Below are 57671 nucleotides of genomic sequence, written 5' to 3'. Positions count from 1 at the left end.
AGAGCTGGTCCGCCGCAATCTGGCCCGCTCGCGCGAGCACGCCAGCGAGCTGATCGCGGCCGGGCGGGTGAGCATCGGCGGGGCCACCGCGACCAAGCCGGCCACCCAGGTGGAGACCTCGGCGGCCGTGGTGGTCGCCAAGGACGAGAACGACCCGGACTACGTCTCGCGCGGCGGCCACAAGCTGGCCGGCGCGTTCGCCGCCTTCGTCCCGCAGGGCCTGGTGGTCCAGGGCCGCCGGGCGCTCGACGCGGGCGCGTCCACCGGCGGGTTCACCGACGTGCTGCTGCGGTCCGGGGCGGCCGGTGTCCTGGCCGTGGACGTCGGCTACGGGCAGCTGGCCTGGTCGCTGCAGAGCGACGACCGGGTGACCGTGATGGACCGCACCAACGTGCGCGAGCTGACCGTGGAGCTGATCGGCGGTGAGCCGGTCGACCTGGTGGTCGGCGACCTCTCCTTCATCTCGCTCGGCCTGGTGCTGCCCGCCCTGGCCTCCTGCGCCGCGCCGGACGCCGACCTGGTGCTGATGGTCAAGCCGCAGTTCGAGATCGGCAAGGAGCGCCTCGGCAGCGGCGGCGTGGTCCGCAGCCCGCAGCTGCGGGCCGAGATGGTCCGTCAGGTGGCCGGACAGGCATGGGAGTTGGGCCTTGGTGTACGCGCGGTGACGGCCAGCCCGCTGCCCGGCCCTTCCGGTAACGTTGAGTACTTCTTGTGGCTGCGGCGTGACGCACCGCAGCTCGATCCGGCCGAGGCGGACCGGGCCGTCGCCGAGGGGCCCCGCTAGGCTGCCGGGACAGGTGCGTCGAGGCCGGCGCCGCGGCAGCGGGGGGACCGGTCCAGGGCAGCACGTCGTGGGCCCTGGTGCGAAGGGCGACAACACGCGACCCGGTGGACGTAGGGAGAGGGCATGAGCGAGGGACGTACGGTCTTCCTGATCGCGCACACCGGCCGGGAGGCCGCGCTGCGCAGTGTCGAGCAGTTGGTCGAGGGCCTGTTGAAGGCGGGCATCAGGATCAGGCTGCTGGCCGCCGAAGCGGTCGACCTCGATCTGCCCGACGGGGTGGAGACGGTGCGGGCGGGGCACGGTGCGGCCGACGGCTGCGAACTGATCCTGGTGGCCGGCGGCGACGGCACGCTGCTGCGCGGTGCCGAGCTCTCCCGGGACACCGGGTTGCCGATGCTGGGCATCAACCTGGGCCGGGTCGGCTTCCTGGCCGAGGCGGAGCGGGACGACCTGGCCGTGGTGGTCGAGCGAGTGGTGGACGGCGCCTACGAGGTCGAGGAGCGGATGACCCTCGACGTGCTGGTCCGCACCAACGGCGACGTGGTGCACGAGGACTGGGCGCTCAACGAGGCCTCGGTGGAGAAGGCTTCCCGGGAGCGGATGCTGGAGGTGGTCACCGAGGTGGACGGCCGTCCGGTGTCCAACTTCGGCTGCGACGGGGTGGTCCTCTCCACCCCGACCGGTTCCACCGCCTACGCCTTCTCCGGCGGCGGCCCGGTGGTCTGGCCGGAGGTGGAGGCGCTGCTGATGGTGCCGATCAGCGCGCACGCGCTCTTCGCCCGGCCGCTGGTGACCTCGCCGGACTCGGTGCTGGCTGTCGAGGTGATGCCCAAGACGCCGCACGGGGTGCTCTGGTGCGACGGGCGGCGCTCCTTCGAGCTGCCGGCCGGGGCCCGGGTGGAGGTGCGGCGCGGCAAGGTGCCGGTCCGGCTGGCCCGGCTGCACCAGGCGCCGTTCACCGATCGCCTGGTGGCCAAGTTCGCGCTGCCGGTGACCGGCTGGCGCGGCCGCTCGCTCTGCTGACTGTCCGTCACCAACGCGGTGGCGGTGGCGGTCAGACGGCCAGCGCCTCCGCCGCCGGGGCGCCGTGCCGGCCCTGCTCCGCCGCCGCGACCGCCGCCGCGGCCGCCAGCCGTTCGGCGGTGGTGGTCGCGGCCGCGGCGGGCACCGTCAGCGGCAGCCGGACGAAGGCCTCGAAGGCGCCGTCCGTCCCGAATCGCGAGCCCATCGCGATCCGCAGGCCGAGCTGCTCGCCGGCCCGGGCGAGGGCCGCGCCCGAGAGGCCGGCGGTGTCCAGCCAGAGCGTCATGCCGCCGGCCGGTTCGGCGAACCGCCAGCTCGGCAGGTGCTCGCGCAGGGCCGGCAGCAGCGCCGCCACGCTCTCGCGCAGCCGGGCCAGCCGGTGCTCGCGAAGCTCGGTGAACCGCTCGCCGATCAGGGCCGCGCAGATCAGCTGGTCCAGCACCGGCGTGCCGACGTCGATGTGGATCCGGTCGGCGGCCAGTCGCCGGACCAGCGCGGGTGAGGCCCTGATCCAGCCGACCCGCAGGCCGCCCCAGATCAGCTTGCCGGCCGAGCCCACGGTGACCACCTCGGCGGTCCGGTCCAGCGCGGCCATCGGCCGGGGCATCCGGTCGGTGCCCCAGCCCAGCTCCGCCATCGTCTCGTCCGCCAGCACCGTCGTCCCGGCGGCCCGGGCGGCGGCGAGCAGCTCGCGGCGCTGCTCCTCGCCGATCAGCGCACCGGTCGGGTTGTGGAAGTCGGGGATCAGGTAGGCCAGGCGCGGGCTCGCGCCGCGCAGCACCTGGCGCCAGTCGTCCAGGTCCCAGCGCGGCAGCTGCTCGGCGCCTTGGGGCCGGTGCTGCGGGACGGGCACCAGCCGGGCTCCGGACTGGCGCAGCGCGCGCAGCTGGTGCGCGTAGCTGGGCGACTCGACGGCCACCCGGTCGCCGCGCCGCAGCAGCCCGCGCCGCACCAGGTCGAGCGCGCTCATCGCGCCCGTGGTGATCAGGATCTGGTCGGGGGTGGTGGGCAGCCCGCGCTCGGTGAACCGCTGGGCCACCGCCTCGCGCAGCACCGGGACGCCGGTGGGGTAGTGGCCGTGGCCCAGCGCGTAGGCGGGCAGTTGCTCCATGGCGCGGGCGGCGGCCTCGGCGAGCAGCGGCTGCGGCGCGGCCGGGGAGGCGGCGCCCAGGTCGATCAGCTGCCCGCAGGAGTCGGGCGGCAGCGGGAAGAGCGCGTCGGTGGGCGGCGAGCTGCCGGCGGGCAGTGCCGTCCAGCTGCCCGAGCCGCGCCGGCTGTGCAGGTAGCCCTCGGCGCGCAGCGTCTCGTAGGCGGTGGCGATGGTGGTCCGGCTCAGCTCCAGGGCGGCGGCCAGCTCGCGTTCGGCGGGCATCCGGGTGCCCACCGGCAGCCGTCCCTCGCTGACCAGGCGCTGGACCTGGGCGGCCAGCGCCCGGTAGGCGGGGCGGCGCTGCCGCCCCGCGGTGGCCGACGCGGGGGTGGCGCGCAGCAGCCGGGCGAGGGCGGGCGGCGTGATGGTGCTCTGCCAGTCGCTCATCGGGAGCAGTCCACTTCACTCGGATTGGCCCTGTAAGCGAGGCCAGTGGACTTCCCATCATGGCAGGGCGGCCCGCTCGACGGCAGTGGGCCCGTGCACCGTCCGTAAGGAGCCCTCGATGGCGATCCTCGCCCTGCCCCGCGACACCTCGACCCTCGGCCGCCGCCTGCCCCAGCTGCTGGGCGGCCTGGTGCTGTACGGCGTCAGCAACGGCCTGACCTACCGCGCCGCGCTCGGGCTCGACCCCTGGGACGTCTTCCACCAGGGGCTGGCCGAACGGCTGGGCCTGAGCATCGGGACGGTGGTCAACCTGACCGGCGTCTGCGTGCTGCTGCTCTGGCTCCCGCTGCGCCAGCGCCCGGGCATCGGGACGCTCGGCAACGTGCTGATCCTCGGCGTGGCGATGGACCGCACCATCGCGCTGCTGCCGGTCCAGCACGGCCTCGCCGCGCGGATCGCGCTGCTGACCGCCGGGATCCTGCTCAACGGGCTGGCCACCGGCCTCTACATCGGCGCGGGCCTGGGCCCCGGCCCGCGCGACGGCCTGATGACCGGCCTGCACCGGCGCACCGGCCGCTCGCTGCGCCTGATGCGCACCGGCCTTGAGCTGACCGTGCTGCTGGTCGGCATGTTGCTGGGCGGCCAGGCGGGGGTGGGGACGATCGCGTACGCACTGGCGATCGGCCCGCTGGCGCAGTTCTTCCTGCGCTGGTGCGCGGTCCCGACCGTGGAGAGCCGGACCGTTCCGGTGGAGGGCCGGGCCGTTCCGGACGCGGAGGCCCGGAAGGAATGAACTTCGGCCCCCTGGGCCCCGGCTCGTCGCGCGCCGGGGCCGGGGTCTCGTAAGGTCGTCTCCGTGTTGGACGAGATGCGGATACGGGATCTTGGTGTCATCGACGACGCGGTGGTGGAGCTGGCACCCGGCTTCACCGTCGTGACCGGTGAGACCGGTGCGGGCAAGACCATGGTGGTGACCAGTCTGGGCCTGCTGCTCGGTGGTCGGGCCGACCCCGGGCTGGTCCGCGGCGGCGCGGAGCGGGCCGTGGTCGAGGGCCGGCTCACCCTGCCCGCCGACTCCCCGGCGGCACTGCGCGCACTGGAGGCCGGCGCGGAGCTGGACGACGGCGCGCTGCTGATCAGCCGCACCGTCTCCGCCGAGGGCCGCTCACGCGCGCACGTCGGCGGCCGCTCGGTGCCGGTGGGCCTGCTCACCGAGCTGGGCGAAGACCTGATCGCGGTGCACGGCCAGAGCGACCAGCAGCGGCTGCTGCGCCCGGCCCGCCAGCGCGGCGCGCTGGACCGCTACGCGGGCGCGGCGGTGGCCGACGCGCTGGCCCGCTACCGGGCCGGCTACCGGCGGCTGCGCGAGGTCTCCACGGCCCTGGCCGAGCTGACCACCCAGGCCCGGGAGCGGGCCCAGGAGGCCGATCTGCTCCGCTTCGGCCTGGAGGAGGTCGCCGCCGCCGAACCGGTGGCCGGCGAGGAGGTGGAGCTGGCCGCCGAGGCCGAGCGGCTGGGGCACGCCGACGCGCTCTCCTCCTCCGCCGTGCTCGCGCACGCCGCGCTGGCCGGCGATCCTAGCGACCCCGACACGCTGGACGCCGGCACCCTGCTCGGCCAGGCCCGCCGCGCGCTGGAGGGCGTGCGGAGCCACGACGAGCGGCTGGCCACGCTGGCCGAGCGGCTGGCCGAGGTCGGCTACCTGCTCGCCGACGTGGCCGGCGACCTCGCGCTCTACGCCGACGACCTGGACGCCGACCCGGCCCGGCTGGCCGCGGTCGAGGAGCGCCGCGCGGTGCTGGCCCAGCTGCTGCGCAAGTACGGCAGCGTCGAGGGCGGCACCGCCGAGGTGGTCGCCTGGGCCGAGCAGGGCGCCCAGCGGCTGGTGGAGCTGGACGGCGACGACGAGCGGATCGAGGAGCTGGCCGCCGAGGAGGCCGAGCTGCGCGCCGCCCTGGCCGTGCTGGCCACCGAGCTCTCCGCCGCCCGGCAGGCGGCGGCCGGCCGGTTCGCCCAGGCGGTCTCGGCCGAGCTGACCGAGCTGGCCATGCCGCACGCCAAGGTCACCTTCGCGCTGAGCCGGATCGAGGACCCGGACGGCCTGGAGCTTCAGGGCCGCACCGTCGCCTACGGCTCGCACGGCGTGGACGAGGTCGAGGTGCTGCTCGCGCCGCACCCGGGCGCGGCGCCGCGCCCGATCGCCAAGGGTGCCTCCGGCGGTGAGCTCTCCCGGGTGATGCTCGCCGTCGAGGTGGTCTTCGCCGCCTCCGACCCGGTGCCCACCTACCTCTTCGACGAGGTGGACGCGGGCGTCGGCGGCAAGGCGGCCGTCGAGATCGGGCGGCGGCTGGCCAAGCTGGCCCGCAGCGCCCAGGTCGTGGTGGTCACCCACCTGCCGCAGGTCGCGGCCTTCGCCGACCGCCACCTGGTGGTGGAGAAGACCAACGACGGCACGGTCACCCGCAGTGGCGTGAAGACCCTCGGCGACGAGGAGCGGGTGCGCGAACTGTCCCGGATGCTGGCCGGCCTGGAGGACTCCGAGCTGGGCCGGGCGCACGCCGAGGAGCTGCTGGCCGCCGCCCGCGGGCCCAAGGAGGCCTGAGCCCCGCCCGAGCAGGCCTGAGCCCCGCCCGTGGTGCCGACCGGCCCCGCCCGTGGTGCCGACTGTCCAAGAGCCCTCGCGACCTGGCATGGTGGCGACGGAGCTTGGTTTTCTAAGTGAGAGCGATACGACGTGGACCATTCCCCGGACCCGGGCCAGTTGCACGTAGTGCTGGTGCTGTCCGCCGGCAGCGGCGGGATCGGCGCCCATGTGCGCTCGCTGGCCCAGGGCCTGACCGCACACGGGGTCAAGGTGACCCTCTGCGCACCCGCCGAGTCCGACGCGCTCTTCGGGCTCTCCCGCACCGGCGCGGTCTTCCATCCGGTGGAGATCACCCCGACCTCGGGTGCCCGCAGCGACGCCGTCGCGATCGGCGAGCTGCGCCGGGCCTTCACCGGCGCCGACCTGGTGCACGCGCACGGCCTGCGGGCCGGCCTGCTCGCCGATCTGGCGCTGCGCACCGCGGGCCGGCTGCCGGGGCTGCGGCCCGAGACCCCGCTGGTGGTGACGTTCCATCACGCCCTGCTGGCCACCGGCCTGGAGCGGCGGCTGCAGCGGCTGATGGAGCGTCGGGTGGCGCGCGCCGCCGACCTGGTGCTCGGTGCCTCCTCCGACCTGGTGGCCAGGGCCCGGGAGCTGGGCGCCACCGATGCCCGGCTCGGCCCGGTGGCCGCACCGCCGCGCGAGGTGGCGGGCCTGGACCGGGCGGCGGCCCGCGCCGCGCTGCTCGCCCCCGGCGAGCCGGACCGGCCGCTGGTGCTGGCGGTGGGCCGACTGGTGCCGCACAAGGGCTACGCCCAGCTGCTGGACGCCGCCCACGGTCTCGGCGACGTGCTGGTGCTGATCGCCGGGGACGGCCCCCAGCAGGCGGAGCTGGCCGAGCGGGTGGCCGCCGAGCAGCTGCCGGTGCGGCTGCTGGGCCACCGCGCCGACGTGCCCGAACTGCTGGCCGCCGCCGACCTGGTGGTGATCCCCAGCCGGTGGGAGGCCCGCTCGCTGGTCGCCCAGGAGGCGCTGCGGGCCGGGGTGCCGCTGGTGGCGACCGCGGTCGGCGGGATCCCCGAGCTGGTCGGCGACGCCGCCGAGCTGGTCCCCGGCGGTGACCCGGCGGCGCTCGCGGCGGCGGTCCGCTCGCTGCTGGCCGACCCCGGGCGCCGGGCCGCGCTCGCCGAGGCGGGCCCCCTCCAGGCCGAGACCTGGCCGGACGAGGCCGCCACCGTGGCGCAGGTGCTCAGCACCTACGACGAGCTGGTCCAGCGCCGCTGAGCCGGCGCCGCCGCACGGGCACCCGGCCCTGGACCCCGCCCCGGGCCCGGCCTCAGGACCGGACGGGCTGGCGCCCGGGCTGCCGGGCCGCGTTCTCGGCGGCCGGCGGCTGCGGGGCGAGGTAGGCGGCGCCGCAGGCGGTCAGCCGCAGCGCGGTGTCGATCAGCGGCACGTGGCTGAAGGCCTGCGGGAAGTTGCCGACCTGCCGCTTGAGCCGCGGGTCCCACTCCTCGGCCAGTAGTCCCAGGTCGTTGCGGAGCGCGAGCAGCTTCTCGAACAGCTCGCGCGCCTCGGCCACCCGCCCGATCATCGCCAGGTCGTCGGCCAGCCAGAACGAGCAGGCCAGGAACGCACCCTCGTGGCCGGAGAGCCCGTCGACATTCGCGCCGGACTCGTCGTGGGTGGGGTAGCGCAGCACGAAGCCGTCCTCGGTGGAGAGCTCGCGCTGGATCGCCTCGATGGTGCCGATCACCCGCTTGTCGTCCGGCGGCAGGAAGCCCACCTGCGGGATCAGCAGCAGCGAGGCGTCCAGCTCGGTGCCGCCGTAGTACTGGGTGAAGGTGTTGCGCCCGGCGTCGTAGCCCTTCTCGCAGACGTCCGCGTGGATCTCGTCGCGCAGCGCCCGCCAGCGGTCCAGCGGGCCCTCGGCCGGGGTCTGCTCGATCAGCTTGATGGTGCGGTCCACCGCGACCCAGGCCATCACCTTGGAGTGGACGAAGTGCCGGCGCGGCCCGCGCACCTCCCAGATGCCCTCGTCGGGGGCCTTCCAGTGCTCCTCCAGGTAGCTGATCAGGCGCAGCTGGAGCAGGTGGGCGTGGTCGTTGCGGGACAGCCCGGTCATCTGGGCCAGGTAGAGCGCCTCGACCACCTCGCCGTAGACGTCGAGCTGGAGCTGGTCGGCGGCGCCGTTGCCGACCCGCACCGGGGCCGAGCCCTCGTAGCCGGGCAGCCAGTCGAGCACCGACTCGTTCAGCTCGCGCCGGCCGGTGATGGTGTACATGATCTGCAGGTTCTCCGGGTCGCCGGCCACCGCGCGCAGCAGCCACTCGCGCCAGGCCCGCGCCTCCTCCCGGTAGCCGGTGCGCAGCAGCGAGGAGAGGGTGATCGCGGCGTCCCGCAGCCAGGTGTAGCGGTAGTCCCAGTTGCGCTCGCCGCCGATGTCCTCGGGCAGCGAGGTGGTGGGCGCCGCCACGATGCCGCCGGTGGGGGCGTAGGTGAGGGCCTTGAGGGTGATCAGCGAGCGGACCACGGCCTCCTGGTAGGGGCCCTGGTAGGTGCACTGGCTGACCCAGTCGAGCCAGAACTCCTCGGTCAGCGCGAGTGAGCCCTCCGGGTCGGGGAGTTCCGGCGGAGCCATGTGCGAGCGCTGCCAGGTGAGGGCGAAGGCCACCCGCTCGCCCGCCTCGACGGTGAAGTCCGCGTAGGTGGTCAGGTCCCGGCCGTAGGTCTCGGACTCGCCGTCCAGCCAGACCGAATCGGGCCCCGCCACCGCGACCGTGCGGTGCGCGTCGCCCTGCTCGACCCGGTGCACCCAGGGGACGATCTTGCCGTAGCTGAACCGCATCCGGACCGCCGAGCGCATCCGCACCTGGCCGGTCAGGCCCTCCACGATCCGGATCATCTGCGGCACCGGCTCCTGCCCGCTCAGGTGCCGCGGCGGCATGAAGTCGATCACCCGAACGCTGCCGCGCGGGGTGTCCCACTCCTGCTCCAGGATCAGCGAGTCACCCCGGTAGCGGCGCCGGTCGGCGGGCACGGCGGGCGCGGACGCGCTGCTCGGCACCACCTTCAGGTCACTCGTATCGGTGAACGGGGCCCGCGGGGCCGGCGCGGTCGGCGCGGCGGCCGGGCGGTCCTGGCCGCCGACCGGATCGGCCTCGGCGGGGCCGATCCGCCAGAAGCCGTGTTCATCGGTGCCCAGCAGGCCGGCGAAGACGGCGGGGGAGTCGAATCGGGGCAGGCAGAGCCAGTCCACGGCGCCATCTCTGCTGACCAGGGCGGCGGTCTGCATGTCCCCGATAAGTGCGTAGTCCTCGATACGGCCGGCCACGTGCATCTCCAGTTCGCGGTAGTGCTCGGCGGTCGCCGACGGGGCGAGAGCGGATGCTGCGGGGCCGGGGGTGACACGCGTGCCAAGTCCGGGCGCCGCTTCGACCCGCGGGTGGCGGGGGTCGGGCACGGGCCGCGCGGAACCGCGGATGTGGGTTCCTGGAACTGGCTCTGGAGTGAACTGGTGGAGCGGGGGAGTCCGGTCGCGCATCGGGGACGGAGAGGTGTCGTCCGGACCCCTCGTCCTCGCCTGCTCTGCTGTCGGCGATGCGTCCGTGCAGGATACGACGACGGGAGGGGGCTGAGCACCCGGAAACGATCAGGTACCGCCGTCTGCCCAGGCACGGTGAGTGAAAGTAGCCCGCCTGGGTGAGAACGGCAGTTGAACGGGCGATCCGGGACTGATCATTCCGGGTCATGCCGCCCTGATCACCTGGGCCCTGGCGGCGGCTCGATGATCACCCGGGCGGGTCAGCGGCCGGGTGGCCGACCGCGCGCCGCCGTCCTCGCTGATACCCTGGTATCCCGTGGACTGGTGGATCAACCGCCCCGGACCCGCTGACTGACGACCTCCGATTACTGACGTGGCGTCACCTCCAGCGACCGCACTCCACCAGCGTCATCATCGACTGCGACCCACGGGAGCCCCCTCTTGGCACAGCCCCATTCCGGCAAAGCGGCGAACGGCCGCGCCGTGACGACCAAGCACCTCTTCGTCACCGGGGGTGTCGCCTCATCGCTCGGCAAGGGGCTCACGGCCTCCAGCCTCGGTGCCCTGCTCAAGGCCCGCGGCCTGCGGGTGACGATGCAGAAGCTCGACCCGTACCTCAACGTGGACCCGGGCACCATGAACCCGTTCCAGCACGGTGAGGTCTTCGTCACCGACGACGGCGCGGAGACGGACCTGGACATCGGCCACTACGAGCGGTTCCTGGACACCAACCTGCACGGCTCGGCCAACGTCACCACCGGCCAGGTCTACTCGACGGTGATCGCCAAGGAGCGGCGCGGCGAGTACCTGGGCGACACCGTCCAGGTGATCCCGCACATCACCAACGAGATCAAGTCCCGGATCCGCCGGATGGCGACCGAGGACGTCGACGTGGTGATCACCGAGGTCGGCGGCACGGTCGGCGACATCGAGTCGCTGCCGTTCCTGGAGGCCGTCCGCCAGGTCCGCCACGAGGTCGGCCGGGACAACGTCTTCTTCGTGCACGTCTCGCTGCTGCCCTACATCGGCCCCTCCGGCGAGCTGAAGACCAAGCCCACCCAGCACTCGGTGGCCGCGCTGCGCAACATCGGCATCCAGCCGGACGCCATCGTGCTGCGCGCCGACCGCGAGGTGCCGCAGGCCATCAAGCGCAAGATCTCGCTGATGTGCGACGTGGACGAGGAGGCCGTGGTCGCGGCCATCGACGCCAAGTCGATCTACGACATCCCCAAGGTGCTGCACGGCGAGGGCCTGGACGCCTACGTGGTGCGCCGGCTCGACCTGGCCTTCCGCGACGTGGACTGGACCACCTGGGACGACCTGCTGCGCCGGGTCCACGAGCCCCAGCACATCGTCAAGGTGGCGCTGGTCGGCAAGTACATCGACCTGCCCGACGCCTACCTCTCGGTCACCGAGGCGCTGCGCGCCGGCGGCTTCGCCAACAACGCCCGGGTCGAGATCAAGTGGGTCACCTCCGACGACTGCGAGACGCCCGAGGGTGCCCGCGAGCAGCTCGGCGACGTGGACGCGATCTGCATCCCCGGCGGCTTCGGCGACCGCGGGGTCAACGGCAAGGTGGCCGCGATCACCTTCGCCCGCGAGAACCGGGTCCCGCTGCTGGGCCTCTGCCTGGGCCTGCAGTGCGTGGTGATCGAGGCGGCCCGCAACCTGGCCGGGCTGCCCGACGCCAACTCCACCGAGTTCGAGCCGGCCGCCCAGCACCCGGTGATCTCCACCATGGCCGAGCAGCTGGCGATCGTGGACGGCAAGGGCGATCTGGGCGGCACCATGCGCCTGGGCCTCTACCCGGCCAAGCTGGCCGAGGGCTCGATCGTCCGCGAGGTCTACGGCGGCGAGCAGTACGTCGAGGAGCGCCACCGCCACCGCTACGAGGTCAACAACGCCTACCGCGCGGACCTGGAGAAGACCGGCCTGCAGTTCTCCGGCCTCTCGCCCAAGGGCGACCTGGTGGAGTACGTGGAGTACCCGCGCGAGGTGCACCCGTACCTGGTGGCCACCCAGGCCCACCCGGAGCTGAAGTCCCGCCCGACCCGCCCGCACCCGCTCTTCGCGGGCCTGGTGGCCGCGGCGATCAAGATCAAGACCGGCGCCGAGTAGTCACCCGGTTCCGGTGAACGGCGGCCCCGCGGACCTCGCGGGGCCGCCGTTCGGCGTTAGATTGTGTCGTACTGACGAGAAGCGGTACTGGCGAGAAGTCGTGCGGGCGAGAAGGGGAGATCGACATGGTCGAGCAGATCCGTGACGAGGCGGAGGAGTGGACGGTGCGCGCCAGCAGCACGCCGTTCCAGGGGCGGGTCACCGGGGTGCGCACCGACGAGGTGCTGATGCCCGACGGCGGCTACCAGCGGCGCGACTACCAGACCCACCCGGGTTCGGTCGCGGTGCTGGCGCTGGACGACCGGCAGCGGGTGCTGCTGGTGCGCCAGTACCGCCACCCGGTGCGAGCGCGCCTGTGGGAGCTGCCCGCCGGGCTGCTCGACGTGCCGGGCGAGAACCCGCTGCACGCCGCGCAGCGCGAGCTCTACGAGGAGGCGCACTGCAAGGCGGAGAGCTGGCGGGTGCTGGTGGACTTCTACACCTCGCCCGGCGGCACCGACGAGGCGCTGCGGATCTTCCTGGCCACCGACCTGGCCGAGGCGCGGGGGGAGAAGTACGCGGCGGACGGCGAGGAGCTGGAGATCCAGCTCGCCCGGGTGCCGTTGGAGGAGCTGGTCGAGCTGGTGCTGGCGGGGGAGCTGCACAACCCCACGCTGATCTCCGGCACCCTCGCGCTGCGGGCCGCGCTGACCGGCCCCGGCCTCCCGGCGCTGCGCCCGGCCGACGCGCCCTGGCCGGCCCGCCCGTTCACCGCCTGAGGGCCTGCGCCAGGATCGATCGGACGCGGGCGCCGAGGCCGCACGCCTGGTGCGCCTGGTGCGCCTGGTACGCCCGGGTGATTTGCCACTTGGTCATACCGGTGTCCCCTCGGCCCGGGGCCCCGCGCGAACTACGCTTCGCAGACGGGTAGCTGGGCGACCGGGTCGGGAGTGGCGCAGGTGGCGAGGAAGACGGCGACGATGGACGCACGCCCGGCTCCCGACGGGCCGGTGGCCGGCCTGCCACCGGGCCTGCGCCCGTTCGTCGGGCGGGCCGCCGAGCTGGCCGCGCTGCGGACCGAGGCCCGCCGCCCGCCCGGCGACAGCTGCCGGGTGCTGGTGGTCACCGGGCGGCCGGGCTCCGGGCGCACCACGCTGGCCCGGCACTTCGCCCGCTCGCTGGCGGGCGAGTACCAGGTGCTGGCCGAGCGGCTGACCGGGCCGGACGGCGCCGCCGAGCCGCCCGGCACCATCGCCCGGCGGCTGCTCGCCGCGCTCGACCGGCCCTGCGACGCGCTGCCGCCGCCACCGCCGGGCGGCCCAGCGGGCGGCCCAGCGGGCGGGCCCGGCGCACGGCCGCCGACGGCGGACCAGGTGGCGGACCAGGCGGCTGACGGGGCCTGCGCGCTGCTGCGCGAGGCGCTGACCGGGCGGGCCACCCTGCTGCTGCTCGACGACGTCGCGGACGCCGCCCAGCTGCGCCCGCTGCTGCCCGACGAGCCGCGCTGCCTGGTGCTGGCCACCACCGCCGGACCGCTCACCGCGCTGGCCGACCGCTTCCGGGTGGACCCGGTGATCCTGCGGGGCCTGGACGAGGCGGCCGCCGCCGAGTTGCTCACCGCGCTGGTCGGCGGCACCCGGGTCGGCTGCGACCCGGTCGGCGCGGCGGACCTGGCCGAGGCCTGTGCCGGGCGCCCGGCGCCGCTGCGGCTGATGGCCCACTGGCTGCGGGCCCACCCCAAGGCGGCCGTCCCCGAGGCGGCGACCGCGCTGCGCGAGGCCGGCGGCGAGGTGCTGCCGGCCGCCTTCGGGCTGCGCTACCGGGCGCTGCCGGTGGCCCAGGCCCGGCTGCTGCGCGCCCTCACGCTGGCCCCGGGCGGGCGGGCCGACCCGCGCACCGCCTCCGCGCTGGCCGGCTGCCCCGCGCCGGAGGCCGCCGCCGGGCTGCTCGCGCTGGCCGAGGGCGAGCTGCTGGAGGAGCGCCGACCGGGCGCCGACGGCACCCCGCGCTACCGGGTGCCGGGCCGCTTCTTCGTGGAGCTCGCCGAGCTGCGCGAGCGGCTGGACCGTCCCGGTGAGGTGCAGCTGGCCAGGGCCCGGCTGCTGGAGCGGCTGGTGCGGCTGGTCGACGCGGCCCGCGCGCTGCTCGAACCCGGGCACGGCACGCCCGACCCGCTGCCCGGGCCGCTGCGGCTGCGCACCGCCGCGCAGGCCCGCGGCTGGCTGCTGGGCGAGCGGGAGCTGCTGCTCGCGGCGGCCGAGCAGGCGGTCGAGCGCGCGGACCTGGACGGCACGGCGGCCCGGCTGGTCGGCGGGCTGCTGCGGGCCCTGCCCTCGGCCGGGCCGCTCGCGCCCGCCGACGCCTACCGGCTGCACCGGCTGGTGCTCACCTGCGCCGAGCGGCAGGAGGCGCCCCGGCGGGCCGCGGCCGCGCTGCTCAACCTGGCCGAGCTGCGGGCCGCCGCCGGCCAGTGGCAGGCCGCCGCCGGGCACTACCGGGCCGCCCACGCGCACAGCCGCGCCCCGCTGGACGAGACGGTCGCGGCCCGCGCCCTGGAGGGCGTGGCGGAGTGCCACCGGGCGCTCGGCGACGCGGTGCGCGCCGCCGACAGCTACGGCCGGGCGCTGGTGCTGCGCCGGGGCCTGGACGAGCCCGGGGCCCAGGCCCGGCTGCTGGCCCGGATCGGTGAGGCGCACGCCGCCCAGCGCCGCTTCGAGGAGGCCGCCAGGGAGTACCGGGAGGCGCTGGTGCTGCTGCGCCGGATCGGCGACGAGCGGGGCGCGGCGGCGGTGGCGGCGGTGCTGGAGCGGCTTACCGGGCGCGGGTGAGCCAGGTCACCGGAGTGGACTCCGGATGATCGGCAGATGATCTTCCGGTAGACCTTGGGAGGGTTGGGAGGTTTGCCGGTTGTGCGGCGGTTTGCCAGGAACGATCCGAGGCAAGCCTACGAATCTGCCAACGACGGCAGCATATTTAGTCACTTTGGAAGGCTGGCGGATTCGCTGGGCTTCATTACACTCGACTTAGTCGCGCAGTGCAGCGTGCCCCGGCCCTGCCGGAGGTCTGCCTTGTGCCGGCGCCCGCCGGTCTTCCCCCGGTTGGGACTCCCATGGCAAGAGGGACGTGTTTAACCGTGACCAAGGTCGGCATCCCCCGCGAGGTCAAGAACCACGAGTACCGCGTGGCCATCACGCCCGCCGGCGTGCATGAGCTGGTCCGCAACGGGCACGAGGTCTTCATCGAGGACGGCGCCGGTGTCGGCTCGTCCATCCCCAACGAGGAGTACGTGGCCGCCGGCGCCACCATCCTCCCGACGGCCGACGAGGTCTGGGCCACCGCCGACCTGCTGCTGAAGGTCAAGGAGCCGATCGCTTCGGAGTACCACCGGCTGCGCAAGGGGCAGACTCTCTTCACCTACCTGCACCTGGCGGCCGACAAGGCCGGCACCGACGCGCTGGTCGCCTCCGGCACCACCGCGATCGCCTACGAGACGGTGCAGCTGGGCAACGGCGCGCTGCCGCTGCTCGCCCCGATGTCCGAGGTCGCGGGCCGGCTGGCCCCGCAGGTCGGCTCCTACCACCTGATGCGCCCGGCCGGCGGCCGCGGTGTGCTGCCCGGCGGCGTGCCCGGCACCCACCCGGCCAAGGCCGTCGTCATCGGCGGTGGCGTCTCCGGCTGGCACGCGGCCACCATCGCGATCGGCATGGGCTACGAGGTGACCCTGCTGGACCGCGACATCAACAAGCTGCGCGAGGCCGACAAGATCTTCGGCACCAAGATCAAGGCCATCATGTCCAACGGCTTCGAGCTGGAGAAGGCCGTGCTGGAGGCCGACCTGGTGATCGGCGCCGTGCTGATCCCGGGCGCCAAGGCTCCCAAGCTGGTCACCAACGAGCTGGTCTCCCGGATGAAGCCGGGCTCCGTGCTGGTCGACATCGCCATCGACCAGGGCGGCTGCTTCGAGGACTCCCGCGCCACCACGCACGCCGAGCCGACCTTCGAGGTCCACAACTCGGTCTTCTACTGCGTGGCGAACATGCCGGGCGCCGTCCCGAACACCTCCACCTACGCGCTGACCAACGCGACCCTGCCCTACGTGGTCGAGCTGGCCAACCGCGGCTGGAAGGAGGCCCTGAAGCGCGACGCCGCGCTGGCCAAGGGCCTGAACGTGCACGAGGGCCAGATCACCTACGCCGCGGTCGCCGAGGCCTTCGGCCTGCCCTCCATCTCCCTGGACAGCGTGCTCGCCTGACGTCGCGCCAGTAGTGCGCGGGCGACCGCGCGTCCCGCTCGTAGGCCCCTGGTCGGTGGTAGCCGACCAGGGGCCTCGGCGTGCCTCCACGCGCCGTCAACGCGCCGAGGGTCGGGTCACCCGCCCCTTGACAGAACCCGGTCGGACAGCCGACACATCGGGCCCACTACCGTGGATTGTGTTGCTGCGAACGCCCGAAACGGCCTAGAGTCGCAAACCGTCGGCATGGTGTCAGGCTGACGAATCGACATAATGCCCTGGATGCCCAAGGAGGTAAGACGACTTGTGAATGAGTCGACATTTGCTCCCGGGGGTGGTCAGCCAGGACTGGCGGAGCGTGTCTCCGGACAGCCGACCGACGACACCGGGGCCGCACTTTCCACTGTCGGGGCCAGTGAGGTCGGCACGGTTGCCGTGCGCACCTTCGAGGCCCGGCAGGCCGCCGGCCAGCCGACCGTCTACGAGGCCGACCTGCCGGGGCAGGGCCTCGGCTACGCCGAGTTCGCCTACGGCTCCTACGACGACCCGGACGCCGAGTACGAGCCGGACCCCGAGTACGCCGCCACGCTGGCGCCCGACGCGGCCCGCCAGCGCCGCGAGCGGATCGGTCCCACCGGCCGTCCGCTGCCGTACTTCCCGATCCCCGCGCCGCTGGCCGAGCACGGTCCCGCGCAGATCATCGCGATGTGCAACCAGAAGGGCGGCGTCGGCAAGACCACCTCGACCATCAACCTGGGCGCCGCGCTGGCCGAGTACGGCCGCCGGGTGCTGCTGGTCGACTTCGACCCGCAGGGCGCGCTCTCGGTGGGCCTCGGGGTCAACCCGATGGAGCTGGACGTCACCGTCTACAACCTGCTCATGGAGCGGGGCCTGACGGCCGACGAGGTGCTGCTGAAGACCGCCATCCCCGGGATGGACCTGCTGCCCTCCAACATCGACCTGTCGGCCGCCGAGGTGCAGCTGGTCAGCGAGGTGGCCCGGGAGTCGGCGCTGGCGCGGGCGCTCAAGCCGCTGCTGCCGGACTACGACTTCGTGATCATCGACTGCCAGCCCTCGCTGGGCCTGCTGACGGTCAACGCGCTGACCGCCGCGCACAGCGTGATCGTCCCGCTGGAGTGCGAGTTCTTCGCGCTGCGAGGCGTGGCGCTGCTCACCGAGACGATCGAGAAGGTCTGCGAGCGGCTCAACCCCGAGCTGCGGCTGGACGGCATCCTGGCCACCATGTACGACTCGCGCACCGTGCACAGCCGCGAGGTGCTGGCCCGGGTGGTCGAGGCCTTCGGTGACCACGTCTTCCACACCGTGATCGGGCGTACCGTCCGGTTCCCCGAGACCACGGTGGCCGGCGAGCCGATCACGACGTACGCGACCAATTCGGTGGGCGCCGCCGCCTATCGCCAGCTCGCCAGGGAGGTGCTCGACCGGTGCCGCCCCGTCGAGTGAGCCTCCCGGGGGCCGACGAGCTGTTCCGCACCACCGGGGGGATGGCGCTGTCGCCCTCCCGGGCCAGCCGCTCCGCCGCCGAACCGGCGGAGGGCGGCAACGGTGCCGCGCAGCCCGACGCCGCTTCGGCTGACGCTCCCTCGGGCGGTGCCGGCGAGGCCGGCCCGGCCGTCGCCCGACCGCGGATCGAGCGCGTTCCGGGCCCCCCCGCACCGGCCGCCACCGGTGCCCCGGCCCCGCCCCGCACCCCGCCGGCCGCGCCAGGGCCGGCCGAGGAGCAGGGCGCGGACAGCGCCGCCCGGCGCCGCCCGCGCGGGCGCGCCCCGCGCCGCCCCAGCGGGCGCGAGCGGCACGACGAGAAGATCACCGTGTACGTCTCCGCCGAGGAGCTGATGGACCTGGAGCACGCACGCCTGGTCCTGCGCGGCGAGCACGGCCTCGCGGTGGACCGCGGCCGGGTGGTCCGGGAGGCCATCGCGGTCGTCCTGGCCGACCTGGAGCAGCGGGGTGAGGCCAGCATCCTGGTCCGGCGGTTGCGCGGCCGCTGAGCGCGCCCGGCGTGTGAAGATGGACCGCGATGGCCAGCACCTCCCCAGCCCCCGCGGCGAGCGGCGCCGCGACCGCCGGTGACAGCGCCGCCGCGGCCGATGCCGCCGCGGGCAGCGCCGCAGCGGAGGCCGCCCCTGACGGTGCGCGCGGCGCGTTCCAGGTGCGGCTGGCCAACTTCGAGGGTCCCTTCGACCTGCTGCTCGGCCTGATCGCCAAGCACAAGCTGGACGTCACCGAGGTCGCGCTGGCCCAGGTCACCGACGAGTTCATGGCCCACCTGCGGGCCATGGGCCCAGATTGGGACCTGGACGCGACCACCGAGTTCCTGGTGGTAGCGGCCACCCTGCTCGACCTCAAGGCGGCCCGGCTGCTGCCCGCCGCCGAGGTCGAGGACGAGGAGGACCTCGCCCTGCTGGAGGCCCGCGACCTGCTCTTCGCCCGACTGCTGCAGTACCGCGCCTACAAGCGGGTGGCGGCGGTCTTCGAGCGGCGCTGGGCCGCCGAGCAGCGCCGCCGTCCGCGCACCGTGGGCCTGGAGCCGCAGCACGCCGAGCTGCTGCCCGAGGTGGTGATCCACATCGGCCTGGAGCGGTTCGCCCGGCTGGCCGCCAAGGCGATGACGCCCAGGCCGAAGCCGGCGGTCTACGTGGACCACATCCACACCCCGGCGGTCAGCGTGCGCGAGCAGGCCGCGCTGGTGGCGGCCCACCTGGCCGAGCACGGCGAGGCGCGGTTCGGCGAGCTGGTCGCGGACGCGGCGGACACGCTGGTGGTGGTAGCGCGCTTCCTGGCGCTGCTGGAGCTCTACCGGGAGCGGGCGCTGGCCTTCGAGCAGCCGGAACCGCTGGGGGAGCTGACGGTCCGTTGGGTGGCCGACCCGCAGCGGGTGGTGATCGAGGTGACGGACGAGTTCGACGGCCCGGTGGCCGATGACCAGGGAGCGGGGAGTCGAGGATGAGCGGGACCGCCGAGGACCAGGGGCCGACGGGGGCCGGCGGCGGGCGGCCGGCCCGGCGCGCCCTGGGGCTGCCGGGTCAGGTCCGGGAGGACGAGTGGCTGGAGCCGGCCTACCCGGGCGAGGTGTGGATCGAGCCGGCGGACGGGGCCGGTGCGGTCGACGCGGTCGACGCGGTGGACGCGGTGGACGCGGCCGGGCCGGTTGTCCTGCCGCCGCGGGCCGCACCGGCCGCCGAGCTGGTCGAGCCCGAGGAGGCCGGGCCCGAGGAGCCTGAGGAGCCCGAGGCCGCCGCGGCGGAGCGGGACGGGGCCGGGGGTGGGGTCAGCGACGAGGTCGGCCTCAGGGCCGCGCTGGAGGCCGTGCTGATGGTGGCCGACGAGCCGCTGGGCGACGCCCGGCTGGCACAGGTGGTGGAGCGGCCGCGTGCCGAGGTGGCGGCGGCGCTGCGGGAGTTGACAGCCGAGTACGCCGCCCAGGGGCGCGGTTTCGAGCTGCGGCTGGTGGCCGGCGGCTGGCGGTTCTACAGTGCGGCGGCGTGCGCTCCGGTGGTGGACCGGTACGTGCTGGACGGTCAGCAGGCCAGGCTCACCCAGGCCGCGCTGGAGACCCTGGCGGTGGTCGCCTACCGGCAGCCGGTCTCCAGATCCCGGGTATCCGCGGTACGTGGTGTGAACTGTGACGGCGTGATGCGTACCCTGGTACAGCGAGGACTGGTGGAAGAGACCGGGTCCGAGCCCGAAACAGGGGCGATCCTGTATCGGACGACGAACTACTTCCTGGAACGGATGGGGCTGCGCGGCTTGGACGAGCTGCCGGAGCTCGCCCCCTTCCTGCCCGAGGTCGACGACGTGGAAGCGGAGTCCCTCGAAGGCACCGTGATCGCGGACGCGGTCGCCGCCGTGAGCGCACGGGAAGTGCAGTGAGGTCGGCGGCACGACCCTCCCTCCCTGTCCGGTAGCGGGCAGGGAGGGGCCCAGCCCGATGGAATCGACGTTCGGACAATTGATGCGTAGTAGCGGTAGCGGTAACGGCAGGAACAGCAGTGGCGGTGGCGGTGGCGGCAGCCGCGGCGGGCAGCGGGGCGGCAGCGGCTCCTTCGGCAGCGGCAGCGGCGGCGGGAGCCGTGGCGGCAGCGGCAGTGGTGGCTCCTACGGCGGCGGTGGCGGCGGCCGTGGCGGTGGCGGCTCCTACGGCGGCGGTGGCGGTGGCCGTGGCGGTAGCAGCGGCGGTAGCGGTGGTCGTGGCGGCAGCAGCGGTGGCGGCTCCTACGGCGGCGGCGCCCGTGGCGGCAGCAGCGGTGGCGGCGGTCGTGGTGGCAGCGGTGGCGGCTCGTACGGTGGCGGTGGTCGTGGTGGCAGCGGCGGCGGCTCGTACAGCGGCGGGAGCCGTGGCGGCAGCAGCAGTGGCGGCTCCTACGGCGGCGGCGGCGCCCGTGGCGGCAGTGGCGGCGGCCGGGACGACCGGCGGGACGACCGCCAGTACCCCGACCGCCCGCTGCGCCCCGAGGAGCGCCGCTACGACCGTCCCGAGTTCGGCGGCGGCCCGAACGCCACCCCGGCCCGCGGCAGCTTCTCCGGCCGCCGTCCCAGCCCCGCGCCGCGCCCGCGCCGCGACGGCCAGGGCGCGCCGGGCGACCCGCGCCGCCAGCCGCAGCGGTCGCGCGAGCTGCAGGCCAAGATCGAGGACGCGGTGCTGCGCCGCCACGAGGGCGGTCCCGCCGAGAGCGTCGGCGAGGACGGCGAGCGCCTGCAGAAGGTGCTCGCCCGGGCCGGCATGGGCAGCCGGCGGGCCTGCGAGGAGCTGATCGAGCAGGGCCGGGTCGAGGTCAACGGCTCGCGGGTCACCGAGCAGGGCAGGCGGGTCGACCCCGAGAGCGATGAGATCAAGGTGGACGGCCTGACGGTCGCCACCCAGTCGTACCTGTTCTTCGCGCTCAACAAGCCGGCCGGCGTGGTCTCCACCATGGAGGACCCGGACGGCCGCCAGTGCCTGGGCGACTACGTGACCAACCGGGAGACCCGGCTGTTCCACGTGGGCCGGCTGGACACCGAGACCGAGGGCATCATCCTGCTCACCAACCACGGCGAGCTGGCCCACCGGCTGACCCACCCGCGCTACGGCGTCACCAAGACCTACCTGGCCGCGATCCAGGGCCCGATCCCGCGTGACCTGGGCAAGCAGCTGGCCCAGGGCATCGAGCTGGAGGACGGCTTCGCCCGCGCCGACAGCTTCAAGGTGATCTCCAACGTCGGCAAGAACTACCTGGTCGAGGTCACCCTGCACGAGGGCCGCAAGCACATCGTGCGCCGCATGCTGGCCGAGGCCGGGTTCCCGGTGGAGAAGCTGGTCCGCACCCACTTCGGCCCGATCGCGCTGGGCGACCAGAAGTCGGGCTGGCTGCGCCGGCTGACCAACCCCGAGGTGGGTCAGCTGATGAACGAGGTCGGCCTGTAACAGTGCCATCCAGGGGGGCCGCGCATCGACTCAGGTGTGCGGCCCCCCTGCCGCGTTTCGGGACAGGGTTGTCACAGGGATCGTCGGTGGCAGAAGATGGCCACGAAAACATCACTCACCACTTGGCGTGAAACCGCCACACGGGGGAGGAGGCGTCATGCCCGACGCTTTCAGCGCGCTCGGACTCTCCGACGCCGACGGACAGGTCTACGCCGCCCTGGTAGCCGCCCCGCAGTCCACCGCTGCCGAGCTGGCCGAGCGCTGCGGCCTGAGCGTCCAGCAGAGCGGCAAGTCGCTCAGTCGGCTGGCCCAGCAGGGCATGGCGACCCGGGCGCCGGTCGAGCGCGACCGCTACCTGGCCGTCGCGCCGGACGTCGCCATCGGTACCTTGATCGGCCACCGCGAGGCCGAGCTGCGCAGTGCGCGGGCGGAGATGCACCGGCTGATGGACGCCTTCCGCGAGGCGTCCCGGTTCACCGACCCGGCCCACTCGGTCGAGGTGCTGACCGGCGGCGAGGCGATCAACCAGCGGATCGAGCACCTGCAGGAGAGCAGCCTGCAGCAGGTGCGCACCTTCGACTGTCCGCCCTACGTGCGGGATCCGGCCGCCAACCTCACCCAGCAGCGGCGGCGCCTCAGGGAAGGGGTGCGCTTCCGCGGGATCTACGACCGGGAGGCGGTGGCCTGGCCCGGGCGGCTGGAGGGCGAGATCCTGGTCGGCGTCGAGGACGGGGAGGAGGCCCGGGTGCGGACCACCCTCCCGATGAAGATGATCATGTCGGACGACCGGATGGCGATCATCCCGATCAGCGTGGGCGACAGCGTGCTGGACGCGGCCTACGTGATCCACCCGTCCGCCCTGCTGCAGGCGCTGGACGGGCTCTTCGAGGCCGAGTGGGACCGGGCGGTGCCGCTGCAGGCCGCGATCGGCGCCGAGCCCGAGCTCCACGAGCCGGAGGCCGACCAGCGCAAGCTGCTCGGGCTGCTCGCCGCCGGCCTGACCGACGAGTCGATCGCCCGCTCGCTGGGCTGGAGCGCCCGCACCACCCAGCGGCGGCTCCAGTCGCTGATGCGCGAGCTGGGCGCCAGCACCCGGTTCCAGGCGGGCATGGCCGCCCGCGAGCGCGGCTGGCTGTAGGGGGGCCGCGCGGGGCCCTCGACGGGCGCGCGGGGCGGTTCGGCCCAGCTCCGCCGGCTCAGTTCCGTCGGCTCAGCTCCAGGGCACCAGCCGGTCCCAGCGGCCGTCGCCGCCGCGCTCCAGCTTCTCCAGGCCCTTCACCGCGTTGCGGTTGAGCCGCCCGTAGATGTGCGGGAAGAGCACCTCGGGCGCCACCCCCGGCGGGCGCTCGCCGCTGGGCGCCTCCCAGCGGACCATCGGCTCCACCTCGTCCTGGTCGATCAGCAGGGCCATCAACGGGCCCGGCGTCCTGGCGAAGAACAGGTTCGCGACGGCCAGGGTGGTCTGCTCGTCGGGGGAGCAGTGGATGAAACCGTCCGTCAGCAGCGAGGCGGCGCTGTACGGACGGCCTGGATCGCGGAGCCAGTCGTCCAGCGGAGCGAGGTGCAGGATCATAGCTCTGTTGTACCCGACGCCCGGGGCGTGCCCTAGGACACGCCCCGCACGGACCGGGCGGGACCTAGACGGTCAGCCCCGCCACCTTGGCCGAGGCCGTCACCTCGTAGACCAGGGTGACGGTCCGTCGGCTGCTCGGCGGCAGCGAGAGGTTCCAGCGGACCACGCCCTCGGCGTCCAGCTCGGCCGGGGCCGGGTCGCAGGCCTCCTTGCGCAGCCGGACCTCGACCGCGGAGACCTCGGAGACCGGGATCCGCTCGCGCAGGGTGAGCGCCTGCTCGTCCCGCGCGCCGGGGGCGGAGAGCCGGGAGAGGTGCACCCGGACGGTGCGGGTCAGGACGGTGCGCTGGCCCAGACCGGGCAGGCCCGAACTGCCGCGGGACTCCTCGACCTCGCGGACCAGCCGGATGTCGTCCGTGCCGGGGAAGGCCAGCTCGGCCGGCGCGCCGGCGGCGGTGAAGCGCAGCTCGCCCCGGCCCACGAAGCCGCTGCCGCGGATCAGCTCGACCGGGCCGGCCAGCAGCGGGTGGGCGGCCTGGTTGCGGAACGTCACCACCTCGCTGACCAGCGGCGAGAGCTCCGGTGCCGCGACCCGCTCGGCGCCGGCCGGCGTGCTGAAGCCGGCCAGCGGGACGCGGTGGGCCCGGCCGTCGCCCGGCACGTCGGCCGGGGCGGGCGCCGTGAGCACCCGGACCTCGCCGCCGTCGTCCACGCCCGGCAGCTCCCCGGTGCGGGCGCTCGGCGCGCTGTCGGGGCCCAGCGTGCTGATCTCCTCCTCGCGCAGCTCCACCTCGACCTTGCGCTTCTCCTCGGTGGCCAGCTCGCGCAGCGACAGCCGGTCCTCGCGCAGCAGTGGCGGCTCGCCGCCCAGCGCGGAGCGGGCGGTCGAGAGGGTCAGCCGCACGCCGGACCAGTCCTCGCCGGTGGCCTGCCAGAGCACCGCGTCCGACTCCAGGCGCAGCGCGCCGTCGGCCAGCACCGCCCGGTAGGCGGGGCGCCAGAGCGCGCAGGGCGTCAGGTGGCGGACCGTCAGCGCGGCGGGGCCGTCCTGCTCGGCCAGCACGGTGAGTTCGAGGTGCGCGGTCAGCTCGCGGGGCGCGCTCTCGGCCTCCTCCAGGGCCTGCTGGGCGGCGTACTGCTCGCGGCCCAGCTCGGCCAGCTCCGCGTGCTGCGCCCGCAGCAGCTCGGCCTGGGCGTCCTGCTCGGCCGCCACCCGCTCCAGCTCGCGCGACCAGCGCGGCGGCTCGGCCTCGCCCAGGCCGGCACCCTCGCCGATCTCGCGCAGCAGGTCGGCGGCGAGCTGGTCGAGCACCGCCAGGCGGACGGTCAGCCGCTCCGATCGCCGGGCGCCCTGGCGCAGCGCCGCCTCCAGCTCGTGCAGGCGGTGCCGCAGCGGTGAGTCGGCGGCGCCGGGCGGCCCGAGGGGGCGCGGGGTCCAGTCGCGGGTGAGGCGGGCGGCGAGCACCTGGGCGGTGCCGCGCTCGGCGGCCAGCTCGGTGCGCAGGGTGTGGTCGACCGCGAGTGGGCTGACCGGGCCCAGCAGCAGCCGCTGGGTGCCGGCGGTCAGGGTGAGGGCGGTGCTGCGCTCGACGTGGGCGCGGTCCTCCAGGCAGGTGACGGCGGTGACGGGCAGGGGGGTGGTGGTCGCCATGCTGCTCAGCTCCTTCGGTTGCCGCCGGTCAGGGCCTTGCCGGCCGGGATGCGGATCTCGTAGCCGCCGGTCAGGCTCTGCCGGCCGTTCGGTGCCAGCTCGACGCGCCAGAGGCGGGTGCCCCGCGGGTGGATCTCGCTCGGGGCCTCGGGCACCGACCAGGCCGGGGTGCCGGGCTGGTCCTCGACCTTGATCTCGCGGTCGCCGCTCACCGGGATCCGCTCGCGGACCTCCACCGTGACCGGGTGGGCCAGCCGGTTGGCCAGCTCCAGGTGGATCCGCTCGGTCACCACGGTGGTGGAGCCGCGCAGCCCCGCGGTGGACTCCTGGGTCTCCGTCCTGCGGGTGACCCGCACGCTCTCCGCCACGCCCAGGCCGATCCGGCGGGTGGCGCCGGGGGCGAGCACCGGCAGCGCGGTGGTGAGCAGGAACTCGTCGTCCACCGTCACCTCCAGCGGGCCGGCCAGCAGCGCCCGGGCCGAGTCGTTGCCGAGCAGCAGGGTCGCGTAGACGGAGCTGTCGACGCCGGGCACGCAGACGTACTCCGGACGCAGGCCGACCGGCAGCTCACCCAGCTCCACCGTGTGCCAGGCGCCGTCGGAGGGCAGGTCGACCCGGGCCTCGGCGTCGAAGCGCTGGTCGAAGGAGCCGGCCGAGCTGCGGGGCGGCACGGCGTACGGCGGCGGGGCCGCGCCGGGCGGGATGCCGGGCGGCACCGGGGCGGGGGCGGGCGCCTCGGGATGCAGGCGGCCGCGCCACTCGGCCGGGGAGTCGGGGCCGGCCAGCGTGAGGCGGGCGTAGTCGAGCAGGTCGGCGGCGGGGTGCGGCGGCTGCGGGGCGGCCGCGGGCGGCGGCGGCGCTGCGGCCGCCCGCAGCTGGTCGGCCATCGGCCGGGGGGCCGACATGGCGGGTGGTGGCGGCCCACCGGCGGGCGGCGGGCCGCCCAGGGGGACCGGGGGCGCGCCGGCGCCGGGGCCCGCGCCCTCCGCGGCCGCGCCGAAGGCGGCGGTGCCTGCGCGGCGGTGCCGCGGGGCCATCGCGGGGGCCGGGGCCGCCGAGGTGTAGGGAAGCGCGCCGAGTGCGGCCTGCGGGGCCGGGGGCGCCTGCTGGGCGAGGGCCATGGGCGTGGCGGCCACGGCGACCGGGGCGACCGGCGGCGCGGGGTGGCCGGCACCGTCGTAGCCGGCGAACAGCTCGCCGAGACCGCGCGGCGGCTCGCGCCAGCCGGACGGCACGGGGGCGGGCTGGCGGCGGCCGATCCGGATCGAGCGCAGCTCGGGCAGCTCCGCCGGGCGGTGCAGGTCGGCGGTGGAGAGGGTGAGTCGCACACCCGTCCAGTCCTCGCCGGTGCGCTGGGCGACGGCGGCGCGCAGCGCCAGCGTGCCGGTCCCGGCGCCCTGGCGGTGGTCCAGCCGGTAGCTCGGCACCCAGCGGGCACCGGGCACCCGGTACTCCAGCTCGACGGTGACCGGCTCGGCGGGCGGCGGCTGCTCCGGGTCGTCCGGGGTCAGCGTGACCAGGGCGAGCAGGCCGGTCCCGACCGGTCCGCTCGGCGCGGCGGTGGACTCGCGGGCCAGCCTGCTCCCGATCAGCTCGCGCTCGCGCACGGCCGCCCGCAGCCGCTCGTCCACCTCCTCCGCCTGGGCGTGCAGGGCGGCGAGCCGCTCGTCCAGGAACACGGCGAGGGTGAGCAGCGCGTCGGCGGGCACCCGGTGGTGCTCGTCGCCCGCCCGCCGCTCGGGCGGGACCGGGCGCAGCTCGGCGCTCCGGGCGATCCGGACAGCCAGCTGCTGCTGGCACAGCCGCAGGGCGGCCTCGGCCTGCTCGGCCTCGGTGAGCAGGCGGCGCAGCTCGGGCAGCTCCCGTGGCGCGGTCAGCCGCGCCTCGGCGTGCGGGCGGATCTCGGTGACCCGCCAGCCGGCCGGGCCGTCGGGCAGGGTGGCGCGCAGCGAGCTCTGGTCCAGGGTTGGCGGCAGGCCGGCCAGCCGCAGCCGCACCGGGCCCGGCGCCGCGGTGCTGGGCAGCACGCCGCGGGCCAGCCGCCGGCAGACCGCGCCCTCGGCGTGCACCGCCACCGACTCCAGGGCGGTCGGCCAGTGCGGTGCGGGTGGTGCCACCGCGGGTGGTGAGGTGCTGTCCGCCGGTCGATCGGTCATGGTGATCCCTTTCGCGCGCCGCTTGCCGGTGGCCCAGTCTGCCCGGCACCCCGGACACTGTCGCGGGTTTTCCCCGGCCCGGCGGGGCAGCGCTCCGGCGGGTGCGGGAGGATATTGGGGGCGGCCGCGGCGGCCGCGGCGGACGCACCGGCCGCACCCCGCACCAGTCGTACCAGCACGACCCCCGTGTCCCCGGAACGCAGGAGAGCAGCAGCCCCATGCGCACTGTCGCCGTCGTCGGCACCGGTCTGATCGGCACCTCCGCCGCGCTCGCGCTGACCGGGCGGGGGATAGCGGTGCACCTCTTCGACGCCGACCCCGACGCCGCCCGCACCGCGGCCTCGCTGGGCGCCGGGACCACCGAGGAGCCCTCGGGGCCGGTGGACCTGGCGATCGTCGCCGTCCCGCCCGCGCTGGTCGGCAAGGTGCTGGCCGACTGCCAGCGCCGTGACCTGGCTCGCAGCTACACCGACGTGGCCAGCGTCAAGTCCGGGCCGCGGACCGAGATCGCCGCGCTGGGCTGCGACACCGCCCACTACATCGGCGGCCACCCGATGGCGGGCCGCGAGCAGTCCGGGCCGCTGGCCGCCCGGGCCGACCTCTTCGAGGGCAGGCCCTGGGTGCTCACGCCGACCGCCGACACCGAGACCGAGACGCTCAACGCGGCGCTGGAACTGGTCGCGCTCTGCGGCGCCATGCCGGTGGTGATGGACGCGCCCGCGCACGACCGCGCGGTGGCACTGGTCTCGCACACCCCGCAGCTGCTCTCCTCGCTGGTGGCCGCCCGGCTGGAGCACGCCGACGACACCGCGGTGCGGCTGGCCGGGCAGGGCGTGCGCGACGTCACCCGGATCGCGGCCTCCGACCCGCGGATGTGGCTGGACATCCTCTCCGCCAACGCCGGGGTGGTCGCCGACATCCTGGAGGAGCTGGCCGCCGACCTGGGCACCACGGTCACCGCGCTGCGCGCGCTGGAGAACGGGGACGAGGCCGGGCGGCGCGCGGCCACCGACGACATCGAGGCCGTGATGCGCCGCGGCAACCACGGCCACGCCCGGATCCCCGGCAAGCACGGCGCCCCGCCCACCCGCTACGCGACCGTGGTGGTGGCGATCGGCGACCAGCCCGGCGAGCTGGGCCGGCTGTTCCGCGAGGCGGCCAGGGCCGGGGTCAACATCGAGGACGTGGCGATCGACCACTCGGCGGGCCGGCGGGTGGGCCTGGTCCAGCTCCAGGTGGACCCGGAGGCGGTGCAGCGGCTGGAGGGGGCGCTCGGCGAGCGCGGCTGGGACGTGCGGGACTGAGCGGCCGAGGCCGGGCGGCCGGGCCTTGCCGGCCGGGACGGGGTGGCTGGGGCCGAGCGGCCGGGACGGGGTGGCTGGGGCCGAGCGGCCGGGACGGCTGGGAGGGGCCGGGCCCTGAGCGGTCGGGGCGATGGTGGCGGTCGTCTAACCTTGAGGTGTCTCCCCGGCTGTACGAGTAGAGAGGTTCCCCTGTGGACACTGCCGACCGAGCGCACACCCCGGTCGTCGTCGCCATCGACGGACCCTCCGGCTCCGGCAAGTCGAGCGTCTCCCGCGCGGTGGCGGCCAGGCTCGGCCTCAGCTTCCTCGACACCGGCGCCATGTACCGGGCGATGACCTGGTGGATGTTGGCGAACGAGGTGGACGTGACGGACGCCGAGGCCGTCGCCATCGCCTGCGCCAAGCCCGTGATCGTCTCCGGCACCGACGCCGACGGCCCGACCATCACGGTCGACGGCCAGGACGTCTCCGGCCCGATCCGCGGCCCCGAGGTGACCGCCCAGGTCAGCGCCGTCGCCGCCGTCCCGCAGGTGCGGACCAGGCTGGTCGAGCTGCAGCGCGGCTGCGCGGAGCTGGCGCCGCGCGGGATCGTCGCCGAGGGGCGGGACATGGGCACCGTGGTCTTCCCCGGGGCCACCGCTAAGGTCTTCCTGACCGCCTCCGAGGCTGCCCGGGCCGAGCGGCGGGCGGCCGAGCTGCGCGCCAAGGGCGTGGACGAGGCGACCATCGCCGCGATGGCGGCCGACCTGGGCCGCCGCGACGCCGCCGACTCCTCGCGCGCCACGGCGCCGCTGACCCAGGCCGCGGACGCGGTCCTGGTGGACACCAGCGAGCTGACGCTCCAGCAGGTGATCGACACCATCGCCGAGTTGGTGGAGCAGCGGGCCGGGCGCCTGACCGCGGCCTGACCGCGGCCTGGCCGCGGTCTGACCCCTGCGGGGGTCTCACGATTTGTGTTTTTTCGCGCTGCCCGGACGTCCGCGTCCGGGCAGGTACGCACGGCGCTCCGTTCCGGGGCACCGGGAAATGGAACAGACGAAGATGAGCAACGAACACCTCGCCGCCCACGGCGAGCTGGACGACTCCGAGTACGCCGAGCTGATGGCGCTGGCCGAGAGCGAGGGCTTCGAGGACGGCGAACTGGACCTCGAAGCCGGCGAGCACGTGCCGCTGCCGGTGCTCGCCGTGGTGGGCCGGCCGAACGTCGGCAAGTCGACCCTGGTCAACCGGATCATCGGCCGCCGCGAGGCGGTCGTCGAGGACAAGCCCGGCGTGACCCGGGACCGGGTGAGCTACGAGGCCACCTGGAACGGCCGCCGGTTCAAGGTGGTCGACACCGGCGGCTGGGAGATCGACGTCCTCGGCATCGACGCCATGGTCGCCGCGCAGGCCGAGCTGGGCATCGAGACCGCCGACGCGGTGCTCTTCGTGGTGGACGCCACGGTCGGCGCCACCGACACCGACGAGGCGCTGATCAAGCTGATCCGCCGGGCCGGCAAGCCGACGGTGCTCTGCGCCAACAAGGTCGACGGCCCCTCGACCGAGGCCGAGGCCGCCTACCTCTGGTCGCTCGGCCTGGGTGAGCCCTACCCCGTCTCCGCGCTGCACGGCCGCGGCTCCGGCGACCTGCTGGACGCCGTGATGTCCGCGCTGCCCGAGGCCCCGCCGCAGACCTTCGGCCTGGCGGTCGGCGGCCCGCGCCGGGTGGCGATCATCGGCCGCCCGAACGTCGGCAAGTCCAGCCTGCTCAACAAGGTGGCCGGCGAGGAGCGGGTGGTCGTCAACGAGTTGGCCGGCACCACCCGCGACCCGGTCGACGAGCTGATCGAACTGGGCGGCAAGACCTGGAAGTTCATCGACACCGCCGGTATCCGCCGCCGGGTCCACCTGACCTCCGGCGCCGACTTCTACGCCTCGCTGCGCACCTCCGCCGCGCTGGACAAGGCCGAGGTCGCGGTCATCCTGATCGACTCGAGCGAGCCGCTCGCGGAGCAGGACACCCGGATCATCTCGATGGCCGTCGAGGCCGGGCGCGCCGTCGTCGTCGCGTACAACAAGTGGGACCAGATGGACGAGGAGCGCCGCTACTACCTGGAGCGCGAGATCGAGCAGGATCTCGTCCAGGTGCAGTGGGCGCCCCGGGTCAACGTCTCGGCGCTGACCGGTCGGCACATGGAGAAGCTGGTCCCGGCGATCGAGACCGCGCTGGCCGGCTGGGAGACCCGGATCTCGACCGCCAAGCTGAACGCCTTCCTCGGCGCGCTGGTGGCCTCCCACCCGCACCCGGTCCGCGGTGGCAAGCAGCCGCGCATCCTCTTCGGCACCCAGGCCGGCACCCGGCCGCCGCGGTTCGTGCTCTTCGCCTCCGGCTTCCTGGAGGCGGGCTACCGGCGCTTCGTGGAGCGGCGCCTGCGGGAGGAGTTCGGGTTCGTCGGGACGCCGATCTCGATCTCGGTGCGGGTGCGGGAGAAGCGCAAGCGCAAGTAGTCCGCGGGGAGCGGCCGTCGGCGCGCGAGCGCGGCGGAGCGCTGCAGCAGGTGAAGTGAAGCAGAGCAGTGAAGCAGAGCGGTCCGGTGGCTGGGAGCCACCGGACCGCTCTGCTTTTCGGGGGTGCGGGGCGCGGGCGCCGGCGCGCGGGGGAGTGCGCGGGGCCGCGGGCGCCGGGCGGGTCAGCCGCGGCCCGGGGGCAGCGAGAGCAGGTTGCCGCGGTGGCGGCCCGGGGCGGCGGCCGGCACCCCGGGGGCAGGAGCCGCCGGTGCCGGGAGGGTGACCGGGGCGAGGTAGCCGGCGGCCACCCACCCCTGCCCGTTGGTCGGCTGCTGCTGCGGTTGCTGCTGGTGGTATCCGGCGGACTGGAACGGGTGCTGTGCCGCCTGACCATGGGCCGCATGCGCCTGTGCCTGTGCCTGCGCCGCCTGACCTTGGGCTGCCTGTTGCTGAGCGGGCACGAACTGCGGCACCCCCGGCAGCTGCCCCGGGTAGGTGAGGAAGGACTGGTGCTGGGGGAGCGCGCCGTACGGCTCGCGGTAGTCGCCGCCCGAGCCCCCGTACGGCCGCTCGCGCACGGCGAAGCCGGTGAACCGCAGGTCCTCCTCGCCCGCCCGGTCGCCGGGCAGGGCACGGAAGAGCCTGCGGTACTCCGAGTACAGCTCGTCGTAGATCGGCGTGGGGGTGGGGGCGACCGGATGCTCCCCGTCGTACGACGGCCTCATCGCCGGGATCCCTCGGGTTGCGGTGGTCTGGCGGAAGGCTGAGGTCACGTCGTAGCTGTACACGTAGGGCCCAACGAGCCAGGCCCGCAGGGGATGCGGGTCGCCGGTGGCGGGGGCGGCGCGGGGGGCGGGCCGGCCAGGCGGCGGTGGGCGCACGGGTGGGGCCGCGCGCCCACCGCCTCGGGAGGGTCGCCGGGGTGGGCGGGTTGCCGGGGTGGGCGGGTCGCTCAGGTGCCGGCCAGCGGGAGGGCGGCGGCGACCAGCAGCCCCTGGGCGGCCGCGCGGTCCAGGGCGTTGCGCAGCAGGTCCTCACGCGGCTGGCGGCCGATCGAGCCGGCCGGCGCGGCGTACATGATCACCTCGGAGCGCCGGGCCGCCGCCAGCCGCCACGCGTCGGTCACCGCGAGCGGCGAGTGCGCCTGCCACCAGGCGCTGTTGCCGACCGCCGAGGGCTGCAGGATCGAGTGCAGCTTCCCCATCGCGACCAGCACCGACCAGCCCGCCAGCCGGGCCGGCGGCTTGTCCACGTCGCCGATCAGGGAGAAGCCGTGGGCGCCGAGCAGGGAGAGGAACTCGTCCGTCCCCGTCACCTGGCCGGGTCGGCCGACCGGGCCGGTCGGCTCGACCACGATGGCCGCGTGCCCGGTGTCCCCGCACAGCACCAGGCCGCAGGTGACCCCGAGTACGGCCGGCTCGCCGGGGGCCGGCACCCGCGTGCCCGGTTCGGCCGGTCGCGGGGCCGGGGCGGGTGAGACGGCCGCAGGGGTGGGTGCGGGTGCGGTGGCGGGTGCGGGTGCGAGGCCCGCCGGGGCGCCGGCGCCGGCCAGGGCCGGGGCGAGCGGGAGGCCGAGGGCGTCCAGTCGCTGGTCCGGCGGGCCAGGGTGGCCGGGCTGCCCCGGGTGCGCGGCGAATCCCGGGTAGCCGGCCTGCTCCTGATGCCCGAGCGGCTCCGGGTGGCCGGGCAGGCCTGCCTGGCCCGGGTAGCCCGGGTAGCCGCCGTCGGCGGGCCCGGCCTGGGTGGGGAACCCGCTGCCCTGGGCCTGGCTGATGCTGCGGACCGCGTCGAGCAGTTGCTCCTCGGAGACCGTGACGACCTGGGAGGGGATGCAGCGTGAGTGGGCGAAGGCCAGCACCGCCGTCTCGTCCCCGACGAAGAGCACGGTGCTGGTCGGCTCCCGCAGTGAGTCGCCCGGGGTGCGGCAGGAGGTGCAGTCGTACGTCTCGGGGGCGTGAGCGCCACCGAGCAGACGGTCGGCCTCGTCGTCGCCGATCTCGGCGCGGACCTCGTCGCTGACATCGAGCATGCGCGGCAACAGGACTCCTCGGGTTTGTCGGCTGGACGCCGTTCTCCTTGGCCGGACGGCGCGATGGCCCCGGCTCGGCACGGGCGGGCCCGGCCGCCATTACCAACGGGCTCCTGTGGTCGGAGTCACGGGTTGGAGTGCGGAGTGTCGCTTTTTTCCTTCAAGCCGGTAGCGGATGGTGCCGAACTGATCACAATCTGTCGACAGTGTGCGCAGGCTCACAGGCGGCGATGTGTGACCGGCGTCACGAGGACAAGAGGTTTGAGTCGTGCAAAACCATCCAAAATGGACATTCGATCTTCCGGGTAGCTGATCGTTACCGCAGGTAACATCTCGCTGACCTGGGGGGATCCTGAACGGATCATGAATCGGTTGATTCCGGACAGCGCCGCCCCCTAGCTTCATCCCCGGTGCAACGAGCACCACCCGGGTTCACCCCAGCGCACCCGACCGGGTGTCCGCCGCCCGACGACTCGATCCAGTCGGCGGCGTGTGGGAGTGGCCGGGGCGGCGCGGTACGTCGGACACGTACTCGGCCGCCCAAGGACGCGACGCGCGAATTCCGGCCCCGTAACGGGCTTGGTTCCGCATGTCCGCCCGGGGCAGTCGAGAGGGATTCCATGACTTTCCGTAACGAGAACGCCGCTGCCACCACCACCGCCACCAAGCGCAACCGCGTGCGGCTGGCTGTCCTGGGCGCGGCCGCTGTGGCGGTCGTCCCGGTGGCGGGCCTCGTCACGGCCTCCACGGCCTCCGCCGCCTCGACCTCGACCTGGGACGCCGTCGCCCAGTGCGAGAGCACCGGCAACTGGAGCATCAACAGCGGCAACGGCTTCTACGGCGGCCTGCAGTTCACCTCCTCCACCTGGGCCGCGTTCGGTGGCACCCAGTACGCGCCGCAGGCCAACATGGCCACCGAGGCGCAGCAGATCGCCGTCGCCGAGAAGGTGCTGGCCTCCCAGGGCCCCGGCGCCTGGCCCGTCTGCTCGGTCAAGGCCGGCCTGACCGCCGGTGGCGCTCCCGCCGCCGTCGACACCTCGGCCCCCGCCCCGGTCGCCAAGGCTCCGGCTGCTCAGACCCCGGCTGCTCAGACCCCGGCTCCGAAGGCCGCCGCGCAGCAGCAGGCCCCGGCCCCGAAGGCTCCGGCGCAGCAGCAGGCCCCGGCCCAGGCCCCCACCCAGGCGCCGACCCCGGCCCAGAAGTCGAAGCCGACCCAGGCCCCGGCGCCCAAGTCGAACAGCGGCAAGCCGGCCACCAAGGGCACCAAGCCCGCCGCCGGCAGCTACACCGTCCAGAGCGGTGACACGCTGAGCGACATCGCCGCCGCGCACGGCACCGACTGGCAGACGCTCTACCAGAAGAACGCCCAGGTCATCGGCGCTGACGCCGACCTGATCCTGCCCGGCCAGGTGCTCTCCTTCTGACACGTCGTCCGGTGAGCCGTTTGACGGACCGTTCGGCGCACCGCTTGACACACCGTTCGGCGATCTGCTTGACGTGATGCTCGGCGCACCGCGTCAGCGGCCCCGGAGCGGGTGCGACACGACACCGACCGCCGTCCCCATGGGGACGGCGGTCGGTCGCGTTGGGGCGTGGTGCTGGGGCGGGGTGGGGGCGGTGCCGGGGTGCCCTGATGGCGTAGCCCGGGTGAGGACCGGTCGCGGGGCGGTGACCGGCTCGGCGACAGTCGGAGGATGCGTGGTATCAAGCCCCGAATAGTCGGAATGCTCTGCGGCGCCGCCTTCGTGCTCGCGAGCGGCCCGGCCCCCGACCCCGGCTCCGGCTCCACTTCCGGTCCCGCTCCACGGCCGGCCCCGGTCACCGACGCGACCTGGGACCAGATCGCCGACTGCGAGAGCGACAGCGACTGGAGCGCCGACACCGGCAACGGCTACTACGGCGGCCTGCAGATCTGGCCGCCGACCTGGCAGGAGGCGGGCGGCCTCGGTTACGCGAGCCGCCCCGACCTGGCGAGCCGGCGGCAGCAGATCACCGTGGCGCGGGAGATCCTGCGGGAGCAGGGCTGGCAGGCCTGGTCCGAATGCGCGCACGAGCTGGGGCTGCTGGGGGGAGCGCGGGGGCGCTGAGGCCGGGGGCGTCCGGTACCGGATGGCGCGGCCTTGGTGCGGCAGGTACGGACGTCGCGGCCTCGGCGTGGGCCGAGGGTGGAATGCTGGTCGGGTGGACGTGGACATCGTGGTGGTGGGCAGCGTCAATCTCGACCAGGTGATCGAGGTCGCCTCGCTCCCCGTGCCGGGGGAGACGGTGCGGGGCGGTCCGATCATCCGCCTGGGCGGCGGCAAGGGCGCGAACCAGGCCGTCGCCGCGGCCCGGCTCGGCCGGTCCGTGGCCCTGGTCGGTGCCGTCGGCACGGACGCGGACAGCGCCGAGCTGCGCCGGGAGCTGGCCGCGGAAGGCGTCGACGTCAGCCGCCTCGCCGCGTTCGAGGGCCCGCCAGGTCAGGCCGTCGTCCTGGTCGACCGGCGGGCGGAGAACTGCGTGGTCGTCTCGCCCGGGGCCAACGCCGAACTCGGTGCCGCCGCTGTCCAGGAGGCCCGGGACCTGCTGGCGGCGGCGGCCGTCGTGGTCGCGCAACTGGAGATCCCGCTCCCGGCGGTGCTCGCGGCCGCCCGGGCGGCCCGCGGCAGGTTCGTCCTCAACCCGGCGCCGGCGCCGGCGCCGGCCCCGGCCCCGGAGCCCGTGGTTGGGGCTGGGGCGGGGACCGCTGCGGGGGCCGGGGCGGGGACCGCTGCGGGGGCCGGGGAGGGCCGCGGGGGTTCGGGTCTGCCGGACGAGCTCTGGCCCCTGGTCGATGTGCTGGTGCCCAACCGGACCGAGCTGGCCCGGCTCTGCGGCGTCCCCGACAGCGCGGTGCGGGACGCGGCCGACGTGGCGCGGTTGGCCGCCGGCCTGCCCTGCGCGCGGGTGGTGGTCACGCTCGGTGCCGAGGGCGCGCTGGTCCGCGACGGCGAGGTGAGCGAGCTGGTCGCCGCCCCCGTGGTGCGCGCGGTCGACACCACCGGTGCCGGGGACACCTTCTGCGGGGCGCTGGCGGTCGCGCTGGCGGAGGGGCGGTCCCTGATCGAGGCGGCGCGGTTCGCGGTCCGGGCCGCCGCACTGAGCGTCGAGCGCACCGGCGCGCGCACCGCGATGCCGACCCGGGAGCGGATGCGGGCCGCGCTGCCGCCGCGGGACGGGAGGCCGTTGCGGGACGGGACGCCGCCGGCGCTGCCGTCCCCGGCGCTGCCGTCCCCGGAGCTGCCGTCCCCGGAGCTGCCGTCCCCGGAGCGGGGCGGGCGGTGAGCGGCGAGCTGTTCGGGCGGGAGCGGGCCGACCTCGCGCCCGGCGCCGTCCTGCTCCCCGACTGGCTGGCCCCGGCCGAGCAGCGTGAACTGGTCGCCGCCTGCCGGGAGTGGGCCCGTCCGCCCGCCGGGCTGCGGACGGTCCGGCTGCCCGGTGGCGCTGAGATGTCGGTCCGTCAGGTCTGCCTCGGCTGGCACTGGGGCGTCGTGGCCCGCTGCCCGACCTGCGGCGCCGCGCGCAAGGCCGCCGAGGGCTGCGCCCGGCACTGGTTCCCGTACGCGTACAGCCGGTACGTGCACGACGGTGACGGCGCCCCGGTCAAGCCGTTCCCCGCGCTGCTCGACTCCCTCGCGCGGCGAGCCGTCGCGGCGGCGTACGGGGGCGGTGCGTACGGGGGCGGTGCGGACACGGGTGACGCGTACATGGGTGACGCGTACGGGGGCAGGAGCAGCGACGGGGGCGGGGGCGGTCCGGCCACCGCGGCGCCCGGGTACGCGCCCGACGTCGCGCTGCTGAACCACTACCCGGCCGGCGCCCGGATGGGCCCGCACCAGGACCTGGAGGAGCGGGTCGACGCCCCCGTGGTCTCGCTCTCGCTGGGTGACTCCTGCGTCTTCCGGCTCGGCAACGCCGAGACCAGGACCCGGCCGTGGACGGACGTCGAGCTGCGCAGCGGTGACCTGCTGGTCTTCGGCGGCCCCGCGCGCTACGCCTACCACGGGGTGCCGCGCACCGTGCCCGGCAGCGCCGACCCCGCGCTGCGGCTCGGCGAGCCAGGCCCGCCGCTGATCGGGCGGCTCAACGTCACGGTGCGGCAGTCGGGGCTGGTCTGAGCAGGGGCCGGGTTCGCGTGGGGGCGCGGGGATGAGCGAGGGCGGGCGGGGCCAGGTGAGGGACAAGCGGGGCCGTTGGTGGGCCGTTGGTGGGCCGCCACGGTCGGCCGCCGGACCTTCCGGTACCGTCGGCGCCGCCGACCTGCGGGAATTCCCCGGGGGCCGACAGCCTTCCAGCTAGACAGCAGCGGTATGCCGCCGGCTCCTCCGGCGTGCCCGTTGGAGAGGACGCACACCATGGGAACGCCTGTCGATCAGCTAGTCGACCTGCTGGATCTGGAGCAGATCGAGCTCAACATCTTCCGCGGCCGCAGCCCCGAGGAGTCGCTGCAGCGGACCTTCGGCGGGCAGGTGGCGGGCCAGGCCCTGGTCGCGGCCGGCCGGACGACCGGCGATGACCGCCCCGTGCACTCGCTGCACGCGTACTTCCTGCGCCCCGGCGTTCCCGGCGTCCCGATCGTCTACCAGGTCGAGCGGACCAGGGACGGACGCTCGTTCACCACCCGGCGGGTCCTCGCCATCCAGGGCGGCCGCACGATCTTCGCGCTGACCGCCGACTTCCACGTCGCCGAGCCCGGCGGGATCGAGCACCAGGAGCCGATGCCCGACGTGCCCGGCCCCGAGGAGCTGCCCAGCGCGCTGGACGAGGTCGGCGCCCGGCTCGGTGAGCTGCCGCCGTTCATCAGCCGCCGCCAGCCGTTCGACATCCGCTACGTCGAGCGGCTGCGCTGGACCCAGGAAGAGCTGGCCGGCGTGCAGCCGCGCAGCGGCGTCTGGCTGCGCACCAACGGCGCTCTGCCGGACGACCCGCTGATCCACGTCTGCGCCCTGACCTACGCCAGCGACATGACCCTGCTGGACTCGGTCCGCGCCCCTGTCGAGCCGCTCTGGGGCCAGCGCAACTTCGACATGGCCTCGCTCGACCACGCGATGTGGTTCCACCGCCCGTTCCGCGCCGACGAGTGGCTGCTCTACCAGCAGGAGTCGCCGATCGCGCACGGCGCCCGCGGCCTCGCCCGGGGTCAGATCTTCGACCGGAACGGGCAACTGGTCGTGTCGGTGGTGCAGGAGGGGCTCTTCCGACCGTTGAGGGAGAGCTGACGCACCGTCGGCGGGCGGCGAGCGGGCGGCGGGTGAGCTGTCGGTGAGCTGCCGCGTGAACAGCCAACTGAACAGCCAACTGAACAACAGGAAGAACAACAAGGGGAGTTGCTCATGACGACCGATGCCGAGGAGTGGCAGCGCTGGACCGACGCCCGCAAGGCGTCCGTGAGCGCGCCGCACGGCATGCTCGCGCTCATCGGCACGCACTGGCTGGAGCCCGAGCCCGCGGAGCCGGTCGAGATACCCGGCGTTCCCGGCCGCTGGTCCGCGGCGGCCGACGGGTCCGGCGTCCGGGTGGTCGCGGCCGCCGCCGAGGGCCTGCGGGCGGGCGCGGTGGAGGCGGTGGTCGACGGCGAGGCGCTGCTGCACCCCGACACGCACGCCGAGCCCGGCACGGCACGGTTCGGGGAGGTGCTGCTGATCCCGATCGAGCGCGAGGGCGAGCTCGCGCTGCGCGTCTTCGACCCAGACGCCGAGGGTCGCGCGCGCTTCGCCGGTATCGCCGCCTACCCCTACGCGCCGGAGTGGTCCGTGCCGGCCGTCTTCACCCCCTACGAGACCGGGGAGCGCACGGTCACGGTCCCGAACGCCGACGGTCGCGAACGGCCGCTCGCAGTCACCGGGCAGGTCGCCTTCCAGCTGGCCGGCGAGGAGTACACGGTGACCGTGAGCTCCGGCGGGGACCGGCTGAGCGGCGTGATCGCCGACGCGAGCAGCGGGCACGACACCTACCGCTTCCGCTTCATCACGCTGCCCCCGCCGGACGCCGAGGGCCGCACCGTGCTGGACCTGAACCGCGCCTACCTGCCGCCGTGCGCCTTCGCGGACCACTTCATCTGCCCGTTCCCGCCGCCCGGCAACCGGCTGCCGATCGCGGTCCGGGCCGGGGAGAAGGCGGTCCTGCGGGGGTGACGGGCACCGCGGGCGGCCCGAGCCGCTGATCAAGACCCCGGTGGTCGGTCGCGGGGGAGCAGGGGTGACGATAGGTCGCTGTGTCGACCAATCATCCCACCTCTTCTTCCCCGCCCACGGCTGGTGCGGCCGGCGAAGCCGCAGCCGCAGCCGCAGCCGACTCCGTCCCCGGAGCGCGGGTCGCGTCCGTCGGCCGGGCGCGCCGGCTGCTCCGCGGTGCGGTCGCCGACCTCACCCCGCTGCGCGCCAGCGCCGACTACCGGCGGATCTGGTTCGGCCAGTCCGTCTCCTCGATCGGCCAGCAGATGACCGCCGTCGCGGTCTCCGTGCAGGTGTACGCCCTCACCGGATCCAGCTTCGCGACCGGGGCGGTGGGCCTGTGCTCGTTCGTCCCGCTGGTCGCCTTCGGCCTCTACGGCGGGGCGGTCGCGGACAGCGTGGACCGTCGCAAGCTCGGCCTGATCGGCTCGGCCGGCCTGGCCCTCGTTTCCGCGCTGCTGGCCGCGCAGGCCCTGCTGGACCTGCGCCAGGTCGCACTGCTCTACATCGCGGTGGCGCTCCAAGGCGCCTTCTTCGCCGTCTCCTCGCCGGCCCGGTCCTCGATGATCCCGCGCCTGCTGCCCGCCGAGCAGCTGCCGGCCGCCAACGCGCTCAACACCGTCAGCATGAACCTGGGCATGACGGTCGGCCCGATGCTCGGCGGCCTGCTGATCGGCGCGTACGGCAGCCAGTCCGCCTACCTGGTCGACACCGTCGCCTTCGCCGCCACGCTCTACGCGATGTGGCGGCTGCCGTCGATGCGCCCGGACGGCGCCCGCGACGGCCGACGGGCCTCCGTCCTGGACGGTCTGCGCTTCCTGCGCGAGCAGCCCAACCTGCGGACCAGCTTCCTGGCCGACCTGGCCGCGATGATCTTCGGCCTGCCGCGCTCGCTCTTCCCGGCCCTCGCCGTCGGCTTCTACGGCGGCCACGCCGGCACTGTCGGCCTCCTGGTCGCCGCCCCCGCTGTCGGCGCGCTCTCCGGCGCGCTCTTCTCCGGCTGGGTCTCCCGGGTGCACCGCCACGGCGCGGCCATCCTCGCCGCCGTGATCGCCTGGGGCCTGTCCATCGCCGCCTTCGGCCTCACCTCGGGCCACCTCTGGCTCGGCCTGGCCCTGCTCGCGGTGGCCGGCTGCGCGGACACCGTCAGCATGATCTTCCGAAACACGATGATGCAGGTCGCCGCCCCCGACGAGATGCGCGGCCGGCTGCAGGGCATCTTCATCGTGGTCGTCGCCGGCGGCCCCCGCCTCGGCGACTTCGAGTCCGGCACCGTCGCCGCCTTCACCACCCCCATGGTCTCGGTGATCTCCGGCGGCCTCGCCTGCGTCGCCGCCGTCCTCCTGCTGGCTGCCCGCCGCCCCGCCTTCCTCCGCTACGACGCCCGCCACCCGAGCCCGTGACCCCCTGACCCCACCCTCACCCGGGCGCCCGCCCACCCGCCCGCCCACTCACCAGGCCTCGCGAGAAGCCTCGCCACCCACCATGTGACCTGCGCCGGAACCTGGCAGCGAGCACCCCTCGCCGTGCTGTATTGTTTTCCACGTCACCGGGACACCGGGGACAGGGTCGAGAAGCCGAACCCCCGGGTGAGGCGGCGAGACCACGGGACGTGGCGCAGCTTGGTAGCGCACTTGACTGGGGGTCAAGGGGTCGCAGGTTCAAATCCTGTCGTCCCGACGTGAGTCGGAAAGGCCGCTGGCCGGGTTAACGCCCAGGCCAGCGGCCTTTTGCATGACGCCCCGTCAGTGAAACGAGCCACCTGCGAACGCCTCTGAACGATCTTGCTGGGGACCAGCTGGGGACCAGCGCTGTCCGGGCGGGTCGTGAGGAGCTGCTCCAGGGGACCAGTCGGCCGAAGACCCATCTGTCCCCTCCCGGTCAGAATAGCTGCGGGGAAAGCCGCATGAGCACCTTCCCCGACAAATTCTCGCGGTGATTCCGCGAGCCCGCGCCACGAAGCGCCGAGCGAGTGCGGGAAGCGAGCTCCCTTTCGGGTCTGGAGAACGTCCGACCCGGCGTCAGGGATCGGCTGTCCGCCTTTCCTCGTCCCGGAACGCATGCCCGTCAGCCGAGTCAGGCCTCACCAGTACGCTCCTGTACCGCTATTCACTTTCCACAAGCGGGCAGGCATCGTCGGCCGGCTGGGCTGTCGTGGGGCGGCCGTAGGCTTCGCCCATGAGTACGGTGCACGCCAGGGTCTGGCGCTTCACGGTCGAGAAGGGCCCCGCCGGGCCGGAGGCGGTCCAGGCAGTCGAGATAGGCCAAGGCCCGCTCCCGGTGTCGCTGGCCGCGCTGGCCAACATCAACGCCCTGGCCTGCGACTTGCGCCGCACAGTCGACCAGCGCGTGCGCGACCACGAGATCAGCCTCCTACTCAGCTACCTGAGCGGGGGCGCCGGACCGGGGCCGCTCGGGGTCGACTGCGGTGCACTCGACTCCAGTTCCGGGCACATCCGACGCTTCGTCAGCGAGTGCACCGGGCTCGGCGTCATGACCGCCGTCAGCGAGACCCTGTTCGACTGGAAGTCCGGCACGGACGGGCTCAGCAGCTTTGACGTGCTGCCCGACAAGCTCCTGGGCGCTTACGCCAGGACTGGCGTCCGGCCGGACCTGCTGTACGACCTCGCCGCCGGCCCGCTCGCCGGCGAGGCGCGCGGCCGGCGCCGAAACACCAAGCAGATGCTCCCGGCAGGCAAGGGGACTGCGGACCAGCGCTTGCGCCTGCAGAAGCTCGCCACCTGGTCCGCGAAGCACGGCGGCCACGACTACTTCATGAGCTGGGTGTGGCTCGGCACGGGCGGCGTCTACGTCGACATCTTCCTGCCCGAGGACTCTCCTGCCTCGGCCGGCCTGAAGACCGGATGGATCGAGAAGCCCGGCAGCCAGCAGCCCTGGCGCTTCCGCGTCCCGCGGTCCGACTCCCGTCGGCGGAGGGAGACGGATTCGGAGGACTACATCGAACAGGTCGTCTTCCAGGACGTATCGGAGGCCGAAGCCCCAGGCACGCCGGTCGCCGGAGTGAGCGGAACCGCCCCTCTGCGGCGCATGATTCAGGTGCCGACAGGCCGGTCCTTCTCACTGGAGGATCTGGAGGCTGACCCGCTGGGGGCGGCGGCCCGCGGTGGCGGGACCTCGGCCGACCGTGCCCGGCGGGTGGTCGAGGCAGCGATGGACCGGGCCTTCGGCCGAGAGGAGGACCCGCTGGGCAAGCTCAGCGGCGTGCCGGTGCGGGGGACCTGGCTCAAGACGGACGCCGTCGGCCCCGCGCGCTACGAGGTGCTGGTTGGGGTGCTCGGTGAGCGCGTCCCCGTGGACCTCCGTGCCCAGCGCCACCGCCTGGCCGCCGAGACGGGGCACCGGCTCGACCTGTTCCTCGAAGGCCGCCTGCTGACCCTCGTGCACCCGGTCGGCGAACCACGTCCCAGCTGGGGCCTGATCACTGAGGAGGCCCTCGGCTGAGCAGCACCTTCCGTATGAAGCCACCGGAGCGCCCGGCCACTTCGGCCGTCTGCTCCTTGCGACTGCCGGGACGATCCGCGCGGAACGGCCGTGCAGGCGGGCCCCGGGCGGGTGTCCGCCAGCACGGGATACTCAGCGGACGACGTACAGGCGGCGGGCGGGAAGCGTGGGTTCGGGTTCCGCCGACGGGGTCTCGCGGCCCGCGCTGAGGTGGGTGCTCAGCTTGTTGCCAGCCTCGATGTAGTCAGCGTGTGACGGGTGGAGGTAACGCTGGGTCGTGGTGATCTGCCCGTGTCCGGCGATTCGCTGGAGGACATGCACGCGCACGCCGGCGTCGGCGAGCCAGGTGAGGCCGGTGTGCCGCAGGCCGTGGCGGCGCAGCCAGGGGTAGCCCAGCGCAGTGACAACCTCATCCCAGTGGGTGGCGTCACGGAGCACTGCCGTGCTGAGGCGGCCACCGCGTGGGCCGGTGAACAGCCGTGCCATCGGGTCGTTTCCGACGACGGCGAGTCGCCAGGTCACCATGTCGCGGATCTCCTCGATGATCGGGACGGTGCGGCGCCGCTTGCCCTTGGTGCCCTTGTCGACCAGCCCACCGGGGCTGGGGGTGGTCTGCCGGCTCAGGTCCCAGGTCCAGTCGAAGCGGTTGATGTCCTGGACCCGGACACCGGAGACCTCGCCGATGCGAGCGCTGGTGCAGGCAGCGAAGCGAACGACGTCGCCCCAGATCCGGTAGGTGCCGTGGGAGCGGGCAACGAGCGCCTCGGCGAGGGCGTCGAGGGCATCCCAGCCGGGCAGAGCGAGAGCGCGCGGGTTGTCCAGCTCGTCCTCGAACTCCTTGTACAGGGACTGCCAGCCGGTCATCCGGCAGGGGTTGATATCGATGAGGCCGTCGCGACGGGCCTGCTCCATGATCCGGACAAGGGGTGCAAGGGTGTTCTTGACGGAGGACTTGCCGACCTCGTCGGAGATCCAGGCGTGAAGGGCCCGGTCGGTGATCCCGTTGGTCATCGAGACCACCGGGACATGACCCATTGTCGGGACGACGCGCAGCTTCCAGCCTGCCCGGTAGGGGTCGAGGGTCTTCGGTTCCAGACCTCGCATGGCCAGGTTCCAGTTCTCGTCCCCGTAGTCGGCCAACGTCACGTTCGAGAGCGACGGAGCGATTCCGCGCTTGGCCGCCTTGCGAAGGCGGCTGATCCAGTCCTTCGCCTCGTCCTCTGAGGCAACGGAGTTGGACAGCGACTTCCGCCCGCCGCCCTTGGGGTCCCACCAACGTACCCGCGCGCGGTAGCGGAAGTCGGGGCGCCGGTCCGCGCGGAACTCGATATCGTCGGTCAGGTCGATCGCGATCGGGACGATCACGGGGCTGTCAGCCAAGCTACGCGGCCTCCGGTGTTGCGGGGACTGTTCGTTGAGACATGAGCCATGCCTGTGTGTCGGGGATGGAGTAGACAACGGTTCGGTTGGCGAGACGGACGAAGGGGGGCCCTTGCGGAGGCTTTGCACTGCGCCAGCGGCGGAGCGTCGACGGATCGACCTTCAGGAGCGGCGCGAGTTCCTCGGCGGTGTACCAGCCGCTGTGGAGAAGGTCGACGGTGGCCGGCGTGCTCGTGTGGTCCTGAGGAACTGCGGCCGGGCTGCCAGCGGACGGCATGGCACTCACGCGGCAAGCACCTTGCCGGGGAACGGGAGAAGCGCTGCGGTGTGTGTCGGGAGGGAGCATGTTGACGTTCCTCGGGGCGGGTCAGCTGCGTGTGGGAAGGACGAGTTAGCTGTTGGCTGGGCGGGTTGTGTCCGGGTCGATGAAGTCGAGCTCGTCCGGCAGCGGAGCTGGACAGATGTCGAGAACGCGCATCCGTTCGCGAGTGTGCAGCAGGCGTTGGCAGTCTCCGTGTGCGAGCCGCTCGAACTCGGTGGTCTGCCGGGAGAGTTCCTCGTATCGCTGTGAGCCGATGGGGGACTTGCCTGCCTGTGCCCGCCAATCGCGAGCCCCGCGGGTGGAGATCAGCGCCGTCCGGACGTCGACCTCGTGCTCGCGGAACATCTCCAGGATGGCGCGAGGGCTTCCCTCGGGCTCGCTGTCGGCGGAATCCTCGCCGGTGATCAGCTTCGCCGCGTCCCAGGCAGCAAGCCGTAGGTTGGGCAGCAGGTCGACCTCGGGGCCGCCGAGCGGGACGATGAGCGAGACCAGTGGCATGTCGAGAGCATGGGCGATGGCGATGGCCTCCTCCAGCTTGAGGCTGCCGCGAAGGCCGGTTTCGATCTTGTTGATGCCAGTCTTGGGGATGGGCACCCCAAGATCAGCGCAGAGGGTTGCGAGCTGGGGCGCACTGAAGTTCTTGCGGGCCCGGCCCGCTCGAATGGCCTCACCCACCCGGAGGGTAAGGGCGCTAGGAGTGGGCGTCTGCGTCATGAGAAGCAATGTAACTTGGATAGGTGCTGCTTTTCCAGCAACTGTGATAGAAGGTTCTCTCACAGAGAACGTTCGGCGTAGGAAGGGTTGCCATGAAAGAAGCGATCGTTGCTGCCGCCAACGTGAGGCGGTTCTCGCGCGACGCCCTTGAGCAGCTCCCGCCCGCGCTCCTCGTTGCCGATGCGCACCGGCTTCTGTCACTGACTCGTTCCACGGGGTACCGGCTTCTCCGGGAAGGCATGTACCCCTGCGCCGTCGTCCGCGTCGGAGACCAGTACCGGGTCGTTACTGCGGCCCTGCTCCGCGTGCTCGGGCTTGATGATTCGAGCGTTCGGCATCGAATCGCTGTGCTGCCGCCGGCCATCCGCTTGTCGGTGGCCAACGAGCTGCTGTCGATCAGTCGTTCCACTGGCTACCGGCTGGCCAGGACCGGTCAGTACCCATGCGACGTTCTGCAACTGGGTGCTGAGTACCGGGTCCGGAAGGCGGAACTCCAGCGGTTTCTGCTCGTGAACGATGCGCCGGCTGTCGCTGCTTGACCCAGGCGGGGGAGAGCGACCTTGGTCGGCCTTCGAGTGGCAGGGCGAGGGGCAGGAGGGGGCTGGTCGGGTCTGCCACCACCACGGTGATGCTGAGGGCGTCGGACGGGGTCGTGTCGGCCGGGGCGGCTGGCCTCGGCGCAGTCGCTGTTCTCGCTGGCGAAGTGGCTGGACTTGTGTCAGCCGACAGGTGCCCTGATCGGGTGGCTGCGTGGTGGAGCCGGGCATCGTCAACTCCCCCCGGAGACGGTTGGTGCTGGGTTTGACCCAGGGGCCCCAGGGCTGACTATGCGTCAGTTGACGGTTACGGTATCCATGCCGGATTTGTGGTGAGGAGCACTTGCGCTCCTTGTCGCGACCGGATGGTATGCAGGTGGGTGGGTGGACCTTGGCGCTACCGTCGTCAGGGTCCGCCCACCCACCTATTCACCCGTTACGGCTGGGCCGGGAACTCCTCCGCCTTGACGGCGTTGACGAAGTCCTGGAACGGGCCGGGCTCGAACTCCAGGACCGGACCGCGACCGTTCTCCTTGCTGTCACGGGCCAGGGTCTTGCCGGCCAGGGTGAGGCCGACCTCGACGCAGTTGCCGTTCTCCCCGGCCGAGTAGCTGGACTTGCGCCAGCCGTAACCGCCCTGGTCGAGGGTGGTGCCGTCGTGCATGGTCATCCTTTCAGTTGCCCCAACTCTCTTTGTCCGTCAGGGTTGCCTGCAAGTATGACCGGCTCGCCTGTGGGTCGAGAGCCTGGGACGTCAGTAGCTGGAACTTGCGGGTGTGGCGGGCGAGCTTCGCCGGCTGGTCCTTGAATGCCATGTCCAGCTCGGTGTAGGCGACGCCGTCGCCCGGCAGGTCGCTGAACAGGTAGACGGCGAAGCTGCCGGCCGCCCCGACGTGGTAGCCGGAGTTCTCGGTAAGTACCTGGATCCTGACGTTCTTGTTCTCGCACACTTCGATCAGGTGCTGGACCTGGGCCCGCATCAGGTCGGCGTTGCCGACCCGCATGCGCAGAGCGCTCTCGCCGATGATGAACCAGCCCTCCGGCGAGTCCTCCGCGAACAGGACCAGCTTGCGTCGCTCGGCGCGTGCGAGAGCCTTGTCGAGCGGCAGGGGAACGTCGTCTTTCAGCAGGAAGCGCTCGCCGGAGATGACCGCCTTGGTGTACTCGGCGGTCTGCAGCAGGCCAGGCAGGATGTTGGGTTCCCAGTTCTGGATGCGTCTGGCGAGCCTCTCGGCTTCGACCAGGGCTCCGAACTGCGGGTGAACATCCTCCTCTGCCCACCAGCCGTGCTCTTTGGACTCCTTGGCCATGGCCCGGAGCGAGGTGGTGGTGGCTGGGTCCAGACCGAACTGCGCGACCCAGGAGTTCACGTCGTGAACCTTGATGATGTTCCGGCCGGTCTCCAGGCGCTGGATGATCGCGGACGACAGGCCGAGCGCATCGCCGAGCTGTTTGCGGCTGAGCCCGTGGTTGTCGCGAATTCTCCGGAGCCGGCCGCCGAGTAGGTGCCGGAGGAATGGCACGCCGGCAGGGCGTTCGTCCTGCTCTTCGTTCGTCGCCTCGTCGTCCATGACCCACCCTTACCAGCTGTCACTGATGCCGCGTCAAGTCTGCCGCCTCCAGGCGCTGAACGCCAGTTCGCTATGACCGACAATTATCGGTGGTGGTGTCTGTTGCAAATCCGCCCCAGGTGCGGGAACGTAGCAGAGCACTCACCGGCGGTGGCCTACGCCACACTCTCGGTGATCCAAGCCTGTGCGCTCACCGGGGGTTTCCCATGAATGAGTCACTGCGCCCTGCCCCGTACCCGGGCGCTCCGTTAACACCACGCCAGCCGCTGACGCTGGTTCTGCACGTTGCGCCGACGTTGGAGGACGCCGCCGAGACTCGGCGTCTTCTCCTCGACGGCATCAGCCGCTGGGGTCTCGATCTCCCACCGGACCGTCTCGAAGACCTCGAGCTGCTCGCCGGCGAGGTGATCAACAATGCGGTCATCCACACCAGGAGGGCGGCGATCGTCACCGCGACATGGGGCGGCACCGTCGTCCGCGTCGAAGTCGCCGACCAGAGCGCCGAACTGCCTGTTCCCTGCGAGGAGTCCGACCCAGGCCTGGAGAGTGGTCGAGGTCTCAACCTGGTCAAGGCGCTCTCCAATTCGTGGGGCGTGAACGTCGACGAGGCGGCCAGTAGCAAATCCGTCTGGTTCGAGTGCGGCGCTCGGCACGTCTTCCAGCCCGGTCCGGTGGCTGCGTTACCGGACCGGCAGCTGGGCGCACCCGACGTCCGCGCGCCCCGCACTCACCGCAGACCGCCCCGGTCCCCGCACAGGCGGCTCGGCCGCAGGGTCGCCACCGCGATGATCGCCGCTGGGCATATCACCGTCGCCGGCATCCTCGGCCAGATCATCACCCAAGGCCCACCCCATCAGCTCGCCGACCACATCTCTGCCTCCGCGCCGGACCTGCCGTCCGCCGCCTAGACTCCGGGGCCTGCCGCGTCAGGGAAGCCGTTCTCCATCGGTCGGCCTCGGCCAGTGCGGGCCATCGCATCCTCACAACTGATGGGCGAGCTGTCCCGTGGCAACCCCACGCCGGGCTAGGGGCAGTCCACCTCCGCTCATCCGACCTCGGTGGCTGGGTCTCGACAGATCGTCAGGCCTGCCGACCGCCAACATCGGCCAGAACAGCGCATGGGTCCTGGTCCGGAGCGAGAAGCGGTGGCGCACCGCCGCCTACACCGCGGTGTTCAACCCGCGGATTCAGCAGGAACTGACCGGGCGCCTGGGCGACGCCGTCGGCCGGCCGGACGACTCGGTCGTGCTGGTCACCTCCAGCGCCCTCGGTGTCGAGGTCGCGATCAGCATGGCCCGCACCATCGCACGGGCCCGCTTCGGGAAGCGGCGCTGCGATGTCCTCCCCCCGACGTTGAGCGACCACGGCATGAGTGCCCTCACCCGGGCCCTGGCCGGGACCCGCACGAGGCCGCCCCGCCGGACGACGCGCTCGGCCAAGGACCGGCGTTCCCGCCCCGGGCCGGAATCCATCCAGCCAACTCGGCAATCCCTGCCACGAGTTGTTGCAGACCTACAGACCTGAAAGGACAGCAGCGTGATCAGCACCTTAGTGCTCACCTGGATCTCGACCGCCCGAGGAGGTGCCGAGAAGTCCGTCGCCGAACTCGCCGAAGCACTCGCCACCCAGGGCGTCAGGGTCCGCCTGGTGTGGTGGCGCAGCGGCATGGACGCCGCGCCCGCCCCCGCCCCGGCCGGCGTCGAGGTCAACGAGGTCGACGGCTGGGACGGCTACCGCGCCGCCGTCCACGTCATGGCCTCCAACCGCCGCGACAGCGTCATCATCTCCACCCACCGCACCGCGGCGGCCGACGTCATCATCGCCAGGACCACTCCGGTGGTCGCCGTGCTGCGCGGTATCGTCCACCCGGACCGCATCCTGCGGGTCCTCGACCCGGGCACCGGCCGCATCATGCCCGTACGCCCCGGCCAGATGCCCTCCACGCTCCTCTACCAGGCCCACTGGGTCGGCATCTCCAAGGCCGCCGCCGGCTCCGCCCGCCACCTTCCAGGCGTCACAAGTGCCACCACGATCTACAACGGCGTGCACATCCCCGCCCAGGCCCCCGAGCGCACCGAGAAGGCCCCCGGCGAGGTGCTGCGGATCGGGGTCATCGCCCGCACCGTCCCATGGAAGCGGCTCGAAGACCTGGTTTACGCCTCCTCCGAGCCCGACCTGCGCCACCGGGTCCACGTCACCGTGTACGGGCAGCCCGGTAGCGCCCAGGAGAGCCTGGAGAAGCTGGTGGACACTACCGGCGCCCCGGTGATGTTCCACGGTTACACCACGGATCTGGTCGAGCGCCTGGCCGCAGCCGACGTGTTGGTCTCCCCCTCCCCTGAGGAAGGGTTCGGACGGTGCATCATCGACGGTGCCGCCGCCAACATCCCGGCGATCGTCCCCGACGTCGGCGCCGGCCCGGAAGTCGTCCTCGACGGCCTGACCGGCATCGTGTACCCCTACGCCGAACGCGGCTCCCTGGCCGCCGCGCTCGCCCGCGCCTGCGAGAACCCGAACGAGCTGGCCCGCATGGGCAGGGTTGCCCGCGCCCGCGCCTGCGCCCTGTTCAACCCGCAGCGCTGCGCCGCCCAGTACCTGGAGGCCGCGCACCACGCCCTCGCCCAGCGGGGGGCGCGGTGAGCACTCCCACGCTCGGCCAGTTCACCAGCTTCGCCGACGACGCCTGGCTCCACGGCCTGGGCTGCGACTGGATGGACGACACCGAAGCCCACCTGTTCGCAGGCTCGGCCGAGGAGCTGTTCCAGCACCTCGCCGACAAGCTCGGCACCGAGCGGTACATCGACCCGAGCGCCAGGATCTCCCCGTACGCCAACATCGGCGAGCGGGCGATCATCGGCCCCGGAGCCGTCGTCAACGAGTTCTCCACCGTGCGCGAGCGCACCGTGCTGTCCTGCGGCGTGCACGTCGGCTACGGGTGCGAGGTGTCCCGCTCGGTCCTGCTGGAACGCGCCGTCCTCGCCCACCGGGTCACCCTCGCCATCGCCGTCGCAGGACGCTACACGCACCTCGCGGCCGGGGTGATGGCGTTCAACATGAGGCTGTGGCAGCCCGACCCGCTCCACCCCAGCGCGCCGGTGCGCATCCGGCTGCTGGACGGCACGGTCGCCGAGACCGGCCGGGCGAAGATCGGCGCCGTCTTCGGCGACGGTGTGCGGTCGGCGGCGAACGTCACCGCCGGGCCCGGCACGCTAATCGGGGCGCACACCGTGCTCTACCCCGGCGTCCAGCTCGGCAGCGAGGAGGTCCCCGCCTGCTCGGTCGTGCGCCCTCAGCAGGGCGCCACCGCCCTGTCGATCGAACCGCGCCGTGACCCCATCCCCGTCACGTCCGAACGGAGGACCGCATGATGTACGAGCCCGAACGACACCAGATGGTGTCCACGATGCGTCAGCTGAAGGAGTGGGGCCTGCTGAACCCGGCAGGCGGCGCGATCTCGGTGCGCGCCTCCGACGACCGGATGGTGATCTCCACCACCGGCAGCGCCAGCCGCCGGCACTGGCGGATCTCCAACGCCGACCACATCGTCCTGGACATGGACGGCGAGATCGTTGAGCAGACCGCCGGCCTGGGGGTGTCCGGCACCCCGCTGCACCTGGCCCTGTACCGGATGCTGCCCCAGGCCGGGGCGATCCTGCACGCCCATGCCCCGCACTCCCTGGTGTTCGCCTCCCTGGGTCGCGAGGTGCCTTCGGTCACCGCTCGCTGTGATGCGTTGAGTGATATACCGTGTCTGGCCGCCGACGACCACCGGATCAAGCGCGAGTATCGGGACAATCCCCGCCCCCTGGTGATCCCCGCCGGGATGATCCAGCGCCCCGAGGTCGCCGTGATCAACCTGCTCCACTATGAGCCCTTGGCGCTGAGGCACATTGCACCCCGGTCTGGCGAACTTGCCTACCATGCAATCGCATTCACTCTCTATCGGCACGGGGTGATCGTCGTCGCCAGGGACATCGACGAGGCCGTCGACGCCCTGTTCCGCGTGGAGGAGTCCGCCGAGTGCGCGCTGCGCCAGGCAGCCCTGACGGGTGGCGCGATTCACTCGAACCGACTCTTCAGGTCGGGAGCCTGATGCCAGGGATCTAACGTCATATATGCGATAGTGCGCGAAGGCCGGTCGGGCATCAGTTGGTGCCCGACCCCGGCCCGACCGCCCCCGACAGAACCGAGAGGCAATACCGTGGCGATGGCACACGAGCACATGGCCCAGGACCGGCACTGGTACCAGGTCAGCGGTGGCGTCCCGCTGACCGGCACCGTGACGGCTGCAGGCGCCAAGAACAGCGTGACGAAGCTGCTCGTCGCCTCGCTGCTCACCGACCGGCCGTGCACCCTGGACCTCGTCCCGGACATCCTGGAAGTCCACCTGGTGCTCGACATGCTCGCCGAGCTCGGAACCAAGGTCTCGTGGACCGGCCCCGGCCAGGTCACCGTCCACACCCCCACTGTCACCGCCACAGCCCTCTCGGAGGCGTACAGCGGCGTCAACCGCATCCCGGTCCTGATGATCGGTCCGCTCCTTCACCGCGTCGGCGAGGCGTACCTGCCCCTGCCCGGCGGCTGCACCATCGGCAAGCGCCCCATCGACTACCACCTGTCCGGCCTCGCCGAGATGGGCGCCGCCATCACCGAGGAACTGCGCTCGGTCAAGGTCCACGCCGGCCGCCTCAACGGGGTGCACTTCACCCTGCCGTTCCCGAGCGTCGGTGCGACGGAGAGCCTGCTGCTGGCCGGCGTCCTCGCCAAGGGCACCACCGTGATCCAGGGTGCGGCCGTCGAGCCCGAGGTCATCGACCTGGTGATGTTCCTCCAGAAGATGGGCGCGCTCGTCAACGTCGAGACCGACCGGACCATCACCATCGAAGGCGTCGAGAAGCTGCGCGGCGCCGAGCACTCGGTGATCCCCGACCGGATCGAGACCGCCAGCTTCGCCGCCCTCGCCGTCGCCACCGGCGGCCGGATCGAGGTGGCCGGGGCGCAGCAGGAGCACCTGGTCACCTTCCTGAACGCGATGCGCAAGGTCGGCGGCGAGTTCGCCCCCACCGACGGCGGCCTGGTGTTCTGGCGCGAGCGCCCGCTGACCGCGGTACACCAGGAGACCGGCGTGCACCCGGGCTTCATGACGGACTGGCAGCAGCCGTTCACCGTGATGCTGACCCAGGCCAAGGGCACCAGCATCATGCACGAGACGATCTACGAGGACCGGTTCGGCTACACCCAGCAGCTCGCCGAGATGGGTGCCGACATCTCGCTGAGCGACAGCTGCCTCGGCTCGGGCGGCTGCCGCTGGCACCGTCGCGGCTTCCAGCACACCGCGATCGTCACCGGCCCCGTCGCCCTCAACGGCGCGCACCTGGCCATCCCGGACCTGCGCGCCGGCTTCTCCTACATCATGGCCGCGCTCATCGCCGACGGGACATCCACGGTCGCCGGTACCCGCTACCTGGAGCGCGGCTACGAGGACCCCGTCGGCAAGCTCCGCGCCGTCGGCGCCCACATCGAAACGATCACCGCACAGTAGAGACCCCCGGAGGGGGAGGGCATCAGTGACCACATCGGCAACGAGGCTGCGGGTCTACGAGAACGTCATCGACCAGCACGACAGCTACACCGTGATGAACCCCGTGCAGGGCTGCCCCAAGCGCTGCCGTTACTGCTTCCTCCAGCAGAGGTTCCAGACCGGCGTGAAGCCGGTCGAACTGGCAGGCCCGGCCGATACGGTCCAGCGCCTGCTGTCCTCCCCCTACTACCGCCCCGGCGGCGTCCTCGCGGCCTACACCTGCACCGACGCGCTCGCCACCCCGCCCAACCGCAGGCACCTGATCGGCCTGCTGCGGGAACTGACCTGCGCGCACGTCACCAACCCGCTCGTCCTGATCTCCAAGTGCGCGCCGACCCCCGAGGTCATCGACGCGGTCACCGCCGCTCGGGCAAACCGGCTCCCGGTGATCATGTACCTCTCGTACTCGGGGCTCGAGCCGGACGTCGAACTCGGCATCGACCACCAGGCCCTGCGCCGCTCCTTCGGCCTGTGGCACTCCGCAGGGGTTCCCGTCGTCCACTACTGGCGCCCCTTCCTCCCCCAGAACAGCACCGAGGAGGCAATGCGCACCGTCCTGGACACCGTCGTCGGTCGCTCCGCCTGCTCGGTCGCCGTCGGCCTCAAGACCCCGCCCGGCGCCTTCGACCAGATGGCCGGCCTGTGGGACGGACTGCCGGCCGACGCCGCCGCCGCCGACGCAGTCTGGCCCGAGCAGGCCCGCCAGCTCCTGGAACGACTGCCCGCCGAGTACGGCCACCTCGTCTACGAATCCAACTCCTGCGCCCTCGCCCACGTCACCGACCGCCCCGACGACGCCGGGGTCTGGGGAAGCGAGGTGTGTGCCGCCGCCGACCTTTGTCCGCCCGACCAGCGCCGGCTGTGCCGCGCGACCTGGCGCACCCCCGCACCGCTCGCCACCGAGCAGATAGACGCCGAACTCACCCGCCTCGGACTCGCGGGCACCCCGTACGAGTGGGACCCCGCCGAGCGCCGGCTACGCCTGACCGTCCCGGCCCGCCGCGCCGACACCACCAGCCTCACCTACGCCCTGCACGTGCGCGTCACCGCGCCGCGCGAGGCGACCGACCTGTACTGGCCCGGTCGCATCGGCGGCTCCCTGCCTCTGATCGCCTCCTGAACCCCCCTACCCGAGAAGGGAAGCAGACGGGAAGCGGGTGGACGCCGCGTTGCTCCTGAGCTGAAGCGGAAGCCTTCGCCGGCTGGTTCGCCAAGGCCAAGACGCGTGATCAGCGTCACTGACCTTCAGATTCCCTTACGTCGAGTCCGCTGCTGTGGTCCGTCGTCCCCCGGCTGGGATCGGCCGGGCCTCGGCGTCCAGGAGGATCTCCCTGCGAATCCACCGCAGCCCGCACCCTACGAGCTTCGTGATCATCCCGAATGCGTTGGCGCAGAACCGCGCGATGAGCTGCACCGTGCGAGGGTTGCTGGTGGATCTCCTGTCCCGGCCGGACGACTGGCGCGAGACGTGCCGTCAGATGGCGGACTCGAGCCCGCAGGGTCGGAAGGCGCTGGCGGCGGCGCTGGACGAGCTGCGGGCGTGGGGGTACTACCGGGTGGAGGTGGTCCGGCTCGCCGACGGCCGGTTGCGCTCGGAGGTTCACGTCTTCGACCGGCCGCAGCCGGGAGGGCTGCCGGGTACCACTCCGCCGGGCTCCGGTGAGTCGGACACCGCTGAGTGTGGCGTCCTTCCAAAGGACCTGGTGAAAGTACCCTCCCTCCCCACCGCGGTGGAGCCGGTCGCCGAGGGTGGCGACGCGGGGGATGCGGGAGGGTGGGAGGAAGACGCTCCCGCGCCCGTGCCCCGGCTCGCTGAGCCGGTGGAGGAGCCGGATGAGGCGACCCTCGCGGCGATGAACGCGCTGCTGCGCGCGGTCAGACCAGACCGGCGCTTGCCACTCGGTGCGGCGGAGGCGGTGGCACTGGCTCCACTGGTGCGGGAGTGGATGGAACGGGGTGGGTCGGAGGATCAACTGCGGGCGGCCCTGTTGTCCGGGCTGCCGGAGGTGGTCTACTCCCCGGCCGGGGTCCTGCGTTCGCGCCTGGAGCGGAAGATGCCCGTGGAGCGCCCGGCGGCACCGACCGGTCGGCGGCGCGCGGAGTGCGCGGAGTGCCGTGATCCGCTGCCGCAGCCGGGGTTGTGCGGACGGTGCAGTGGTGCGGCGCGTCGTCATACGGGCGGAGAGCAGGGCGCCGAGGTGACAGCACGGGGGATGACCAAGGTCCGGGCAGCGCTGGCTGGTTCGGCCGTGTGAGGCGCGGTGTCGGCCTGGCCTGCGCCGAATGGCGGGTCGGCCGACAGGCCGGGTGTTCGGCGGATGTCGGGGCTTTGTGGCCCGCTGTCGGACACGATCGTCGGCTACGGGCGATGCCGGTGCCGCTGGGGGAGGACTCGCCGGTGGCACCGGGCTGTGCCTACAGAAGGACGGGCAGCGACTCCAACCCTCGGATCAGGCGGGAGTGGCGCCACTGCAACTCCTCAGCGGGGACGGCCAGCCGCATGCCGGGGAAGTCCTTCAGCAGGACCCGCAGGGTGGTCTCGATCTCGGCGTGGGCGAGCGGTGCGCCCAGGCAGCGGTGCATGCCATGGCCGAATGCGAGGTGCTGGGCGGCGTCCTGGCGCTGGAGGTCGAGCCGGTCCGGGTCGGTGAACTTGCCGGGGTCGCGGTTGGCGGCTCCGGGGGCCACGAAGACCGCCGTGCCGGCGGCGACTTCGGTGTCGCCCAGCTGCACGGTGCGTGCGGCGTGGCGCCAGGTGGCGATGCTTACGGGCGAGTCGTAGCGCAGGAGTTCGTCCACAGCGGTGGGGATGCGGTTCGGGTGGGATCGAAGGTGCTCCAGCTCAGCTGGGTGCTGGAGCAGTGCGAGGACGGCGTTGCCGATCGCCGCTGTGGTGGTCTCGTGGCCGGCGATCAGGAGCAGCAGGCCGAGGGAGAGCAGTTCCTCCTCGCTGAGGCGGTCGCCGTCGGCGTCGCGGACAGCGATCAGGCTGGAGAGCAGCGCCTTGTCCGGTTGAGCGCGCTTGGTGGCTATCAACCGGGTCATGTAGTCGGCGAGGGCGTGGGAGGCCGCGTCGATCCTGGTGTGGTCGCCGGTGGCGAACAGGTCGGTCGACAGCCTGCGGATCCGGGCCCAGTCCTCTGGCGGCACGCCGAGGAGCTGGCAGATCACGGTGACCGGGAGAGGACCTGCAAGGTCCGCGATCAGGTCGACCTCGCCGCGTGGCTCCCACCGCTCGATCAGTTGCTCGGTGAGAGACCGGATGCAGGGGCGCAGGCTGTCCACGGCGGAGGAGGTGAACGCCCGGACGACCAGCCGGCGGAGCCGGGTGTGTGCGGGCGGGTCCGAGGTGAGCATGTTCCGGGCGACGGCGGGGTGCAGCGAGCGGTCCGAGGGGTGGTCGGCGAAGAACGCGGAGGCGTCCTTGGACAGCGAGCTGGTGGAGAGCGCCAGGCGGGCCTGCTCGTAGCCGGTGACGACGGCTGCCGCACCGGTGCTGCCAGCCATCGGGGCGTGGAGAACGGGTGCGCGCCCACGCAGAGCGGCGTATGTGGGGTAGCGGTTCCGGTAGAACGCCGGGTCGGAGAAAGGAGAGGCCATTGAGTTGTTTCCAACCTGAAGTCGCTGGTCATGGCGCTGGCGTGGGGAAGTGATGGGGTGCTCTCGCTGGTGGTGGTGTTGATCGCCTTGGCGTGATCGTCTGCCGTCAGTTTCGGTCGGTTCCCGTCAAGTCGTTCTTGATGCTGGAGTGTTCACGTAGCGTCGGTTGGGCCAGTTGGTTGCCGCGTGGGGAGGGGCTGGCGTTGGCGGAGGTGCTGACCTGGGTGATCGAGCGTCGGGTGGTGCTGGCCGATCGGGCGGTGCGGCTGCGTAAGGAACTCGTCGAGATCGAGTCCGAGGTTGCTCGTCTTGAGGCGGCCGAGGTGGTGATCGGGCAGTTCATCGAGGCCGAGCGGTCCGGGACGGCTGACGAGCGGGTCATGGCGGAGGAGTTGGAGCGGGTCACCGCCGCTCCCGGGGCCGGCGGTCTGCTGCTGGTGCCGCACCGCGAGGCGGGAATGGACGAGAGCGTGCTGCCGGCGGACTACCAGGCGATCATGAAGACCGTGTCCGGTGCGGCGGAAGCTGTCCCGGCCAAGGATGTCAGCGTGAAGCTCGGCCGGGGTGCTCAGCCCGGTCAGGTCGAGCCGGTGCGCGACAAGCTCAAGCGGCTGGCGGACCGCGGATGGCTGCACCGGACCCCGGCCGGCCGCTTCACCGCACTGCCGGGGTGACGCGAGAGGCCGGATCCAGGCGTAACGCGCGGGCCCCCGACTGGAGTTGGGGTGTCCATGCGACTGAACAACCACTCCGTCGAGGGCCCTGAAGGGCTTGTTTACCAGTGCCGCCTGCCGCTGTCGAGTGCCACGCTGGATCTGGTCGCCACCGCAATCCGCACCCACCTGCAGAAGATCGGCTCGCGCTGGCGCAAGCTCCCGCCCGGGCGGATCGCCTTGATCGTCCTTGCGGTCCTGCGCCATGACCAGCGCCTTTCGGACGTGGCCGGCGGCAACGGCGTGTCCGCGTCCACCGTGCGCCGCTGGCTGCTCGAGGTCGTCGGGCTGCTGGCCGCCCGTGCCCAGCGCCTGGACCGCGCACTGAAGAAGACCACTCGAAAGGGTGGCGTCGTCGTGCTGCTGGACGGCACGCTGGTCCGCACCCGCCGCCGCACTGGGGACGAGAACCGGCCCAACTACAGTGGGAAGCACAAGGTCCACGGCCTGCTCTTCCTCGCGCTGACCGACGAGCGCGGCAACCTGCTGTGGATCTCGGCGGCCAGGCCGGGGCGCTCAAGCGAGATCACCGCCGCCCGCCACGACAAGATCACCACGCACCTGCGCCGGGCAGGCCTCGGTGCGCTGGCCGACCTCGGATTCGTCGGCCTGGACGACGACCCCGACGACCCCGTGATCGTCACCGGCCGCCGAGCGACCCGGGGCCATCCGCTCACCTCCGCCGAGAAGGAGGCGAACCGGCTGGTCAGCCGCGAGCGCGCAGCCAACGAACACGGCTTCGCCGATCTGAAGAACTGGCGGATCCTCACCAAGCTTCGCATGAACGCCCGCCACGCGACCACGCTCCTGCGAGCGCTGCTCGTGCTGACGAATGCCGAGGTCCAGCGCTGACGGACGATCACGCCGAGACGATCACCACCGCCACCAGCAAGAGCACCCCATCACTTCCCCACGCCAGCGCCATGACCAGCGACTTCAGGTTGGAAACAGCTCAGTGGGAGACCTGGGCCGTCCTGCGGGACACCACTGCCGAACGGACGGACCGGAGCGTCCTGCTGGTCCTGCAGCAACTTGACTTCCAGGACGCGGCCTTCCGAACGATACAGCTGGCCCACTTCGCCTCCCACGGCGACGCCGAGGAATGGATCGAAGGGCGCGCCACACACCTGGTTCCGGCGACGATCGCCCCCGTGGCCGTTCCGCAGGCCCTGATTC

Annotated in this window: 49 protein-coding genes and 1 tRNA gene (2 of these 50 cut by a window edge); 38 read left to right on the top strand and 12 right to left on the bottom strand. The window is 73.2% G+C overall.

Annotated features, from left to right (window positions below; all coding sequences use genetic code 11):
- On the top strand, positions 1-784 hold the 3' portion of the coding sequence (locus OG455_RS10860; protein ID WP_266300727.1) for a TlyA family RNA methyltransferase. 23 nt of this gene lie to the left of the window's left edge; only the last 784 of its 807 coding nucleotides appear in the window; its start codon lies off the left edge, out of view; it ends in the stop codon at positions 782-784.
- Positions 785-907: 123 nt separating this feature from the next.
- Positions 908-1807 carry an NAD kinase gene (locus OG455_RS10855; RefSeq protein WP_266292532.1) on the top strand — a complete coding sequence of 300 codons (900 nt, stop codon included), beginning with the start codon at positions 908-910 and terminating at the stop codon, positions 1805-1807.
- 31 nt (positions 1808-1838) lie between these two features.
- Here OG455_RS10855 and OG455_RS10850 read toward each other — a convergent pair whose 3' ends face one another.
- A complete protein-coding gene (locus OG455_RS10850) occupies positions 1839-3344 on the bottom strand; it encodes a PLP-dependent aminotransferase family protein (protein ID WP_266292530.1) in 1506 nt (501 codons plus the stop codon).
- 118 nt (positions 3345-3462) lie between these two features.
- On the opposite strand from OG455_RS10850, the gene OG455_RS10845 reads away from it, so the two are divergent.
- The 3 genes from OG455_RS10845 (at position 3463) to OG455_RS10835 (ending at position 7212) form a co-directional block, all read left to right on the top strand.
- Positions 3463-4137, top strand: a complete 675-nt coding sequence (locus OG455_RS10845) for a YitT family protein (RefSeq protein ID WP_266292528.1) — start codon at positions 3463-3465, stop codon at positions 4135-4137.
- Between the two features lie 75 nt (positions 4138-4212).
- Positions 4213-5946, top strand: coding sequence for a DNA repair protein RecN (gene recN, locus OG455_RS10840; protein WP_266300726.1), 1734 nt, complete (start codon positions 4213-4215; stop codon positions 5944-5946).
- Between the two features lie 132 nt (positions 5947-6078).
- Positions 6079-7212, top strand: coding sequence for a glycosyltransferase family 4 protein (locus OG455_RS10835; protein ID WP_266292526.1), 1134 nt, complete (start codon positions 6079-6081; stop codon positions 7210-7212).
- A 52-nt stretch (positions 7213-7264) separates the two neighbouring features.
- On the opposite strand, the gene OG455_RS10830 is transcribed toward OG455_RS10835, so the two are convergent.
- Entirely contained in the window at positions 7265-9262 is a 1998-nt protein-coding gene (locus OG455_RS10830) for a glycoside hydrolase family 15 protein (protein WP_266300725.1), read from the bottom strand.
- 693 nt (positions 9263-9955) lie between these two features.
- Here OG455_RS10830 and OG455_RS10825 point away from each other — a divergent pair.
- The 10 genes from OG455_RS10825 to OG455_RS10780 all read left to right on the top strand — a co-directional run bounded on the left by OG455_RS10825 (position 9956) and on the right by OG455_RS10780 (position 22363).
- The gene (locus tag OG455_RS10825; protein ID WP_266292524.1) at positions 9956-11590 is read left to right on the top strand and encodes a CTP synthase; all 1635 of its coding nucleotides are present in this window, start codon (positions 9956-9958) and stop codon (positions 11588-11590) included.
- 125 nt (positions 11591-11715) lie between these two features.
- Positions 11716-12348, top strand: coding sequence for an NUDIX hydrolase (locus OG455_RS10820; protein ID WP_266292522.1), 633 nt, complete (start codon positions 11716-11718; stop codon positions 12346-12348).
- Between the two features lie 201 nt (positions 12349-12549).
- Positions 12550-14397 (top strand): tetratricopeptide repeat protein, encoded by a 1848-nt coding sequence (locus tag OG455_RS10815; RefSeq protein ID WP_266292520.1) that lies wholly within the window; start codon positions 12550-12552, stop codon positions 14395-14397.
- Between the two features lie 281 nt (positions 14398-14678).
- Positions 14679-15821, top strand: a complete 1143-nt coding sequence (ald, locus tag OG455_RS10810; protein WP_266292518.1) for an alanine dehydrogenase — start codon at positions 14679-14681, stop codon at positions 15819-15821.
- Between the two features lie 285 nt (positions 15822-16106).
- A complete protein-coding gene (locus OG455_RS10805; protein ID WP_266292516.1) occupies positions 16107-17264 on the top strand; it encodes a ParA family protein in 1158 nt (385 codons plus the stop codon).
- Between the two features lie 41 nt (positions 17265-17305).
- The gene (locus OG455_RS10800; RefSeq protein ID WP_266300724.1) at positions 17306-17812 is read left to right on the top strand and encodes a hypothetical protein; all 507 of its coding nucleotides are present in this window, start codon (positions 17306-17308) and stop codon (positions 17810-17812) included.
- Positions 17813-17841: 29 nt separating this feature from the next.
- The gene (locus OG455_RS10795; RefSeq protein WP_266292514.1) at positions 17842-18771 is read left to right on the top strand and encodes a ScpA family protein; all 930 of its coding nucleotides are present in this window, start codon (positions 17842-17844) and stop codon (positions 18769-18771) included.
- 365 nt (positions 18772-19136) lie between these two features.
- On the top strand, positions 19137-19694 hold the full coding sequence (scpB, locus tag OG455_RS10790) for an SMC-Scp complex subunit ScpB (RefSeq protein ID WP_266300723.1): 558 nt from the start codon (positions 19137-19139) through the stop codon (positions 19692-19694).
- Between the two features lie 82 nt (positions 19695-19776).
- Positions 19777-21225, top strand: a complete 1449-nt coding sequence (locus OG455_RS10785) for a pseudouridine synthase (RefSeq protein WP_266292512.1) — start codon at positions 19777-19779, stop codon at positions 21223-21225.
- 157 nt (positions 21226-21382) lie between these two features.
- Complete coding sequence (locus tag OG455_RS10780) at positions 21383-22363, top strand: helix-turn-helix domain-containing protein (RefSeq protein WP_266292510.1); 981 nt, start codon at positions 21383-21385, stop codon at positions 22361-22363.
- A 72-nt stretch (positions 22364-22435) separates the two neighbouring features.
- On the opposite strand, the gene OG455_RS10775 is transcribed toward OG455_RS10780, so the two are convergent.
- The 3 genes from OG455_RS10775 to OG455_RS10765 form a co-directional block, all read right to left on the bottom strand.
- Positions 22436-22798, bottom strand: coding sequence for a DUF952 domain-containing protein (locus OG455_RS10775; protein ID WP_266292508.1), 363 nt, complete (start codon positions 22796-22798; stop codon positions 22436-22438).
- Positions 22799-22862: 64 nt separating this feature from the next.
- Positions 22863-24449 carry a mucoidy inhibitor MuiA family protein gene (locus tag OG455_RS10770; protein ID WP_266292506.1) on the bottom strand — a complete coding sequence of 529 codons (1587 nt, stop codon included), beginning with the start codon at positions 24447-24449 and terminating at the stop codon, positions 22863-22865.
- Positions 24450-24454: 5 nt separating this feature from the next.
- Positions 24455-26605, bottom strand: a complete 2151-nt coding sequence (locus tag OG455_RS10765) for a DUF4139 domain-containing protein (RefSeq protein WP_266292504.1) — start codon at positions 26603-26605, stop codon at positions 24455-24457.
- Between the two features lie 218 nt (positions 26606-26823).
- Here OG455_RS10765 and OG455_RS10760 point away from each other — a divergent pair, with 218 nt between their 5' ends.
- The 3 genes from OG455_RS10760 (at position 26824) to der (ending at position 30396) form a co-directional block, all read left to right on the top strand.
- Entirely contained in the window at positions 26824-27909 is a 1086-nt protein-coding gene (locus OG455_RS10760) for a prephenate dehydrogenase (RefSeq protein ID WP_266292502.1), read from the top strand.
- 191 nt (positions 27910-28100) lie between these two features.
- Positions 28101-28817 carry a (d)CMP kinase gene (gene cmk / locus OG455_RS10755; RefSeq protein ID WP_266292500.1) on the top strand — a complete coding sequence of 239 codons (717 nt, stop codon included), beginning with the start codon at positions 28101-28103 and terminating at the stop codon, positions 28815-28817.
- 133 nt (positions 28818-28950) lie between these two features.
- On the top strand, positions 28951-30396 hold the full coding sequence (gene der, locus OG455_RS10750) for a ribosome biogenesis GTPase Der (protein WP_266292498.1): 1446 nt from the start codon (positions 28951-28953) through the stop codon (positions 30394-30396).
- Positions 30397-30578: 182 nt separating this feature from the next.
- Here der and OG455_RS10745 read toward each other — a convergent pair whose 3' ends face one another.
- Together OG455_RS10745 and OG455_RS10740 are read right to left on the bottom strand one after the other, a co-directional pair.
- On the bottom strand, positions 30579-31121 hold the full coding sequence (locus OG455_RS10745) for a hypothetical protein (protein WP_266301093.1): 543 nt from the start codon (positions 31119-31121) through the stop codon (positions 30579-30581).
- Between the two features lie 227 nt (positions 31122-31348).
- Positions 31349-32434, bottom strand: coding sequence for a hypothetical protein (locus OG455_RS10740; RefSeq protein WP_323185460.1), 1086 nt, complete (start codon positions 32432-32434; stop codon positions 31349-31351).
- A 611-nt stretch (positions 32435-33045) separates the two neighbouring features.
- On the opposite strand from OG455_RS10740, the gene OG455_RS42055 reads away from it, so the two are divergent.
- The 9 genes from OG455_RS42055 (at position 33046) to OG455_RS10690 (ending at position 42078) form a co-directional block, all read left to right on the top strand.
- Positions 33046-33849, top strand: coding sequence for a transglycosylase family protein (locus OG455_RS42055; RefSeq protein WP_323185459.1), 804 nt, complete (start codon positions 33046-33048; stop codon positions 33847-33849).
- 270 nt (positions 33850-34119) lie between these two features.
- Positions 34120-34512 carry a transglycosylase family protein gene (locus OG455_RS42050; protein WP_323185458.1) on the top strand — a complete coding sequence of 131 codons (393 nt, stop codon included), beginning with the start codon at positions 34120-34122 and terminating at the stop codon, positions 34510-34512.
- A gap of 94 nt (positions 34513-34606) precedes the next feature.
- Positions 34607-35728 (top strand): ribokinase, encoded by a 1122-nt coding sequence (locus tag OG455_RS10720; RefSeq protein ID WP_266292494.1) that lies wholly within the window; start codon positions 34607-34609, stop codon positions 35726-35728.
- Positions 35725-36561, top strand: coding sequence for an alpha-ketoglutarate-dependent dioxygenase AlkB (locus tag OG455_RS10715; protein WP_266292492.1), 837 nt, complete (start codon positions 35725-35727; stop codon positions 36559-36561). The genes OG455_RS10720 and OG455_RS10715 overlap by 4 nt, the downstream gene beginning before the upstream one ends.
- A gap of 237 nt (positions 36562-36798) precedes the next feature.
- On the top strand, positions 36799-37662 hold the full coding sequence (locus tag OG455_RS10710) for an acyl-CoA thioesterase II (protein ID WP_266292490.1): 864 nt from the start codon (positions 36799-36801) through the stop codon (positions 37660-37662).
- Between the two features lie 114 nt (positions 37663-37776).
- Positions 37777-38577 carry a DUF1684 domain-containing protein gene (locus OG455_RS10705; protein WP_266292488.1) on the top strand — a complete coding sequence of 267 codons (801 nt, stop codon included), beginning with the start codon at positions 37777-37779 and terminating at the stop codon, positions 38575-38577.
- A gap of 206 nt (positions 38578-38783) precedes the next feature.
- The gene (locus tag OG455_RS10700; protein WP_266300721.1) at positions 38784-40019 is read left to right on the top strand and encodes an MFS transporter; all 1236 of its coding nucleotides are present in this window, start codon (positions 38784-38786) and stop codon (positions 40017-40019) included.
- Between the two features lie 203 nt (positions 40020-40222).
- Positions 40223-40296, top strand: a tRNA-Pro gene (locus OG455_RS10695).
- A 498-nt stretch (positions 40297-40794) separates the two neighbouring features.
- Entirely contained in the window at positions 40795-42078 is a 1284-nt protein-coding gene (locus OG455_RS10690; RefSeq protein ID WP_266292486.1) for a hypothetical protein, read from the top strand.
- A gap of 132 nt (positions 42079-42210) precedes the next feature.
- On the opposite strand, the gene OG455_RS10685 is transcribed toward OG455_RS10690, so the two are convergent.
- Together OG455_RS10685 and OG455_RS10680 are read right to left on the bottom strand one after the other, a co-directional pair.
- The gene (locus OG455_RS10685) at positions 42211-43443 is read right to left on the bottom strand and encodes a tyrosine recombinase XerC (RefSeq protein WP_266292484.1); all 1233 of its coding nucleotides are present in this window, start codon (positions 43441-43443) and stop codon (positions 42211-42213) included.
- Positions 43444-43849: 406 nt separating this feature from the next.
- Positions 43850-44494, bottom strand: coding sequence for a helix-turn-helix domain-containing protein (locus OG455_RS10680; RefSeq protein WP_266292482.1), 645 nt, complete (start codon positions 44492-44494; stop codon positions 43850-43852).
- Between the two features lie 92 nt (positions 44495-44586).
- On the opposite strand from OG455_RS10680, the gene OG455_RS42045 reads away from it, so the two are divergent.
- On the top strand, positions 44587-45033 hold the full coding sequence (locus OG455_RS42045; protein ID WP_323185456.1) for a hypothetical protein: 447 nt from the start codon (positions 44587-44589) through the stop codon (positions 45031-45033).
- Between the two features lie 433 nt (positions 45034-45466).
- Here the strand turns inward: OG455_RS42045 and OG455_RS10670 are convergent, their stop codons facing one another.
- Positions 45467-45694: a DUF397 domain-containing protein gene (locus OG455_RS10670; RefSeq protein WP_323185455.1), complete on the bottom strand. Its 228-nt coding sequence runs from the start codon at positions 45692-45694 to the stop codon at positions 45467-45469.
- A 10-nt stretch (positions 45695-45704) separates the two neighbouring features.
- Positions 45705-46601, bottom strand: coding sequence for a helix-turn-helix transcriptional regulator (locus OG455_RS10665; RefSeq protein ID WP_266292478.1), 897 nt, complete (start codon positions 46599-46601; stop codon positions 45705-45707).
- A 206-nt stretch (positions 46602-46807) separates the two neighbouring features.
- Here OG455_RS10665 and OG455_RS10660 point away from each other — a divergent pair, with 206 nt between their 5' ends.
- From OG455_RS10660 to OG455_RS10630, 7 genes are all read left to right on the top strand, one after another.
- Positions 46808-47509 carry an ATP-binding protein gene (locus OG455_RS10660; RefSeq protein ID WP_266292476.1) on the top strand — a complete coding sequence of 234 codons (702 nt, stop codon included), beginning with the start codon at positions 46808-46810 and terminating at the stop codon, positions 47507-47509.
- Between the two features lie 628 nt (positions 47510-48137).
- On the top strand, positions 48138-49241 hold the full coding sequence (locus OG455_RS10655; protein ID WP_266292474.1) for a glycosyltransferase family 4 protein: 1104 nt from the start codon (positions 48138-48140) through the stop codon (positions 49239-49241).
- Positions 49238-49969, top strand: a complete 732-nt coding sequence (locus OG455_RS10650) for a transferase (protein ID WP_266292473.1) — start codon at positions 49238-49240, stop codon at positions 49967-49969. The genes OG455_RS10655 and OG455_RS10650 overlap by 4 nt, the downstream gene beginning before the upstream one ends.
- Complete coding sequence (locus OG455_RS10645; RefSeq protein WP_266292471.1) at positions 49966-50694, top strand: class II aldolase/adducin family protein; 729 nt, start codon at positions 49966-49968, stop codon at positions 50692-50694. The genes OG455_RS10650 and OG455_RS10645 overlap by 4 nt, the downstream gene beginning before the upstream one ends.
- Positions 50695-50808: 114 nt before the next feature.
- Positions 50809-52143: a UDP-N-acetylglucosamine 1-carboxyvinyltransferase gene (murA, locus tag OG455_RS10640; protein WP_266292469.1), complete on the top strand. Its 1335-nt coding sequence runs from the start codon at positions 50809-50811 to the stop codon at positions 52141-52143.
- Positions 52144-52168: 25 nt separating this feature from the next.
- On the top strand, positions 52169-53302 hold the full coding sequence (locus tag OG455_RS10635) for a radical SAM protein (protein ID WP_266292467.1): 1134 nt from the start codon (positions 52169-52171) through the stop codon (positions 53300-53302).
- 247 nt (positions 53303-53549) lie between these two features.
- Complete coding sequence (locus OG455_RS10630) at positions 53550-54437, top strand: hypothetical protein (protein WP_266292465.1); 888 nt, start codon at positions 53550-53552, stop codon at positions 54435-54437.
- Between the two features lie 160 nt (positions 54438-54597).
- Here OG455_RS10630 and OG455_RS10625 read toward each other — a convergent pair whose 3' ends face one another.
- Complete coding sequence (locus tag OG455_RS10625; RefSeq protein WP_266292463.1) at positions 54598-55689, bottom strand: cytochrome P450; 1092 nt, start codon at positions 55687-55689, stop codon at positions 54598-54600.
- Positions 55690-55985: 296 nt separating this feature from the next.
- Here OG455_RS10625 and OG455_RS10620 point away from each other — a divergent pair, with 296 nt between their 5' ends.
- From OG455_RS10620 to OG455_RS10610, 3 genes are all read left to right on the top strand, one after another.
- Positions 55986-56456, top strand: a complete 471-nt coding sequence (locus OG455_RS10620) for a hypothetical protein (protein ID WP_266292461.1) — start codon at positions 55986-55988, stop codon at positions 56454-56456.
- A 57-nt stretch (positions 56457-56513) separates the two neighbouring features.
- Entirely contained in the window at positions 56514-57347 is an 834-nt protein-coding gene (locus OG455_RS10615; protein WP_266300719.1) for a transposase family protein, read from the top strand.
- A gap of 71 nt (positions 57348-57418) precedes the next feature.
- Positions 57419-57671 carry the 5' portion of a hypothetical protein gene (locus OG455_RS10610; protein WP_266292459.1) on the top strand. The gene runs 143 nt beyond the window's last position, so the window shows 253 of its 396 coding nt (coding positions 1-253); it begins with the start codon at positions 57419-57421; its stop codon lies off the right edge, out of view.

Source organism: Kitasatospora sp. NBC_01287, from assembly GCF_026340565.1.
In the GTDB taxonomy this organism is placed as follows: domain Bacteria; phylum Actinomycetota; class Actinomycetes; order Streptomycetales; family Streptomycetaceae; genus Kitasatospora.
This window is presented reverse-complemented; position numbering and strand designations above follow the sequence as displayed.

Bases quoted from the DNA above. Each gene is read 5' to 3' on its own strand.
- OG455_RS10855 (WP_266292532.1), top strand. From the start codon at position 908: ATGAGCGAGGGACGTACGGTCTTCCTGATCGCGCACACCGGCCGGGAG.
- OG455_RS10850 (WP_266292530.1), bottom strand. From the start codon at position 3,344: ATGAGCGACTGGCAGAGCACCATCACGCCGCCCGCCCTCGCCCGGCTG.
- OG455_RS10845 (WP_266292528.1), top strand. From the start codon at position 3,463: ATGGCGATCCTCGCCCTGCCCCGCGACACCTCGACCCTCGGCCGCCGC.
- recN (WP_266300726.1), top strand. From the start codon at position 4,213: ATGCGGATACGGGATCTTGGTGTCATCGACGACGCGGTGGTGGAGCTG.
- OG455_RS10820 (WP_266292522.1), top strand. From the start codon at position 11,716: ATGGTCGAGCAGATCCGTGACGAGGCGGAGGAGTGGACGGTGCGCGCC.
- OG455_RS10815 (WP_266292520.1), top strand. From the start codon at position 12,550: ATGGACGCACGCCCGGCTCCCGACGGGCCGGTGGCCGGCCTGCCACCG.
- ald (WP_266292518.1), top strand. From the start codon at position 14,679: ATGGCAAGAGGGACGTGTTTAACCGTGACCAAGGTCGGCATCCCCCGC.
- OG455_RS10800 (WP_266300724.1), top strand. From the start codon at position 17,306: ATGGCGCTGTCGCCCTCCCGGGCCAGCCGCTCCGCCGCCGAACCGGCG.
- OG455_RS10795 (WP_266292514.1), top strand. From the start codon at position 17,842: ATGGCCAGCACCTCCCCAGCCCCCGCGGCGAGCGGCGCCGCGACCGCC.
- scpB (WP_266300723.1), top strand. From the start codon at position 19,137: ATGGTGGCCGACGAGCCGCTGGGCGACGCCCGGCTGGCACAGGTGGTG.
- OG455_RS10785 (WP_266292512.1), top strand. From the start codon at position 19,777: ATGCGTAGTAGCGGTAGCGGTAACGGCAGGAACAGCAGTGGCGGTGGC.
- OG455_RS10780 (WP_266292510.1), top strand. From the start codon at position 21,383: ATGCCCGACGCTTTCAGCGCGCTCGGACTCTCCGACGCCGACGGACAG.
- OG455_RS10775 (WP_266292508.1), bottom strand. From the start codon at position 22,798: ATGATCCTGCACCTCGCTCCGCTGGACGACTGGCTCCGCGATCCAGGC.
- OG455_RS10770 (WP_266292506.1), bottom strand. From the start codon at position 24,449: ATGGCGACCACCACCCCCCTGCCCGTCACCGCCGTCACCTGCCTGGAG.
- OG455_RS10765 (WP_266292504.1), bottom strand. From the start codon at position 26,605: ATGACCGATCGACCGGCGGACAGCACCTCACCACCCGCGGTGGCACCA.
- OG455_RS10760 (WP_266292502.1), top strand. From the start codon at position 26,824: ATGCGCACTGTCGCCGTCGTCGGCACCGGTCTGATCGGCACCTCCGCC.
- der (WP_266292498.1), top strand. From the start codon at position 28,951: ATGAGCAACGAACACCTCGCCGCCCACGGCGAGCTGGACGACTCCGAG.
- OG455_RS10745 (WP_266301093.1), bottom strand. From the start codon at position 31,121: ATGAGGCCGTCGTACGACGGGGAGCATCCGGTCGCCCCCACCCCCACG.
- OG455_RS42055 (WP_323185459.1), top strand. From the start codon at position 33,046: ATGACTTTCCGTAACGAGAACGCCGCTGCCACCACCACCGCCACCAAG.
- OG455_RS42050 (WP_323185458.1), top strand. From the start codon at position 34,120: ATGCGTGGTATCAAGCCCCGAATAGTCGGAATGCTCTGCGGCGCCGCC.
- OG455_RS10710 (WP_266292490.1), top strand. From the start codon at position 36,799: ATGGGAACGCCTGTCGATCAGCTAGTCGACCTGCTGGATCTGGAGCAG.
- OG455_RS10705 (WP_266292488.1), top strand. From the start codon at position 37,777: ATGACGACCGATGCCGAGGAGTGGCAGCGCTGGACCGACGCCCGCAAG.
- OG455_RS10690 (WP_266292486.1), top strand. From the start codon at position 40,795: ATGAGTACGGTGCACGCCAGGGTCTGGCGCTTCACGGTCGAGAAGGGC.
- OG455_RS10680 (WP_266292482.1), bottom strand. From the start codon at position 44,494: ATGACGCAGACGCCCACTCCTAGCGCCCTTACCCTCCGGGTGGGTGAG.
- OG455_RS42045 (WP_323185456.1), top strand. From the start codon at position 44,587: ATGAAAGAAGCGATCGTTGCTGCCGCCAACGTGAGGCGGTTCTCGCGC.
- OG455_RS10670 (WP_323185455.1), bottom strand. From the start codon at position 45,694: ATGCACGACGGCACCACCCTCGACCAGGGCGGTTACGGCTGGCGCAAG.
- OG455_RS10665 (WP_266292478.1), bottom strand. From the start codon at position 46,601: ATGGACGACGAGGCGACGAACGAAGAGCAGGACGAACGCCCTGCCGGC.
- OG455_RS10660 (WP_266292476.1), top strand. From the start codon at position 46,808: ATGAATGAGTCACTGCGCCCTGCCCCGTACCCGGGCGCTCCGTTAACA.
- OG455_RS10645 (WP_266292471.1), top strand. From the start codon at position 49,966: ATGATGTACGAGCCCGAACGACACCAGATGGTGTCCACGATGCGTCAG.
- murA (WP_266292469.1), top strand. From the start codon at position 50,809: ATGGCACACGAGCACATGGCCCAGGACCGGCACTGGTACCAGGTCAGC.
- OG455_RS10625 (WP_266292463.1), bottom strand. From the start codon at position 55,689: ATGGCTGGCAGCACCGGTGCGGCAGCCGTCGTCACCGGCTACGAGCAG.
- OG455_RS10615 (WP_266300719.1), top strand. From the start codon at position 56,514: ATGCGACTGAACAACCACTCCGTCGAGGGCCCTGAAGGGCTTGTTTAC.